This window comes from uncultured Oxalicibacterium sp. (assembly GCF_913776015.1).
Lineage (GTDB): Bacteria > Pseudomonadota > Gammaproteobacteria > Burkholderiales > Burkholderiaceae_D > Oxalicibacterium.
This window is the reverse complement of record NZ_CAJYMD010000010.1, coordinates 1-55,943: the sequence shown is the minus strand read 5'-3', so window position 1 is coordinate 55,943 and position 55,943 is coordinate 1. Positions and strand designations below refer to the sequence as shown.

The window sequence follows — 55,943 nt, the reverse complement described above, 5'->3', positions numbered from 1 at the left end:
CCGGTGTTTTCAATGCTGTATTTACCGGCAGACCGAGGATGGCCTTGGCATGCAGTTCGAATTCGCTCTGATGCTGGCTGACCATGGTGACCATGCCAGTGTCGTGTGGGCGCGGGCTGACTTCAGAGAACCACACCATGTCGCCCTTGACGAACAACTCGACGCCGAACAGGCCAAGGCCCCCGAGGTTGTCGGTCACCTTGCGCGCAATATCGTGGGCTTTTTGCAATGCGGCTGGCGGCATGGCTTGCGGTTGCCACGATTCAACGTAATCGCCATTCACTTGCAGGTGACCAATCGGTTCGCAGAAATGCGTACTGACCGAACCATCCTTGTTCAGCGCGCGGACGGTCAGCAGCGTGATTTCGTAATCGAAATCGATGAAGCCTTCGACAATCACACGGCCGGAATCAACTCGTCCGCCTGCGGCTGCCGTTTCCCAAGCGGTTTCGACCTCTTCCAGTGCGCGCACCTTGGATTGCCCCTTGCCTGATGATGACATGACCGGTTTGACCATGCACGGGAAGCCGACTTCAGTGCAGCCCAGCTGCAATTCTTCAAGGCTGTCTGCAAAACGATAGGGCGATGTTGCCACACCCAGCGTTTCTGCTGCCAGACGGCGAATGCCTTCGCGATCCATTGTCAGCCAGGTGGCGCGTGCGGTAGGCACGACGCGTACCGCGCCGGCTTCTTCCAGTTCGACCAGTTTGGCCGTTGCCAGTGCTTCAATTTCCGGCACGACCAAATCCGGTTTTTCCTGGTTGATCAGTGTGGCGAGTTGTGTCCCATCGGTCATGTCAATGACATGACTGCGATGTGCGACCTGATGGCCTGGCGCATTGGGGTAGCGATCGACGGCTATCACTTCGATGCCCAGACGTTGCAAGGCAATGATGACTTCCTTGCCAAGCTCGCCAGAGCCCAGCAGCATAATTTTGGTGGCAATCGGGGAAAGGGGCGTGCCGATGCGAACGGGAGTGTTGGTGCGTGTATTCATAATGGAAGAAAAGGCGCCTTCGCGGATGGAGGCTGTTGACTACCCGACAATACCAAATTGTGCCCGATTTGGACAGTGCGATCGTGCAGGGATTCCCACGCAAATGGCTGGTCCGGCGGATGACTTGCTGTTGAAAATTCGTTAAAAACAAAAAAGGCTGCCAGCAATATTGCCTGGCAGCCAGTTACGACACTCCCGGATCAGGGGAGGCGACAGTAATGCGATTTAGTGATCGTAGATGTCGTTGTCTTTGGTTTCTTTAACGAACAGCAGGCCAATCACGAACGTGATCATGGCGACGATGATCGGATACCAGAGACCGTAGTAGATATCGCCCTTGAATGCGACCAGCGCGAATGCCGTGGTTGGCAGCAGGCCACCAAACCAGCCGTTACCGATATGGTAAGGCAGCGACATCGATGTGTAACGGATACGGGTCGGGAACATTTCAACCAGCATGGCGGCGATCGGGCCGTAAACCATGGTGACGTAGATCACGAGGATGAACAGCAACAGCAGCGTCATGCCATAGTTGATCTGGTCAGGATCAGCCTTGGTTGGATAGCCGTGCGCCTTGATGGCGTCGGTCAACTCAGCGGTGAATGCTTTGTCTTTTGCAGCTGCATCTTCTTTCGACAGACCGCTTGCATCGTACGACGTCAAGACCGTGTCACCGACCTTGATGGTTGCAACCGTACCTGCAGGCGCATCGACGTTCGAGTAGTTAACCGAAGCGCGCGACAGTTTTGCTTTTGCAATATCGCACGACGAGGTGAATTTCTTCTCGCCAGTCGGGTTGAACTGGAATTGGCAAGTTGCAGGATCAGCTGTTACCACCACTGGTGCGTTCTTTTGTGCTGCTTCCAGAGCCGGGTTGGCATAGTGGGTCAGCGCACCGAAGATCGGGAAGTAGGTCAGCGCAGCGATCAGGCAGCCACCGAGGATGATTGGCTTGCGGCCGATACGATCCGACAGCGAACCAAAGATCACGAAGAATGGCGTTGCCAGCAGCAGCGATGCAGCGATCAGGATGTTGGCGGTTGCGCCGTCAACTTTCAGCGTTTGCGTCAGGAAGAACAGGGCGTAGAACTGACCCGTGTACCAGACCACAGCTTGACCAGCGGTCAAACCGATCAGCGCCAGGATGACGATCTTCAGGTTTTTCCATTGGCCGAATGCTTCGGTCAGTGGTGCTTTCGATACTTTGCCTTCTTCCTTCATTTTCTTGAAGGCAGGCGATTCATTCATCGACATACGAATCCAGACCGAGATGGCGAGCATGAAAATCGACAGCAGGAATGGAATACGCCAGCCCCAGGCGGCAAAGGCTTCTTCGCCGATTGCGGTACGCGTACCGAGAATCACCAGCAGCGACATGAAAAGACCCATGGTCGCAGTGGTTTGAATCCAGGACGTGAACAGGCCGCGTTTGCCTTGTGGTGCATGTTCTGCCACATAGGTTGCCGCGCCGCCGTATTCGCCACCCAGAGCCAGACCTTGCAGAATACGCAAGATGATCAGGATGATTGGTGCGGCGATGCCGATCGACGCATAGGTCGGCAGCAAGCCGACGATGAAGGTGGATGCACCCATGATCACGATCGTGACCAGGAAGGTGTACTTGCGACCGATCATGTCGCCCAGACGGCCGAACACGATTGCGCCGAACGGGCGCACGATGAAGCCGGCAGCGAATGCCAGCAGGGCGAAGATGAATGCCGTATTTGGATCGGTACCAGCAAAGAATTGCTTGGCGATGATGGCCGCCAGCGAACCGTACAGATAAAAATCGTACCATTCGAAAACGGTGCCCAAAGACGATGCGAAGATGACTTTTCTTTCTTCGGGCGTCATCGGACGATGGGCCTGAGTTGAGGTCGCCATGCTGGTCTCCTTTAAGTTTAGAAATTCCGTATGTGCGTTGAAAAAAATTGCACTCTGTTTATGGGCGGAAGTGTGCGACTGAAAACTTACGTAATGCTTTCTTGAAACTTACGTATTGCTTACATTTCTGTGTTTTTATGCTTTTTGTTAACGCTTGTGCGTTCTCATGGTGCAGTAGCGTCAAGATTTCGATAAGTGGATGTAATGAGTAGAGCGGCACGGATCGATGATAAGACTAATATACATACGTGGTATCTCTTGGAAATAAGGCATGCTTTAGAATGGCGACGTTTCAGACGCTTCATTCCAACATGACTTCCTCAACTTCTTTCCCTCCCATTCCCTTTTTGCAAGAACTCGGCATCGAGGTCGTTGAATCCGGCGGCGGCACGGCCCAGGTTCAGCTCACCTTGTCGGAGCGACATTTGAATAGCTGGCATGTTGCTCATGGTGGCGTGGTCATGACCATGCTGGACAATGTGATGTCGCTGGCCGGACGTTCGCTCGATCCTGACATCCGCAGTGGCGTCACGATCGAAATGAAAACCAGCTTCATGCAGCCTGGCGGCACGACGGGCAATCGTCTGATCGCGAAGGGCAAGGTGCTGCACGCGTCATCGACCATTTATTTCTGCGAAGGCGAACTCTGGAACGGCGAGCGTTTGGTTGCCAAGGCAGCTGGGACGTTCAAGTTCATCCGCCGCACGGAAATCGGCAGGAAGCTGTCGCCACCTCCTGTTGCTTCGGATTGAGTGTCATGAACGAATTCCAAGGGCGTGTTGCCGTCATTACCGGTGCAGCGAGCGGTTTCGGCAAGGCGTTTGCGCAAACCGGCGCACGCCTGGGCATGCATCTGGTGCTTGCGGATATCGAAGCGCAGGCATTGGAACGTGTCGCGCAGGAATTACGGCAAACCGGTGTCGAATTGCTGGCGGTTCCCTGCGATGTCAGCAAGGCCGATCAAATGCAGACATTGGCCGATGCCGCAATGGCACGATTCGGTGCCGTCCATCTGCTATTCAATAACGCCGGGGTCGGCTCCGGCGGCTTGATCTGGGAAAATTCCGCTGCCGATTGGGATTGGGTACTGGGCGTGAATCTGTCTGGCGTCATTCATGGCGTGCGTATCTTTACGCCCTTGATGCTGGCCGCGGCAAAGGACAATGCTGCCTATCGCGGACATATCGTCAACACGGCGTCGGTAGCTGGATTGCAAAATGCTCCGACGATGGGCATCTACAATGTTTCCAAACATGCAGTCGTATCGCTGACGGAAACGCTTTATCAGGATTTGCAACTGATCGAGGCCCCGATTGGCGTTTCTCTTCTTTGCCCGTTTTTCGTGCCGACAGGCATTCATGCGTCGGCCCGGAATCGGCCGGTCGATTTACCGACGACTGAGCCCACCGTCAGTCAGCGCACCGCACAGACGTTTTCCGAGAAAGCGGTTGCCGGCGGCAAGATCACCGCTGAACAAGTCGCCGAGCAGACATTCCGGGCGATCCGCGAAGGGCAGTTCTATATATATACGGAGCAGGCACCGCTTGAAACCGCTCGTCATCGCATGGAAGACTTGCTCGCTGCACGCAACCCGCGCGACCCTTATGAAGCGATGCCGCATGTGCGCGAACTTTTGCGCGCGCGCCTGAAATCCTGAAAAACAGTTTGACCAAGCAAGCAGCTTGTCAGTCGTGAAAGCGCTTGCTGCAGACGTTGCGATGGGCGCGTTCCTGTACGGCTGTTTGCGGCAGCGGTACGGGCGGACGTTCGATCAGCACGGCATGGCCATCCGCATGCAGTTTGACGAGCGAGGACACGCGCGTGCCATAGTCGGCGGATTCGATGCAGACTGCAGAGAGCAGACGTTCCCGTTCGAGCCCGACGCCGGTGTCCGGCAGGCGGCAGTCCGAAGCACGGGCCGTATCAGCAAGCATCTCGAAAAAAGCTTCTTCCGGTGCCCCTTGGCACAGCAAGCTGGCAAATTGCGCCTTGGTGCGCACTACCTTGGGCCATGCGCAATCGAGCAAGGCATTCGAGAGGCCGTAAATGCCGGGTGGCAGCGCCTTGCCATTGCGCGGATCGTCATGCCCGCGATTGGAAAACCAGATCAGTTCCTGCGCATCGCCGATCAGCAGGTTGAAGCCATTGTAGTCGGCTGCATGGCGTTGGATGGCATCGATGTAATCGCGTGCAGCAAGATCGCCGCTCAGATAGTCGGCAACCAATGCGCCGCGTGAAGGGGCGTCGGCACGCATTTCCGAGGGCGCGCGCACATTGGTGATGGCTGCGAAGCGACCATCACGCGTGACGCCCATCCAGGCACCTCCGCCGCGCAAGTCGCGCCCGGCGAAGATGTTGGGATGCGAAGGCCACCATGCTGCCGCACTGGCCGGGCGGTCATAGAATTCGTCGCGGTTGCCGGCTGCCAGTAATGGCAGATCCGGCATCACATGCCAGGCAAAGACGATCAGGCACATGAGAGCACATCCACGAATTGCTCGACATGGCGCTTACCTTGTATCAGCGATAACACGTCATGTTTGGCGGCTGTTGCGTCGAGCGTCGTCTGGAAGTCGGCAGACGTGGCAGAGTAAATCTCCATCCAGGTCTGCAATCCATCTTCCGCCAGTGGCCGTCGCTTCAGTGAAGTCGTGACGTTCAGATTTTGCCGCAATTCGGTTTGCATACGCTGCACACGCGCGACAAGATGCGGCGCGTCGTCTTCGCGTACGCGGTAATAGATGTAAAGATCGATCAACATGGCGAGCAAGTGTGCATCAGGCCGGATCGGTCAATTCGTAAGGCAGTGGCTGAAATGCGAGTGCCGGCCCATCCGCTGCGCCGAGGTGTACAGAGGCATCGGCCGCGGCCAGCTTGATTTCAACCAGGCAATCGACTTGTTGTGCATCGACGCGTGCAGTATTGACGACCATGCCGCAAGGCTGGTCCGGATCCTCGCTGGTAAAAATCTCGGTGCCGGCAGCGACTGCGCCATCGGTCGCGATGCGCGCATGCAGCATGCGTCGCTTGAGCTTGCCCAGATACTGGCTACGCGCCACGATTTCCTGACCGGGATAGCATCCTTTCTTGAAATTGACGCCACCGAGCAATTCGAAATTGATCATTTGCGGGACGAATTTTTCCTGCGTTGCCGTCGTGATGTGGGGGATCCCGCCATCGATTTCCGCCAGTTTCCAGGCATCGCTGCCAGCTGCTTGCAGAATTGAAACCAGATGCGGCCAGGCTTCGATGGCGCGTGCCGGGGTGGTAATCCATTGGTAGCGTGGTATGCCGAATGCATTGGCGTGACGGATGACAGTACCGGCTTCAGAGGAAATCTTGTCGTAGATCGAGACCGGCAATTCGGCGAACCACGGCAATAGGGCGCTGGCAGCGGCCGGGCCGACCAATCCCAGTGAAACCAGCTCTTCATTGGCATCCGTCAGTTTCGCTTTGCTGCGTAGGACGAACATCGAAAGGCGTTTCTGCAATGCGGGTTGCAACTCGCGTGCGAGCTGCAACAGGATGCGGTCTTCCTGTTTCCAGATCAGCATGCTTGCCATCAGGCGTCCCTTGGGCGAGCAGTAACCGGCCAGACGCGCCTCGTTTTGCGAGAGATGCGCGACATCATTGGTCAACTGGCTATGCAGAAAGGTTGGTGCATCTTCACCGGTAGCGGCGATCAAGCCCAGATGAACCAAGGGTGTGACAAAATTCGTGCGCGCCGTTTCGGTGGCATTGGCATGTGCAAAGGCAATTGTGCTGGCACCATCTTCTTCGGTGATGCGGGCGCATTGTTGCGTGAGGAAATCCGGCCAGATCGTCATAATTTCATTCAATAAATTGGGGCGGCGGGTAATTCAGCCATTATCATTAGGGCTGATTATAGTGGCGTGGCAAAAAGGCGTCGGATCGCGTCCGATTCAGGCCACCCAACAACGAGATACGGTTTTAATGAAGACAACCCTACGACGACTGTTCCTGTTCCTGATCATCATTGCTGCCTCTTTCCTGTTCTGGGCAGACAGTGATATCACTCCCGAAGGGCATCCCACCATCGACTTCACGATCCAGCCGGGGAGTGGATTGAAGCGCAGCATGCAACAGATCGAGGAAGCCGGTGTGCCGGTGAATCCGTTGCTGATGATGGCCTTGGCGCAATTCAAGGGCGATGCCACGCGCATCAAGGCCGGCAGCTATGAACTCAAGCCGGGCACCACGCCGAAGCGCTTGCTGGAACAAATCGTGCGTGGCGAATTCGCGCAAGAGTCGGTGACCATCATCGAAGGCTGGACCTTCAAGCAAATGCGGCAGGCGATCGATGCGCATCCAGCGCTCAAGCACGACACGGCTGGCTGGAGCGATGCCGAACTGATGGCCAAGATCACCACGGACTACAAACTGCCCGAAGGCTTGTTCTATCCCGATACCTATCTGTTCGCAAAGAATTCCAGCGACATCCTGGTTTATCGTCAGGCCTATCGCAACATGACCAAGCGTCTGGAAGAACAATGGGCCAAGCGCTCGTCCAACTTACCCTACGCGAATCCTTATCAGGCGCTGATCATGGCATCTATCGTGGAGAAAGAAACGGGACGACGCGAGGAACGCACGCAAATCGCGGGTGTTTTCGTCAATCGCCTGCGCCAGGGAATGTTGCTGCAAACCGATCCGACCGTGATCTATGGTATGGGCGATGCCTATGATGGACGCATTCGCAAGCGCGATCTGCTAACCGATACGCCACACAATACTTATACGCGTCCAGGTCTGCCGCCGACGCCGATCGCCTTGCCGGGCGCCGAGTCCTTGTACGCTGCACTCAATCCGGCACCAACTCAGGCCTTGTACTTTGTGTCGCGTGGTGATGGCAGCAGCCATTTTTCACAGACGCTGGATGAGCACAACAACGCTGTCAATAAATACATTCGCGGACGATAGTGCCGCCACAGCATGAACCAAGTCAAATTCATTACTTTTGAAGGCATCGACGGTGCCGGTAAATCCACGCATCTGGCATTCGTGGCTGATGCCTTGCGCGCAGCGGGCCGGCAGGTCGTGGTCACGCGCGAACCCGGTGGCACGCCACTGGGCGAATCGTTACGCAATCTGTTGTTGCATGAAAAAATGCATCTGGAAACCGAAGCCTTGCTGATGTTTGCCGCAAGACGCGAACATCTGGCGCAAGTCATCGAGCCCGCACTGGCACGTGGCGAATGGGTCATTTCAGATCGGTTTACGGATGCCAGCTTCGCCTATCAGGGCGGTGGTCGCAAACTGGCACGTGCCAAGCTGGAAGCACTGGAACAATGGGTGCATCCTGGTCGCCAGCCTGATCTGACCTTGCTGTTCGATGTGCCCCTTGATGTCGCCCGTGCGCGACTCGATGCCACGCGTACGCTTGACAAGTTCGAACAGGAAAAAGCCGATTTCTTCGAGGCGACGCGTGCCGAGTATCTGCGACGCGCCGCCGAATTTCCTGCACGCTTTCGGGTGATCGATTCCACGCAACCTATCGATGTCATTCGTCAGCAATTGCAAGGTTTGCTTAAGGAAGTACTCAATTGAGTACTACAACGGGCTCAGCGCTTTATCCCTGGCATCACGCGGCTTGGGAGCAGTGGCAGCAATTGCGCGAACGTTTGCCGCACGCCATTCTGTTTCATGGCCCGCAAGGAACCGGCAAGACGGCGTTTGCCGAAGCATGTGCTGCGGCATTGCTGTGTGAAACACCCACCACCCAGGGTCATGCTTGCGGAAGCTGTGACGCCTGCGGCTGGTTTGCACAATACAGTCATCCCGACTATCGCCGCGTACGTCCAGAAGCGCTTGAAGATGACGCGACGGAAGGCGAAGACGAGGGCGAAAGCAAGAAAGCCAAATCCACCAAGGCACCTTCGAAAGATATCAAGATTGATCAGGTGCGGGCGCTTGGCGATTTCATGAATATTTCGACGCACCGATCCGGCGTGCGCGTTGTCCTGCTGCATCCGGCCGAGGCGTTGAATACGGCGGCTGCCAATTCCCTGCTCAAGATGCTGGAGGAGCCGCCACCGCATACGGTGTTTCTGTTGGTGAGCAATGGACTGGATCGCCTGTTGCCGAGCATTCTCTCGCGTTGTCGCAAGTTTGCCTTGCCCATGCCCGAGCATGCACAGGCGCTGCAATGGCTATCGGCGCAAGATTTGCGCGATGCTGAAAGTTGGTTGGCCGAAGAGGGCGGGGCACCTCTGGCAGCGCTGGAAGCGTCGCAGAACGAAAATCGGGAAGCCATGGATTTGCTGCTGCGGCAACTGGCGCAACCATCGGTCGAAGGCGCACTCAAAACCGCCGATGCCTTGCAGAAAACGCCGGTGTTGTCGCTGGTGACATGGCAACAGCGATGGTTGTACGATGTTTTGGCGTGCAAGCTGTCGGATCGGGTTCGTTATTACCCGCGCTATCGCAAAGAGCTGGCGCGTGTCGCCGAGCGTGTCGAAACGGCTGCGGTTCTGCAAGCGCAAAAGGCGATCGGTGAGCGCCGCGCGATCGCCGAGCATCCCTTGTCGCCCAAGCTGTTTGTGGAAGACATGCTGCTCGAATACACCGCCATTTTTTCCTGAAAGGTTTCCGTGTCATGTCGCTGACGAATTCAACATCCGGTAATCCTGCTGTACGACCATCGGTTCTTTCGTTGCCGATCAAGGAAAAATCGGCGCTCTACGCGGCATACATGCCTTTCATCACCAATGGCGGCATCTTCGTGCCATCGACTCGCCAATATAAGGTCGGTGATGAAATCTATCTGATTCTCACCTTGCTCGATGATCCGACCAAATATCCGATCGCTGGCAAGATCGCCTGGATCACGCCGGCTGGCGCAAACAACAACAAGGCACAGGGTATTGGCGTGCAGTTTTCTGCCGACGAAAGTGGGCAGCGTGTCAAGCAGCGTATCGAGGAACTGCTCGGCGCCGCGCTTGGTTCATCGCGCGCCACGCATACGCTCTAACAATTTCCCGAGCATGTCATTTACGCATCGTCTTGCGCAATTGGAGGACTTGCCGGCGATTGTCGATATCTACAACAGCACAATAACTTCGCGCGCAATCACGGCTGATCTTGAGCCGGTGACGGTTGCCGCACGCACGCCCTGGTTTCAAGCACATGATCCGCAAACACGCCCCATCTGGGTGGTCGAACACGACAAGCGTGTCGTCGCCTGGTTATCATTTTCCAACTTCAATCCTCGCGCTGCCTATCGGCATACGGCGGAAATATCGTTGTATGTGGATGAAACGATGCGTGGTTATGGCTGTGGTCGTTATTTGTTGATGCAGGCCATCGCCGCAGCGCCCACTCTGCATGTGCATACCTTGGTTGGTCTCATTTTCGGGCAAAACGAGCCCAGCCTTGGCTTGTTCGCATCATGCGGTTTTGTCCGCTGGGCACAAATGCCGCGAATTGCGTTGATGGAAGATGTCGAGCTCGATCTGGTGATCGTCGGCAGGCGCGTGGATGCATGATGCGAAGCGCCGCATGAGCGCGCCAAAATCACATGGCGCGTACAATATCGCCCATGTATATCGATTCCCATTGCCACATCAACTTCCCCGAGCTGGCCGCTCGCATGCCGGAGATTCTCGGCAAGATGGAAGAAAACAAGGTCACGCATGCATTGTGCGTGTCTTGTGATTTGCCGACCTTTCCCGACATCCTGCAGCTTGCCGAAACCTACCCACATATCTATGCGTCGGTTGGCGTCCATCCCGATTACGAAGATACGCCCGAGCCGAGCGTCGATGACCTGATTCGTCTGGCAGATAACCCGCGCATCGTCGCCATTGGTGAAACCGGCCTGGATTACTATCGTCTTGAAGGTGATCTGGAATGGCAGCGTGAACGTTTCCGCACCCACATACGCGCTTCGCGGGCAACCGGCAAGCCCTTGATCATTCATACCCGCGCTGCTTCGGAAGACACGATTCGCATCATGCGCGAAGAGGGGGCTGGAACCGATGCGGGGGGCGCGGCAGGCGTCATGCACTGTTTTACAGAATCGCTGGAAGTGGCGAGGGCGGCAATGGAGATGGGATTCTATATTTCGTTTTCCGGCATCGTGACATTCAAAAGCGCGAAGGAACTGCAGGCCGTGGCGCGGGAAGTCCCGCTCGAATCCATGCTGATCGAAACTGATTCGCCTTACCTGGCACCCGTACCATTTCGCGGCAAGATGAACGAGCCCGGTCTGGTGCGCCATGTCGCCGAATATATCGCCATGTTGAAAGAGGTGCCGCTTGATCAGGTGGCACGCCAGACGACCCAAAATTTCTTCCGACTTTTCAAGATCGCTCATTAAGGGGGCTTCATGGTCATTCCACGTTTTCTCTTTTCCGCTACGCGCAGAACCGTGCTACAGGCCTGCGCAGCTGGCGCACTCGTTTCACTGCTGCCATCGCTCGCTTTCGGCAGTTCGTATGACGATTTCTTCAAGGCGGTGAAGATGGATGACGGGCGCACCGTTGACGCTTTGCTCAAGCGTGGTTTCGACCCGAATACCATTGAGGCCGAGCGTGGCGATACGGGGTTGATTCTTGCCTTACGAGAAAAATCGCTAACCGTCATTCCCTTGCTCATCAATTCGCCTCGCATCAATTTGGAAGCCAGTTCCAGTAATGGCGATACTGCATTGATGATTGCTGCGTTCAAGGCCAATCGTGAGGCCGTGAACATGCTGTTGGCCAAAGGTGCCGCCGTCAATCGCGATGGCTGGACGCCGTTGCATTACGCCGCAGCCTCGGGTGACAAGGATATCGCCAGGCTACTCATCGAACGTTCTGCCAATGTCGATGCGTTGTCGCCTAACGACACAACGCCGATGATGATGGCGGCGCGTGCGGGAGACATTTTGATGGTCAAACTGCTGCTCGATTCTGGTGCCGATGCATCTCTGAAGAATCAGCAGGGCATGACGGCGATCGATTTTGCACGCGAGGCAAATGCGAAGGATATCGTTGAGGGGTTGACTTACCGACTGAAGAAGGCGGGCAAGCTCTGAGCTTGTTTATCGAGCAGTCAACCGACTGCGGGCTGAAGGAACTGCCGTTTTATTTCTTCGCACAGGTCGTCAGCATCGTTTTCTTGCAGCCCCAAGGTTGAAATTGCCGCTTCGCCACCTTCCTGCCATTCGACGGAAGATGCGTGGCGATACTCCTGAATTGCACGATCCACCAGGAAAAAGAGTGCAATCAGATTGCGTACCTGTTGCGCACAGTCGGCATCGCTGAGGATTTGGTGCGCATGATGCTGCCGGATTGCTTGTACCACGTGGGAGTCTGTTCCCCAGTGATCAGCCAGTTTGGCACCAACCAGCGCATGGTTGATGCGATGCCGGTTGTCTTCGATTTCCAGAAAACCGGCTTTCTCTATTTGATTCGCCAAAGCGAGCGTGTCCACGTAATCCGGAAATGACGCCATCAATACCGGAATGCCGATGTCTGAAAACAGGCCAAAATGATAGGCGAGATGCGGCGACGTGGCACGCGTGGATTGCGCCACGAACATCATGCCCCGTGAACGTTTTTCAGAAACATCCCAGAAGCGCGGCATCATCTGCTTGCCATTGCCGAGTGCCCGTCGCGCCAGTAGACGCGTAATGATCGCCGCGCAGGTATTCAATCCGATTAGCGTGATGGCATCTTCGACAGAATTGACATGTTGACGCAAATTGAACACGGCAGAATTGGCGATGGCAAGCAGGTTGCCGCTGATGCCCGCATCACGCTGAATCAGCGAGGCGATCTTGCGCAAGTGAGGATCGTCCTTGGCAATTTCATGCTGAAGGGCGATGAGCAGTGCAGGGCGGGGCGGAATGGAAACGGGTTTTGCCAGACGCTCGGCAAGCAATAGCGGATCGGTCACCGATCTCGGTTCTTCCATGATGTCCTCCCAGTCTGCTGCACCACGAACAGTTCTTATTTTTATGCTGATACGTGCCGATGGATAGTCGGCACTGAGATCACTGCAATGGCAGTCAGCCTGCGTCGAGATCCCGCTTCCTCTTGTTGCGTGGGCAATCCTTGCAGGGTTTCTTGCTTTTACAGCATTTTTTCTTGCTCATCATCCACCTCAAGGGTGTCATCTCAGCAATCAGAGTAGACCGTGGAAAAGGATGACGTCAACCATATCGCCAGCCTTGACCTCCCCCTGATCGTGCCCGAGTACTACAATACAGTTCGCTTCCGCCATTGAGCGCAGGATGCCCGAGCCTTGCGCGCCGGTCAGCAACACTTCTTGCTGGTCATCATCTGCATGCGACAGGATACCGCGCTGGAATTCGGTTCGGCCTGGGCGTTTACGAATGTTTGCCTTTGATCTGACTTTGAGGAGCGGTAGCGGCGCCACGGCCGATGCGCCCATCATGCGCAGCAAGGCATCGCGCACAAAGAAATAGAAGCTCACCATCACGGCTACCGGATTGCCAGGCAGTCCGAACAGATAAGCTGGGCGCCCGCCAGAGGTAATGCGACCGAAAGCCATCGGACGACCGGGGCGCATGCCCAGTTTCCAGAAAAGTACTTCGCCGCCCAGTGCCGCCATCATGTCACGCGTGTAATCGGCGTCGCCAACCGATATGCCACCGGAAGTGATGACGGCATCGGCATGTTCGCAAGCCTGGCGGAACGCAGCTTCCATCGTCACCGGATTGTCGGGGACGACGCCCATGTCGATGATGTCGCAGCCGAGGCGGTGCAACATGCCGTATAGCGTGTAACGGTTGCTGTCGTAGACGCAGCCTTCGTCCAGCGGTTCACCGACCGAGCGCAGCTCATCGCCGGTGGAAAAGAACGCCACGCGCAGACGCCGTTGTACGGCGACTTCGGCTACGCCCAGTGATGCCATGAGACCAAGATCGGCCGGACGCACGATACGTCCTTTTGGCAACGCGACAGAGCCGATTGCCAGATCTTCTCCAGCCAGGCGGCGATTGTCGCCGGCCTTGACCGCATTGGCGGGAAGGCGCATGTGCGTGTCGCTGGCCTCGCGTGTGAATTCTTGTGGCACTACCGTATCGCAACCGCGCGGCATGACGGCGCCTGTCATGATACGTACGCATTCACCGGGGCCAACAGTCCCATCGTATGCGTGGCCTGCAAAGGCTTTGCCGACGATCTTGAAAACACGGTCTTCATTTTGCAGATCTGCGCCACGCAGGGCATAGCCATCCATCGCGGAGTTATCGTGGGCCGGCACATTGATCGGCGACATGATGTCGGCAGCCAGCACGCGGTCGAGCGCGCTGCGAATGGCAACCTTCTCGATGGCATGGATGGGCTGAACGAATGTGCGGATAATGTCCTGCGCCTGACTTACCGGTACTGCTTCGGGATCATAGTCAGACAGGCAACTGATAACGTCTTCGAGATTGCGCACGGTCTTGTATTCGTCAGCATCAGTCGGTGTAGATGGCTCGGCCTCGTCATCGAGCGCATCGAGATTCTGCTGATTGAGAAGATAGGCGGAACGTAAATTCATGGTGAGGCTTACCCTTGGCGGTCGTGCTGGCGCAATTCGTCCACCGTGTTGATATTGAGAAATGCCTGCTCGTCGTCGAAATACACATCAACCACCAACAGGGATTTGAACCATAGCGAGAATTTGCGGTTGCCTTCGCGCAGATACTCATCCAGATGATCGCGCAAGGAACTGCGTAGCAGGCAGAACACAGGATGTTGCTGCAGATTGTCGCCTTCACCAGTCATGGCCACAGCGATATCGGCTTCGCGTTCCAACAATGCCGTGGAAAGATGTTGGACCAAATCGTCTGGAAGAAATGGCGAATCACAGGGAGCCGTAACCAAAAATTCCGTTTTGCAGGCATGCAATCCCGCCTGCAAACCAGCAAGTGGCCCGGCGAAATCATCCTGCAAATCGGTAATCACGGGAACGCCGAACTGACGGTAGTCATCCAGATTGCGATTGGCATTGAGCATGATCGGGCCGACCTGGGGTGCCAGACGTTGCAGCACATGTGCGACCAATGGTTGGCCGTTGAGTGCTTGCAGCCCCTTGTCGACCGCGCCCATGCGGGTGCCTTGGCCGCCAGCGAGTATCAGTCCGGTGATGTTGGCATGATCCATGGTGTTCAGCCTTGGAAAACGATCAGCCGCCGATGTAGGACATTTCGACCTTGCGTTCTGCACGCAAGGCAGCTGTATCGGCGGTGCGTACTTCCGAATAGCGATCGTCGCGATTGCGCCAGATGTTGCCGATCACGGTGGAAATTTCGGCGTTGCTATTGCCGTTGCGCAGCAGTGTACGCAAATCGTGGCCGCTGGTTGCAAAAAGACAGGTGTAAAGCTTGCCCTCGGTCGACAGACGGGCGCGCGTACAGTCGCTGCAAAATGCCTGCGTCACACTGGATATGACACCAACCTCGCCACCGCCATCGACATAGCGCCAGCGGTCTGCGGTTTCACCCACATAATTGGCCGAAACCGGTTCGAGCGGCATGGCGGCGCCAATGCGACGAATGACTTCTTGAGAAGGGATCACTTCATCCATTTTCCAGCCATTGGAGCTGCCAACATCCATGTATTCGATGAAGCGCAGGATGAACGGGCTATCTTTGAAGTATCGCGCCATCGGCACGATTTCCTGGTCATTCATGCCGCCCTTGACGACCATGTTGACCTTGATTGGGCCAAGGCCGACCTGATGGGCGACTTCCAGACCTTGGAGTACGTCCGAAACTGCGAAGTCGACATCGTTCATTTTCTTGAAAACGGCATCGTCAAGCGCATCCAGCGAAACGGTGACGCGTTTCAGACCGGCATCCTTGAGCGATTGTGCCTTGCGTGCCAGCAGCGAACCATTGGTGGTGAGCGTGAGATCAAGCTCGCGACCATCCGGCGTACGCAGCGCCGCCAGCATTTCGATCAGGCGTTCGATGTTTTTGCGCAGCAGCGGCTCGCCACCGGTCAGGCGGATCTTTTCCACGCCATGCTCGACAAAGAGCGCGGCGACACGGGCGATTTCCTCGAACGTCAGCAAGGAATTGTGCGGCAGATAGGCGTAATCCTTGTCGAACACTTCCTTCGGCATGCAATAGACGCATCGAAAGTTGCAGCGATCGGTGACGGAAATGCGCAAATCATGTAGAGGGCGCGCACGACGATCCGCCAGCAGGCCGGTTGGTGTTTCAAGGCGGGCTGGAATGACGGGTATCGTGTTCTGATACCTCAGGTCGGCAAGCGGAATGATCTTTTCTGTCATGGCGAATTTCTTGAACCCCTCTATTGTAAGGGCTTCGCAGGATGCCGTCGAATGAACGTCATGCTGTTTGGGTGGATTTGTCGACTATGTGCGGCTGTTGGTGCCAGTCTCAAGATAGGCTTTTTTCACCTATGCACGCATGCCATTCTGTCAGCGGTCAGCGAGCAATTAGTTTAGACTTGCACAAATCTTTCAGGAGAGGCAATGAGCATCACGATAGAAACAGTCAAGGCCGCACTGGCTACGGTGATCGACCCGAACACGGGCAAGGATCTGATCAGCAGCCGTTCTGCACGCAATATTCAGGTCGATGGCAATAATGTCACGCTGGATGTCGAGCTTGGATATCCAGCCAAGAGTCAGATCGAACCGATTCGTCAGGCAGTCGAAGCGGCTTTGAGCAAGCTGGACGGCATCGGCAGCATCACGGCAAATGTGACCATGAAGATCGTGGCGCACAGCGTACAGCGTGGCGTCAAGCTCATGAGTAATGTAAAAAACATCATTGCTGTTGCCTCGGGCAAGGGTGGTGTGGGCAAATCGACAACGTCGGTGAATCTGGCCTTGGCATTGGCTGCCGAAGGCGCACAGGTCGGCATTCTGGATGCGGATATTTATGGTCCGTCGCAACCGATGATGATGGGTATTTCCGGCCGTCCGGAAACCTTGGATGGCAAAACCATGGAACCGATGCAAAACCACGGTTTGCAGGTTTCGAGTATCGGTTTCATGATCGATCCCGATGAGCCGATGGTATGGCGCGGCCCGATCGTCACACAGGCACTGACGCAGTTGCTGGATCAGACTAACTGGCGCGATCTCGATTACCTGGTGGTGGACATGCCGCCTGGCACGGGCGACGTGCAATTGACAATGTCGCAAAAAGTGCCGGTCACGGGTGCCGTTATCGTGACCACACCGCAAGATATAGCCTTGCTGGATGCGCGCAAGGGTCTGAAGATGTTCGAAAAGGTCGGCATTCCGATTCTCGGCATTGTCGAAAACATGAGCACGCATGTCTGCTCCAACTGCGGCCATGTCGAAGCGATCTTCGGTGAAGGCGGCGGCGAGAAGATGTGCGCGGATTTTGGTGTCGATTTCTTGGGTAAGTTGCCGCTGACGATGTCGATTCGCCAGCAGGCAGATTCGGGCAGGCCAACCGTGGTCGCCGAACCCGATGGCCCGATCGCGCTGGTGTACAAGGAAATCGCCCGCAAGATCGCGGTCAAGGTGGCGGAAAAAGCCAAGGACATGACCTCCAAGTTTCCGAGTATCGTCGTCAAGAATGATTGAAGACGTTGTAATCGCAAAAAAGCCGGCTGCACGCCGGCTTTTTTATTTTTTTTTGACGTCGAAGTTCAAGGCAGGCGCAGGGTAAAACATGCGCCGCCATCTGCTGCATTTTCCAATTGCACGCTGCCTCTGCGGTCGCCATTACGGTGTGCTTCAGCAATGGCTTTGCAGAGCGTCATGCCAAGACCGGTAGAAGGTTTGTCCTCCGTTGCAGAAAGTCCGGGACCGTCATCGGTAATGCTAAAGAGCAGATCACCATCTTCCCGTATGCAACTGACGACGATCGTCGAATGCGCAAAGCGGTCTGCATTTTGCAGCGCGGCTTCGAGTGCCAATTCAACCAGGTATTCGTCGAAGAAAGCGACCGGCTGCATAGCGTTATCGGTCAATGTGATATGCAATTCAGGGCGCTGGCTCACATGCTCCGCAAGCAGACTTTGCAGAAAATCCTCGGGGCAGACGGCATCGATACGTGCCAGCAACCCTTGCTCTTCCGCCTTGTACAGCGTGAGAAAGCCGATCAGTCTTTCCCGCAGAGCGACGCATTGTGCATGGGCGTGTGTGGCACGCGTTCGGTCTGGCGCGTCCTTCAGCAAGGCCAGATCGCCTTCAAGAACGCCAAGCGCGTTCTTGAGATCGTGCACGATGAGGGCGGTCAACTGCTTGTCCATCAGGATTCACCGTTGCCGCGCAGTAGTGTCTCGCGCAGGAAGCGCGCCATCTTGGCCACACGTTCACTATTGGGCATGAGCCGATCCAATTGATTCAAATAGGTATTGACGCGTTCGACGTAAGTGCGGTCCAAGCCTTTCTGACTCATCCAGAGCAAATGCAATTGCGCGGCAGCCAGCAACAGGCCGGTATTTTCCGGGGTAGCCTGCATGGCTTCTTCCAGTTTTGCGAGCGAGGCATCGAACCGGCCTTCGCGCATCAGCTTGTTGGCTTCGTCCACGATCAAGGCCCCTTCGCTGATGGCGTCGTCAATCACGCTTTGAATTAGCGCGCCGTGTCCCGTGTCTTCGAGCGCCTTGCGTGCAGCAGCGACCAATCGACTGTTTTCGTGATCGGCCTTGATCGCCTTGGCGAGAATGCGCTTGCCTTCTTCGACCAAGCCGGCATGCAACGCTGCTTTGGCCAGTGCAATGGCGTGCTGATCGGCGCGCAAGGTACCGCTGAGTTCCTTTGCGCTGGCAAATGCAGCTTGCGCTGATTGCAGATCGCCGAGCCGGCCGAACGCCTGCGCGGCAATCGTGGCATGGCGTTCGGCAAAGCCGGGCGCTTCGCGATGGATGTTGGCGGCAGTTTCCAGAACGCCGAGTGCCAGCGTCGGTTCGTTCATGTCCACGTGGACTTGCGCCAATGACAAAGCATCGGATGGTTGTGCGGTCAGCGAACCGCGCGTGTGGTTGATCGCCTGGCTGAATGCCGTACATGCCTGATCGAGATTGCCGACACGGTAGGCGGCATCGCCGACCAGTCTGCTACGACGAGCTGAAGGAATGACGTTGTAGGAAGCGTTGAGCGCATGCAGCGCATCCTGATCACGGCCCTCGGCTTCGGCGATCTGTGCCATCAGGTCATGGGCGGCGATGAACTGGTTGTTCTTGTCGAGAATATCGGTAACGGTCTGGCGAGCGGCTTCGAGTTTGCCTGCCGCTTGTTCGCAACGCGCCAACCCGAGTTGCGCCCACACCAGATCGTTACGCAAGGCGAGTGCCTGTTCGTAGACTTCGCGCGCTTCTTCCGTACGACCGGACTCCAGCAGAGTCGTACCCTTGAGTTTGAGTATGTCCACGATCCACTTGGGGTGCGTTTGCAAGACCTTGTCGCATTCGGTAATGGCACCGCTGCGATCTTTCTTGCGCAAGCGTTCGGTGATCGGATTGAGGATCTGCTGCTTGTCCAGCAGGCGTTCAATGCGGTCGGCGATGCGGCCACCTGTCAGTGGCTTGACCAGATAGGCGTCCGGCTGGAACTCGGCAGCGCTGGCGACGCTGCCGTAACTGCTTTCGGCAGTCACCATGAAAAACATGGCAGTCGGGGGCAGCAAGCCTTGCGAGCGCAGGTATTCAAGAAGCTGCTGGCCGTTGGTTTGTTTGTTGAGGTTGTAATCGCAGACGATGACGTCGTAATTGCGGTTGCCGATCAGCTTGAGCGCATCATCAGGTGTCGCCGCCTGATCAACCTGTTCGATGCCTAGCTGGCCTAGCTGGCCACGGATATTTTCCCGCATGCTGCGCATGTCGTCGATGACGATGGCACGCAATTTTGCGAGTCGGCTATTGAGAATGGTCGCCATGGACATGCATGAGTTTCGGACGTCTCATCATACATGCATGTGAAATCATGAAAAACGCTTCTGTGTGAAGGTGTAGCAAAAACCTCGTGATTTGCGCAACGTTCAGGCATGCTGCGTGCTTTGACAGAAGGGAATTGCGGTACACTCCATGCACGTCGGCGTCGCGTCGACGATAGGTTGGAGTACGCCACTTCGCCTCCCATTCACGGGTATTCGTGAAAAGCCGAACTTCAATGCCAGCTATCAACCCCGTTATTTTGCTTGCCAGGGAACGTGCGCAGTTCCGCTTTTCCGTATTGACGGCAGAGATGCTGCAAGATGCACGTGCCAGTCTGGCGCAGCAGATTCCCGTTGCTCGTTCACCGGCTGAGCAGAAAACCGCCACACTATCGCGCGATTTCCTCGAAACACAGGGACGAAATTTTCTGCAGCGCCTGAAGGAAAAATACGATGCCCATCTGGATCGCGGCATGCAGACCATGTATCGCGATTTGCGCCCCGGCATGCGCAATGTGTCGGTAGACAGTCTGACGCTGGTCGATGAGCAATCGGTGGTACGCCAGATGGAAGTCGAGCGTCGGGTATTGCGCTTGCGTGAGGCCGATCAGCACAGCCTGTCACGCCTCAATCTGATGATCGCGCAGTTGCATAACGAGAGCGACATTCGCGAGCGCGAGAATCCGTTTCGTCCCTATTTGATGGCACGTGCCTTGCACGATGTGCTGATCGAGATGACGGCGACGACCGACATTTGCACAATGCTGTTTGACCATTTGTCCGGTGCGCTGGCCTCGCATCTGCCCGACTATTTTTCCGCAATCCGTGAAGTCTTTGAATCGAATGGGGTGCATGCGCGGCTGGTAGCCCGCCCATCTGCCGTGACACGACGCGATCGCCAGATGGCGCAGGAGCATGCCGTGCAGCCTTCGGCCATGCAGGCGTTTCCAGCCACGGCTTTTCAGGCGGGCGGTTTTCCGGCAACGGCCATGTCGACCACGATTTTTCAGCATACTGCTTTGCAGAATAGCGCCTTTCCGGCAGTGGCCTTTGCGCAGAGTGCCGCTGAAGGACAGTCGGTGGTCGTGCCATCGCCACTGCTGGAGCGGCTACTAGGTTTGTTGAAACCGGTATCAGAAGATGGGCCAAACATGCTGGAGCCACAGCCAGTTGATACGCAGACCGCCTTGCAGGATTTCGTCTGGAAGATTTTCAATCAGGCCACGCCGGGTCGAATTCCGCCCAATCCGCGTTATCCCGAGGGCGTTCCAGCTACGCCGTACCACCCAGAGCCAGTCGATAAATCGCGCACGCAGCTTCCATTATTTTCACGTTTGGCGCGTATGCAACGCGATCTTGCCAGCGTCAATTCGCAGGAAGTGGCGCACGAATTGGCAAGTCGCCTGAATCTGCAGGCATCGTTGTCCAATGAAAAGCTTGGCGAGCTTGAGCGTGTGGCAGTGGACATGGTCAGTACGCTGTTTACCTACATTGGGAACGAGAAAGCCGTATTGCGCTCGTTCCGCGCGCCTATCCTGCAATTGCAAGTGCCGTTCATGAAGGTGACCTTGCTGGCACCGCGTCTGCTGCAGCAACCTGACCATCCGGCACGCCTGCTCGTCAACCGCATGGTGACGGTAGCAACCGGCTTGTCATCCAATTCGCCGATCGGCAAGGGTATTCGTGACGAGATGCAGCGCGTGGTGGACAGTATCCTGCGCAATTTCGATGAGGATGCCGGCATCTTCAGCGATGCGCTCGAACACTTCAATCGTGCCGTAGAAAAGGTTCTGACTGAAGCCGATGAGCAAGCGGTGCGTGCAATTGCTGCGCTACGTTTACTCGATGGTGGTGCACAAGAAACGCAGGACGCGCCTACGGTACAGATGGCCAATGCCTTGCGCGAACGCTTGCTCGGCGTGCAAACCGATCCACGCGTCATCGATTTCGTTCTCTCTACGTGGAGCAGAGTACTCGTACATGTCGAAGCGCGGGACGATATAGACAGCCAGCCTTATCTTGCCGTCGTCCCGGATTTGCTGTGGAGCGTGCAGCCGGTAGGTGCAGCCGATCGTAATCGTTTGATGCGTCTGGTGTTGACGCTGGTGCAACGCATCAAGAGTGGCTTGCAACTGATCGGTCTTTCCGAGGAAGCGATTCGCGCGCAGCTAGATACGCTGGTCGAGTTGCATACAGGGGCCCTGCGACCGATGCAGTCGGAACAGATCAAGCCCGTGTTATCGATGACCGAATTGCATCGGCATTTCTCGGCGTTGAATCTGTCGTCCTTGGGTGAGCTCGATGCGCCGACAATCCATGCACCGACCATGCCGGAAGATCATCTGCGTGCAGCGCTGAATAAATTCAACGTGCTCGCCCATGTGCATTTTGATCGCGACGTCGGCACCTTGCTCAATACCGATATCCAGTGGTTATCGACGTTTCTTCCTGGCGCCCCGGTCGAGTGCTGGGTGCAGGATGCCTATCAGGCGGCGACCTTGTTATCGAGCGATGCCAAGCAGTTGTTCTATCTTTTCCGGCTGGCAGGGCAGAGCGAACCACCGCGCCTGCTGATCTATTCGTCGATCGCCTTGATCAAGGCGTTGCGCGAGGGTTCCGTCTGCATGGCCGAAACGGCACCGGTGTTTGACCGGGCAATCGAATCGTTGCTGGATACCGCCGACGGTGTTTGACGGCGGCATCAGGTGGTGGCGATATCGGTTTCCCGCTTTGTCTGCTTACTTGATGATGCGATAGCAGGGCGTATAAGTCTTGCCCGGCAGTTTCATGCGGCTTTGCTTGACGAATGAAGCCAGCAAGGCATCCATCGGTTCCATGATTTCGCGATCGCCACTGATTTCGAAATGCCCGTGCTGTTCAATTGCACGAATTCCGCTCTCCTTGACATTGCCGGCCACCACACCCGAAAACGCGCGTCGCAGATTGGCTGCCAGCAAATGCGTTGCCTGATTCTTGTGCAAAGACAGGTTGCGCATGTTGTCATGCGTAGGCTCGAACGGTTGCTGGAACGCGTGATCGATCTTGAGCGTCCAGCTGTAATAGTAGGCGTCGCCCTTGCTTTTACGGAATGCGCGGACTTCTGCAATGCCGCGCAGCATTTCCAGCGCCACTTCTGCCGGATCATCGACGATGATCTTGTAACGTTTTTGTGCTTCGCTGCCGAGCGTTACACCGATGAAATGGTCGATCTGGCGGAAGTAATCGGCCGAACCGGCAGGGCCGGTGAAAATCAGCGGGAAGGGAACGTTGGCATTGTCCGGGTGAAGGAGAATGCCGAGGATGTACAGGATTTCTTCTGCCGTACCCGCGCCGCCAGGAAAAACGACGATGCCGTGCCCGGTACGAACGAAGGCTTCCAGACGCTTTTCGATGTCCGGCATGATCACCAGATCGTTGACGATGGGATTGGGCGCTTCCGCCGCGATGATGCCGGGTTCTGAAATACCCAGATAGCGTCCAGTCGCCAGACGTTGCTTGGCATGACCGATGGTGGCGCCTTTCATCGGGCCTTTCATCGCACCGGGGCCGCAACCCGTGCAGATATCCATGCCGCGCAAGCCGATTTCATAGCCGACTTTCTTCGTGTATTCGTATTCGTCGCGCGAAATCGAGTGACCGCCCCAGCACACCACCAGATTCGGATTTAGGTGCGGATGCAAGACGTTGGCATTACGCAGGATGTGGAAGACGGAATCGGTGATGCCGGTCGAAGACGCCAGATCGAAGGTCGGGTTGCTGAGAATTTCATCATGCGTGAACAGAATGTCACGCAGCACGGAAAACAGATGTTCGTGAATCCCCTTGATCATGATGCCGTCAACAAACGCCGTGCCCGGCGCATTTTTCAATTCGAGCTTGATGCCGCGCTCGCGCTGAATGATGTTGATCTGAAAGGATTCGTAATGATCGAGCAGTTCCTTCGCATCATCGGTATCGTTGCCCGTGTTCAGCACGGCGAGCGCACAATTTCTGAACAACTGATACAGCCCACCGTGACTGGTATCCAGCAGGCGTTGCACTTCGGCTTTCGAAAGAATGTCCAGGCGACCTTCAGGGGATAGGAGTGTATCGACGACTTCGTATGGCATGTAGATCTTTTCTGTTTTTGTTGTTGAATTTGATGAGTCTCTGCGGCAAGTATAACGTCAGTTTGCATTCGGCCTGAGCGTCATCTGCACAAATTCGAGTGTGTAAAGACGATGCCTGTCAGGCATCAACGATCGGAATTGGTTCGCGGTGAAAAATCGAATGCAGCCTTGAGCGCACGATAGGCGCGCTTGGCCATTGCCGTATGCAATGGGACGGATGCTGTCGTGATGACGGCATACAGATCCCCGGCTGGATCGCCAGGAATGCCTTTGCCACGTACACGCAGTTTGCGACCGGCGCTGGATCCAGCCGGTACAAACAACTGGATTGTGCCTTCCGGCGTCGGGACTTCAACCGAGGTGCCATCGGCTGCCGCCTGTGCTGTCAGGGGCACATCGACGTAGAGATCGCGTCCGTCGATGCGGAATTGCCGATGCGGGCGGATCACCACCTCCAGATACAGATCGCCGGGCTTGCCATCACCGATGCCTGCGTGGCCCTGTCCGGCGAGGCGCAATACCTGCCCGCCGCGGATGCCACGGGGAATGCTGACCTTGAGCATGCGTTTGCCGACCATCGGCATGCCGTCATTGTCCGTTACGTAAGTGGGAATCGAAATGCTGCGAACGGCACCGCGGAAACTGTCTTCCAGATCGATCTGTACCTTGGCTCGCTGATCGTTGCCGTGCACATGCAAGCCGCGTGTCTTTGGCGCTTCATTACCGGGGCGGCGCAGCATTTCGTCGAGGATGTTGCCAAAGTTCTCTTCGCCCGGACGTGCGTTCGCATTGGTAGGGCGGGATGTGTCGCCATAACTGCGGCTGGCACGTGGCGCGGGGGCTTCTTCCTGCGCTGCGTAGGGAGCGTAGGTTTGGTCGTACTGAAAACGCTTTTCAGGATCACGCAGGATTGCGTATGCTTCGCCGACTTCCTTGAATCGCAATTCTGCCAACGGCTCGCGACTGATATCCGGATGGTACTGGCGTGCCAATTTTCGGTAGGCCTTTTTAATGGCCTCCGGCGTGGCATTGCGCGTAATGCCAAGAGTGGCGTAGTAATCCTTGAATTTCATCTGTCAGATTGATGACCTCGTCTTAAACGAGGTAAGGGCAGAGTAAGGCCGATTGTCGCACGTGCTTATAGGATTGCATTCAGGAAATAGAGCGGCATTTCATTTGCTGTTAGCTTGATGGTAAAGACACAAAAGGGATGCCCGACGCCGCTACATAATTTTCAAAATGATAACATTGCTGTTATTCCCATGTTCAGACGCCGCCTGCAAGCGCCATATCGAAAGCACTTTTGCACGATATGACATGGTTTCTGGCGGGATTTCCCTAAATTGCCGCCTTGGTCCACAATGCTGCCTTCTTTGTTCCTACCTTTATTCATGACAGTTTCTGCCGACCAGCATGCCGCAAACGACGTTTCCACGATTTCCTGGCATGAAGGAGAGGTCGAACGTACTGTGCGCTGGCAATCCGAAAGCGGTATCAAGCCACCAAAACGCTTGTTATCGGTAGACGATACTTTGACGGCCGATACGGCATTTCGGTTGGCGTCGGAAGGAACCGGTTTGCTGTGGCGCGGGGACTATCAAAATGCGCGCCAGTTGTTGCAGGCGATGACACGACGTATCGAACGCAAGCCGCGTAAAACGTCGGATGATCCGCGCGATGCATTCAATTTGCATCGGCAGGCGCAGGCGCAACGGGCACGTACGCTCGGCATGCTATTGATGGAAGTCGATGCCGATCACAAGCTGGCGTTGCGCCGCGCGCCTGTCATTCGTGAAGCCTGTCTGGAAGCGTATGGCGCCGTCGATACGCCTTACGTCGTGTCATTGCGCGAAATTCTCGGGTTGATCGGTGCGCACGAATGGCATCGGAAGGGTGTCGAGATTGCTACACTTGGTGCACGTATTCATCCTTGCTATGGCGTGTTTTCTCCGGTACGTGGCGAATATCTGAATTTGATTGCGCAAGCGTCGCTGCCGAGTACCAAGTTGGCCTTCGATATTGGTACCGGCACCGGCGTGATTGCGGCGTTACTGGCAAAGCGAGGTGTTGACAAGATTGTGGCAACGGATTGCGATGCGCGTGCCCTGGCTTGTGCCAACGCCAATGTCGCGCGTCTGCACTATACCGATCAAGTCGAACTCATCGAAGCCGATCTTTTCCCAGCAGGAAGGGCACCGTTGATCGTTTGTAATCCGCCGTGGTTGCCGGCACGCCCGAATGCAGCAATTGAACATGCGATTTACGATCCGGACAGTCGCATGTTGCGCGGATTTCTCGATGGGCTCGCCGCGCATCTGGAACCGCAAGGCGAGGGGTGGCTGATTCTTTCGGATCTGGCAGAACATCTGCAATTGCGCTCGCGCCAAACCTTGCTGGACATGATCACCACGGCTGGACTCAAGGTGATCGACCGGATGGATACGCGCCCCGTGCATGGTCGTGCAACCGATGTCAGCGATCTCCTCCATGCGGCACGCTCAAGAGAAGTCACTTCGCTGTGGCGCCTCGGCATAGCCTGATTTACCTTTTTTCCTTTTCATCATGACTAACAAACCTGCTCGAATCCTGACGTTCAAATGCACGCAATGCCAGAAGTCCGTCAAAGTGTTTTTGCAAAAAGTCTCTGCGTGCTCGCATATACAGCCATACATGGGCATTTGCGATTGCGGTGAAGTTCGCCGTTATGCAACCGGACAAAAAGAGGCCGTCGAATCCTATCTGGCGTCCACCGATGGCACCTGGTCGCATCATCATTGAAATCAAATATTGATTGCATAGCGAATTATATTGAACTAGTATTGCTGCATGTTCGATCACTGCCTTTACTTCAATACGACCGCGCTGGCACGTTTGCTGGAGCGTGAATGGGCAACGGCATTCAAGCCTTTTGGCTTGACGCCATCGCAAGCGTTCATGTTGCGCGTAGTGCTGGCACGTCCCGGTCTGTTGCAAAGTGAACTGGCGGAAGAACTGGCGATTTCTCGCTCGACGGCCAGCCGCACACTCGACGGTTTGCAGAAACTTGGTTTTCTGGAACGTCGGGCGACCGAGCGCGATGGCAGGGAAGCAGCGATCGAACCGACTACCGCAGCTGCCAGTATCAAGGAAGGATTGAATATGGCCAGCGGTGAGGTAACGCGACGCTTGAAGAAAGCGCTCCAGGTGGATCAGTTCGAGGACACCGTCAGCAAGCTGAAAAAGACACGCGCCATTCTCGAATGATTTTTTTGCATAAATAGTTGTATATAAAACTAAATGAGGATTGTCATGCCTATTCTTAATGTGAAAGTCAGCGGAGAGAAAAACACCGAAACGACACAGCAAATCGCCGAGATGCTACTGGATTTGACGACACGTATTCTTGGCAAGAAGCCGGAAGTGACTGCCATTGCGATCGATTACATCGCACGTGACAGCTGGTTCGTGGGTGGCAAACTCTTGAGCGAGCAAGGTAAGAACAGCTTCTATTTCGACATCAAGGTGACCGACGAAACGAATACCAAGGATGAAAAGGCGCGCTACATTCGTGAAGCCTATGCCGGCTTTGCCCACATTCTCGGCAATCTGCACGAGGAAAGTTACATCCATGTCGAGGATGTGCGTGCAGCGACGTATGGTTTTGGCGGACTGACGCAGGAATATCGCTATCAGCATCCATGAGCGAAGGCATTGCGAAGTCCACTCCGCTCAGCCACTGCACTAGAATGTCATTTGATGAATGAAAGTGGTGGAGTAGTGGTGAATAGGATTAGATGCAGGGGAATGTACGTCTTCTGCAAGGTATGTACTGCCGACAACATCAGGCGGCGTCTTGGATAAGCGGCTTTCTCCTTCCACCATTCTGCTGCTGACGATTGCGCCCGTCATGTGGGCTGGCAATGCCATCGTCGGTCGTGCTGTGCACGAATTGGTACCGCCGGTTTTGTTGAATTGTTTGCGCTGGTCATTGGCAATGCTGATTCTGTTGCCACTGGCGTCGTGGATTTTTCGATGCAACAGCGGCATGTGGCAGGCATGGCGACGGTTTTCCTTGTTGGGATTGCTCGGCGTCGGTCTGTACAACACGCTGCAGTATCTGGCGCTCAAGACTTCTTCTCCGATTAATGTCACTTTGGTCGCTGCCAGCATGCCGGTCTGGATGATCCTGGTCGGCGCCTTGTTCTTTGGCGGCACGATTTCGCGTCGTCAGATCGGCGGTGCCTTGTTGTCGATTGCCGGTGTCTTGCTTGTGCTATCCCGTGGCGACTGGCATGTTTTGCTGGCGTTACGGCTGGTGCCCGGCGATTTGCTGATGATCGCAGCAGCCATTGTCTGGTCGTTCTATAGCTGGTTGCTCACGCTGCCGCATGATCCCCCGGCCATTCGTACAGACTGGGCAGCATTTCTGTTGGCGCAGGTGGCGTTTGGTGCAGTGTGGTCGGGATTGTTTGCCGGAACCGAGCAATGGATGGGCGCGCAGCCTGTGGAATGGGGATGGCCGCTGATTGCCGCCTTGGCCTTCGTGGCAGTAGGGCCTGCGATTATTGCCTTGCGCTGCTGGGGGCTTGGCGTGCAGCGTGTTGGGCCGACTGTGGCCGGTTTTTTCAGCAATCTCACGCCCTTGTTTGCAGCGATCATGTCATCCGCTTTTCTTGGCGAGGCACCGCATGTCTACCATGCCGTCGCGTTTTTGCTCATCGTTGGCGGCATTGTGATGTCTTCACGAGGTAGGTGAGCGAAGTTAATTTCATCGCGTAAAGTTTTCCACCAACAACAAAGGCATCTTCCTTGCAGAAGATGCCTTTGTTACGCTATAGGACGAAAACGTCAGTCGTCGCCAACCGTCGTCGTGTCTTCCATGCGCTTGACGCTGTCGTGGCGGTGATCCTTGATTTTGCCTTTGACCTTCAGAACCTGACGATCCAGTTTTTCAATCACGCCATCAATGGCCGCGTACAGATCCTGCGCAGAATCTTCGGCATGCAGTGTCTCACCCTTCAGGCGCAGATTGACTTCAGCGCGCTGGCGCATTTCCTTCTGCGGTAGCGTATCGACACTAAGGATGACTTCGATCTCGGTGATCTTATCGAAATGGCGGGTGATGCGCTCCAGTTTGCTTTCGACATGACTGCGAATGGCAGGTGTCAAATCGAGGTGATGTCCGGTTATCAAGATGTTCATGCACGATCTCCCAAAAAATGGTCCTGCCAGTATGAGGCTGGCGGAACAGAATCGTTCCTTCTGTTATGCGACGCATGTCAGAAGTAAAACGATGCAATGTCATTCTGACTCGAATTTGTGGATTTGTCCTACGCGAAATGAATACTTGACTATGGAATCATGTCTTTCATACGGTCAGCGTATCGCCGATACGGCAGTGTATAAAAATGCGGTTTTCCTCCATTCCTTCGGCGAAATGGGGATGTCATGACAATAATCAACAATCCCGGAATCGAACGGCGTAAAGTAGCTTATCGACGTGCGAGTGCAAGCCTGCGTCATCTTACGGCCGCTGATTGGCTGGCAATGACGTTGCTGATTGTCGGCGAAGTGAATTGGGGCTGATCGGATTGATGAACATCGATCTGGTGGCTTTGATTTGCGGCGAGATGACAGTGCTGGCGCGCCCTGTCTATCTCGCCGTGGGTGTAGCCGGACTCTACGCAATCTATACCTGTATCCGTCTATCGGGAAGTTCACCGCCAACTGAAAATATGCCGAACTAAAGCTTGCCGTTCGAATGCGAAGCCGGTTGATTTTGTATCAACCGGCTTTTTTCGTGCTTGATCATGGCCAAAACAGAAATGCAACGCAAAAAAGCATTTGATTTACTAATAAAATATTTTAAAGTAAAATAAATACCTGATTCAACGGATTTGCCATGAAAAACTTCGCTAACACCATTCTTGCCTGTGTCGTACTGGCTGGTTGCGCCAGCAGCGCAGGCATTGCACCGCAGTCGTCGCCATTGCAGGCGGCCGACATGGCGTTTGATGCCCAGAACATAAGCAAGTCTGCTGCAGAGGCTTCATGGCCCAATGAAAAGTGGTGGCAGATCTATGGCGACACGCAACTCGATGCACTGATGGCTCGCGCGTTGCAGGACAACCCGGGATTGCGGGAAGTTGCTGCCCGTGGTCGTCAGGCAGCAGCGCTGGTCGAGCGTACCGATGCCGATGGCAAACCGCATGTTGCGGCCGTGGCCTCTCTTGATCGCCAGCTTTTCTCCGAGCATGACTTCATTCCCGCACCGGAAGCCGGCAACTACGCCTGGTACAACCGTCTGGCTCTGCAAGCCGGCTACGATCTCGATCTGTGGGGCAAGCATCATCACGCGCTGGCCGCCTCGCTGGCGCAAAAGCAGTTGGCCGATGCAGAGACGCAACTGGCTTCATTAACGCTGGAACAGGCGGTGACGCATGCCTATGTGGAATTGTCGCTGCAGTTTGCACTCAGGGACATGGCTGAAGAACGTCTGGCCCATCGCAACCAGGCCCTCGACGTCGTGCGCAAACGATTGCAGGCAGGGCTGGTCAGTGAAGTCGATGTCACCCAACTGGAAGCGACCTTGCCGCCGCTGGCGCTGGAAATCGAGCAATGCGAAGAGCGTATCACGGTGTTGCGCAACCAGCTTGCCGTTCTGAGCGGGCAGGGGCCTGGAGCGGGAGCACAGATCGATCGTCCGCATCTGCAATTGCAAACCGTGCAGACAGCACTTCCTTCGACATTGCCTGCCGATTTGATCGGTCGCCGTCCCGATGTCGTCGCCAGTCGCTGGGGCGTGGAAGCCGCATCGCAACAAATCAGTGTGGCACGTGCCGCCTTTTATCCGGATATCGATCTGAAGGCATTCATCGGTTTTCAGGCGATCGGCTTTTCACGCTTTCTCAGTGGCGAATCGTCGATACGCGGTGTCGGCCCGGCGATTTCCCTGCCGATTTTCGATGGTGGTGCCTTGCGTGCCAACCTTGGCGCCAATACCGCTGCTTACGATGCTGCGGTCGAACGCTATAACAGTACCTTGTTAAAGGCTTTGGAAAGTGTGACCGATCGCCTGGTTGCCGTGCAGTCGGTCGTCAAGCAGCGCGAGCTTAACGATACAGCGCTGGCTACGGCCTGCCGCGCGCGTGAACTGGCAGCCAAGGGCGTCGCTGCCGGCATGACGGATTATCTGGTCCTGATTGAAAGCGAAATTAATTTGCTGGCGCGCCAGCAGGAACAGGTACGTCTGCAGGCACGCCAGCTCGAAGAACATGCCGAGCTCATGCTCGCATTGGGCGGTGGCTTGCCGCCGCAAGCAGTGCCCGATATGGCGTCACCGAACCATCCAGCCCCCGACAATATTCACAAGGCGAAACAATCATGAACACTTTCGACAAGACCGAGTTGCGCATCGCACGTTGTACCGAACGCATGCCGTCCCATCCTCGACAACTGGTGACCTTGAGTCGTCTAGCTTACCACATTCAGAAACGCACCCAGGACCAGTTGAATGCCGTCATGAAACAGTATGGGCTGACCACCGTCGGCTATACCGTATTGATGGTGTTGTATGGCTCGGAAGATGAAACCCAACGGGCATCGGAGCTGAGCGAAGCCTGTTCCGAAAAGCCGGCCAATCTCACGCGTATCTGCGACGATCTTGAAAAACAGGGACTGATCCAGCGTCGTTTCAGTGTCGAAGACCGGCGTAGTGTGGTCATCAGCCTGACAGAAGCCGGGCGCAAGCATGTGGAAGACGTTTCGCCCGATTACTGGAAGCTGTTGCACCAGACGTATGACGGCATCACTGAATCTGACCAGAAAAAACTGGAAGCCTTGCTGCGCAAGCAACTGACAAACATGGGCGAACGCTAAGCGTCATGGCGCATTCCGACAGCTCACAGCCAAATACACACGCATTACGCATGTCGTGGATGCAACGCGTACGCGTGATGGGCGATGATTGGCTGGCTTCGGAAGGGCAGCGCTGGCTATTCGCCATCAAGACATTGATTGCGGCATTTCTGGCATTGTGGATCGCGTTTCGGCTCGGTTTCGATTCACCGCGCAGCGCCATGATGACGGTGTTCATCGTCGCCTTGCCCAGCAGTGGTCAAGCGCTCGAAAAAAGTATCTACCGGCTGGCAGGTACATTGGTCGGTTGTCTGGTGGCACTGATGATTCTTGCCGTCTTTCCGCAGCAACCCGTGCTGCTGTTTCTTGCATTGGCATGTTGGGTTGCGGTCTGCACGAGCGGTTCGGCATTGATGCGTAATGCACGTTCCTACGGTTTCGTCCTGGCAGGTTATACGGCTTGCATGATCGCCGTGCCTGCCATCGATGCACCTTTGCACGTATTCGATCTGGCTATCTCGCGCGTGACGGAAATCAGCGTGGGCATTTTGTGCGCGGCCTTCGTCAACGATGCCCTGTTTCCACGGCATCAGAGCGACCAGCTCGTGCAATCGGTACGTGGCCTGTATCACAATGTCATCCAGCTTTGTCACGATGCCATGCAGGGAAGACTTGACGATAGGCAGATGGAAATGCGCCATCTGCAATTTGCTGCCGATGTGGCTGCGCTGGAATCCGGTCGTGCCGCATCCTGGTTCGAGGCGGGCGATGTGCGTGTGCGCAGTCGTCAACTGCATGCCTTCAATTCTGCGGCGATGGTGACACTGACGACGTTTCATACATTGCATCGCCTCATGCATCGTTTGCGCAAGGAAGGGCATACCGAGATTGCCGACCAGATGCAGACCTTGTATGCCTCGTTGGCAGACGCGTTGTTCATCGATGGCGTACCTGCACGAACCGCGGCCGAAGCCGGTGTCACGGCGGGTCGTCTGCGCGAGCAACATTTTCTGTTACGCCAGCAGGTAGCGCAGGCAAAGCAAACCTTCCTGCAGCAGACGCAAGGCGCAGAACGGAAACTGGCGATGGAAACGGCGTTGGAACTGTTTCAGCGTTTGCAGGACGAATTGCTGACAATGGTCAATGCCTTTCATGCCCTCGCAGGTCGTTTGACGCTGACAGCGCCGGAAGGACAGATAAAAGCCGCGGCCTACAGCGCCAGCACGCCACCGATGATTGCCGTTGCCGCCGGCTTGCGTAGTGCCGCAGCCTTGCTGTTGCTCGCGCTGGCATGGCATGCATTCAACTGGCCGAGCGCTGCCGGGGCGGTGATCATTGCCGTGATTTTTTGTGGACTGGCATCGTCGTCGCCCAACCCCGGCGGCATGATTCGACAGACTACCTTCGGTTTTGCGCTGGCCTTGCCGTTTGCCTTCGTTTGCGCCTTTTTCCTGCTCAATCACGTGGAAGGGTATGACATGCTGGTACTGGCGATGGCGCCGTTCCTGCTCGCGGGTGCCTATGCAAGTACGTGGAAATCGATCATGGGAATTGGCATAGGCTTCAACCTGATGTTTGCGCAGATGGTCGCACCGGAAAACATGATGCGTTTCGATGTCGCCAGCTTTCTCAACGACAGCATTGCCCAGATCGTAGGGTTGGTGCTGGCAGCATGCATGTTTGCGTTGATTTTGCCACGGCATCGGCAAGGTGCACGTGTGCATATCGAGCGTGCTTTGTGGCGCGAGGCGGAACGGCTTGGTGGTCGCGATGTAGGCATGCTCCGTCACCGTTTTGAAAGTCGTGTACGCGATTTGCTGAATCAGTTGCACATGGGTCTGCGTGGCATAGCCGATGCACGTACACGCCGCACCTTGAATCTGGCGATTACGCTGCTGGAAGCCGGCCATGCCTTGCTGAATTTGCAGCAGAGCGCTATCCGCTTGACGCTGCATGCCGACGTGCAGCATGCATTGCAGATGTGCGCCAAGACCGTCTTGCAGGTATTTGCCTCGCAGGGCAAGGTTGGTCAGGACAAGGCGCTGGCAGCCATTGGCGAAGCAGGGCGCCTGACGCGACAGGTCATGTTATCCGCCTCATCTGCCGATACCGCATTGCTGCAAAGTGTGCTGACCGATTTGCATTTGCTGCATACCTCGCTTGCGGATATGAACGATTTTTCGCAAGTCGCACAGCTTTCCGGAGAAACAGATCATGTTGCCGCGTGAAATTTCCCTGTTCGGCATTTTCATGCCGTCCTTGTTACTGGTGTTCTTGCTCAGCGCCGCGCTGCATGTCGTGCTGGATTGGGCATGCGGACATTTCGGTATCTATCGAATGGTCTGGCACCGTTCGCTTTTTCGTCTTTCGTTGCTGGTGTGCCTGTTCGGCGTGCTGGCGCTGATCCTTTATTGAGTCGAGTTTGCCATGCGTATTTCCTTTTCACCGCGTTATCTGATCACGGCCGTTATCGTGTTGATGGCCGTCCTCCTCGGAAAATATCTGTGGGACGACAACATGATGTCGCCGTGGACACGCGACGGTCGCATCAAGGCCGATATCATCCATGTCGCCCCGGACGTTGCAGGTGTAGTCGCCAGCGTTGACGTGCGCGACAACCAGTTCGTCCACAAGGGCGAAGTGCTATTCCGCATTGATCGCGCGCGCTACGAGCATGCCTTGGCGGAAGCGGAAGCCATGCTGGCTGCGCAGCAGAGCGAGAAGAGCTTGCGTGGCAAGGAAGCCGCGCGTCGCCAAGCGCTGGACGCGGCGGTAGTCAGTGCCGAGAACCGGGAATCAGCCGTGGCACAAGCCGCCACTTCCAGCGCCCGCTATCGTGCGGCGCTTGCGGCACGCGATACGGCACGCCTGAATCTGGAGCGCACTGAAGTTCGCGCTTCGGTCGATGGCTACATTACAAACCTGCGTGTGCATGTCGGCGATTTTGCCGCAGCGGGTACGGCGCAACTGGCGCTCATCGATAGCCATTCGTTTCACGTCAGCGGTTATTTCGAGGAAACCAAACTGCCGTATCTGGCTGTCGGAGATGCCGTGGAAATTCGCTTGATGAGCAGCGACCGCGTGTTACCGGGGCATATCGAGAGTATCTCGCGCGGCATTACCGATCGCGATGCTGCGGTTGGCAGGGAATTGCTGGCAGATGTAAACCCGACCTTCAACTGGGTGCGTCTTGCACAACGCATTCCGGTGCGCATCAACTTCGACAATCCCGATGATGCGCAGGCATTGATTGCCGGCATGACGTGTACGGTCACCGTGTTGCACAAGAAAAACGCGCGATCTGCCTGACATCTGGGAAAAGGATTCGCACACCTTTTCCTGCTACCCGTGACGCATTGATGTATTCAGGAGCAGATATGCCGAATCATCCTGTGCGATGTCCGAGTCGTGCCAGTTGGGCATGCAGGCTGTCGATGCGCTCCAGCAGATCGAGCGCCAGCGCGATGCCTGCTGCATTGATTTCCATGTCGTCTGCCATCTGCCGTGCCAGTCGGGCACGCCGCAACATCGTGCCGTTGAAGCGCCAGTTAGCCGGCTCGCTACCATCGGGTTCGTTACTCGATTCACCTAACGAAGGCACCAGCACACCTTCGCTTACCCAGCTCGACACCGTATCGTGCGTGGCGTGGCAACTGTGACAGAGTTCGGTCAGCGTGAGGGTGATGTCGTCGTCGATGAGTTGTGCATGCACGTGTCGAATCACGGTCTGGTTCATGTCTCTCCTCCTTACAATGCGGCACGCGGATTGAAATCGAATGCGGCCTGCCATGTGCGATAGGCTTGTTTGTCTGCTTCGCTATGCGCGGGTGGCAAGACGATATTCAGCACGACGTACAGGTCGCCAGGCGACTTGCCGGGAATACCGCGCCCCTTGAGGCGCAACTTGCGGCCTGCGGCCGAATTGGATGGAATCGTCACTTCGACCTTGCCGTCTGGTGTGTCGACACCGATGCTGGCTCCCAGCGCCGCCTCCCATGGGGCCAGCGGCAAATTGAGATAGACGTCACGACCATCCACGCGATAACGTGCGTGCGAGCGGAAGGCAATTTCCAGATACAGATCGCCAACCTTGCCGCCATTGAAGCCGGGGCCACCTTGGCCGCTCAAGCGCAAGTTTTGTCCTGCGCGTACACCTTTCGGAATTGTGACGCGCAAGCTGCGTTCGCGCTGGACGTGATGCCCGTGTTCGTCGATGTCGGGCATGCGTAACGAAATCGTGCGTTCGGCGCCGCGATAGGCATCTTCCAGATCGATTTCGATACGCGCATGCACATCCTCGCCCGGCATTTGCATCGTGCGTTGCTGACTACGACCACTGGCCTGACGGCTGAACATCTGTTCAAAAAAATCACCGAAATCCATGCCTTCAAAACCGCCAGCCGTACCTGCACCGCCAGCACCACCGGCGTAACTGCGGAAATCGAAACCGGCATCACCACCGGGAGGCTGGAAATCCTGGCCGTTTTGCCAATTGGCGCCAAGGCGATCGTAGGAGGCGCGTGACTCGGCATCCTTGAGCACCTTGTAGGCTTCGCCGATTTCCTTGAAGCGTGCTTCAGCATCCGCTTCCTTGCTGACGTCGGGGTGATATTTACGCGCCAGCTTACGGTAGGCGCTCTTGATGTCATCCTGGCTGGCGTCGCGTGAGACACCCAGCGTTTCGTAATAATCCTTGAATTTCATGTATCAGGCCCTTTTCGGTGAAGGATGCTGAACAGAGAGAAATACTGAAAAACCGTTGTCGTTCTAGATGAGGTCGCCTGGTCCGGCTTCAAGCATTGTCATCTCACGGCCTTGATACAAGTCGATTGCACATCTATACAACAGTGCCGAACAGATGGCCGACGCCCGCCGTGACAGCCATTGCCACGGCACCCCACACGCCCACGCGTACTGCTGCGCGCATGATAGGCGCTCCGCCGGCAGCAGCTGCCAGCGAACCGAGAATGATCAGAAAAATCAGGGACGTCAGCGCCAGCGAGGAAATCAGCATCGATGCCGGTACCAGCATCGCCGTAATGACGGGAAGTGCAGCGCCCGCACCAAAGGTAATGGCAGAGGTGATGGCCGCCTGCAAGGGCTGCGCACGGCCAGCATCGTGAATGCCCAGTTCATCGCGGGCATGCGCAAGTAAGGCATCGTGCGCAGTCAGTTGTTCGGCAACCTGGCGTGCCAGATCACTTGAGACCCCACGTTTGATGTAGATGTGCGTCAGTTCGTGCAGTTCGGCATCCGGCTGCGTGCGCAACTCTTCACTCTCGATGGCGAGATCAGCATGTTCAGCATCGGCTTGCGAGCTGACCGACACGTATTCGCCGGCTGCCATCGACATGGCACCCGCCACCAGGGCGGCAATGCCGGCAGTCAGCAGTTGTTCGCGCCCGGCCTGCGCTGCAGCGACGCCGAGCAACAGGCAGGCAATGGAAATGATGCCGTCATTGGCGCCCAGTACGGCAGCGCGCAACCAGCCCACGCGATGGCTGTAGTGTTTTTCATTATGGGCGCGACGAAACATGACACTCTCCGGCAGAAAGGTGCTGCTGAGACGACGAAATAGCATTTCGGTTCAGCAACGATTGAGCAATATCGACAGTCTCCGTGCTTTTTGATCCATGTCAATCGCCCCATGAAGTGCTTTGCTAGAGTCAGGCATCTCTCATTTTTCGCGGATATGACTGTGCTGCAAACCGACTTACCCAAACTGATCATCCGAAACAAACCGCTGCTGCCGATTGTGCAAGGTGGCATGGGCGTCGGCATTTCGGCCCATCGGCTCGCCGGCAATGTCGCGCACTTGGGTGGAATGGGCACCATTTCCAGCGTGGACTTGCGTCGTCATCATCCTGACCTGATGGCACAAACCGGCGATTCGCGCGACAAGGAAGCCATCAATGCCGCCAATCTTGTAGCTCTGGATCGCGAAATTCGTGCGGCCAGGCAACTGGCGCAAGGCAACGGCATGGTGGCGGTAAACATCATGCGGGCAGTGGCCGATTACGCCGCTTACGTCCGGCAGTCGTGCGAGAGCGGGGCAGATGCCATCGTGGTCGGTGCCGGCCTGCCGATGGATCTGCCGGAACTGGCAGCCGATTTTCCAAATGTGGCGCTGATTCCGATCTTATCGGATGTGCGCGGTATCGGCCTGATTCTCAAGAAGTGGATGCGCCGCGATCGCCTGCCGGATGCCATCGTGATCGAAAATCCGCGTTACGCGGCCGGGCATCTTGGCGCAGCCACGCTGGAAGGCGTCAACGATGCGCACTTTGCGTTTTCGGTCGTGATCGAAGGTACGCTGGCGCTGTTCGATCAACTCGGCATCGCTCGCGATCGTATTCCGCTGATCGCTGCCGGCGGCATCCATACACCGGAGCAGGTACGTGATCTGCTGGCATTGGGGGCCAGTGCGGTACAACTGGGTACGGCATTCGCGGTAACCAAGGAGGGCGATGCGCACGAAAACTTCAAGCGCGTGCTGGTCGGTGCCAAGCCCGACGATATCGTTACCTTCATGAGTTGTGCCGGCCTGCCAGCACGTGCGGTGCGCACGCCGTGGCTGACGCGCTATCTGGAAAAAGAGGAAAAATTGCAGAGCAAGGCGGCGCCCAAGGAATGTACCGTGGGCTTCGACTGCCTGCATCAATGCGGCTGGCGCGATGGATTGGCGAAAGCGGGGCAGTTCTGTATCGACACCCAACTGGCCTTTGCGCTCGAAGGCGATCTGGAGCGCGGGTTGTTCTTTCGTAGTTCCGAACCTTTGCCATTCGGTAGCGCATTGCACTCCGTGCGCGACCTCATGGATTATCTGCTGCATGGCGTTCAGCCCGCAGCGCAGCATCAGGCATGCCAGCCAGTCGAGCAGGCGGCTTGACATAGACATCGCCACCAACGCGTTATTTCATTTTTTTATTTGTCATCCATTTCCTACCGCATGTCGCGCGATTGACGGCGTGACGTGCGGCGTCAACTCGTCTATTCTCCCTGACCATCGGATCATTGCGCCTACAAGCACCTAACAAAAACGTTCTGGTGTCGTTGCTGCGTTTTGCCTTGCATTCTCTCGGCAATGCAGCGCTTGGCCAGAATCCAGAATCGTTTCGCTGGATTTTGTTGGCTAGGCTGAATGGCGTTGATCCTTCTTGATCAACTGGGGTGTTATGCGCGAATGGCGGAAATGGGCTTGGGCCGGTGCGGCAGCGGGAACGCTGCTGCTGATACTGGCTGCCGTCTTCCTGTATCGCCTGGCCGATGGTGAGCAACTCAAGCAATTTGCACAAGACAAGGTACGCCAAGCTTGGGGGCGCGAACTCGGCGTTGGCGATCTGTCGGTATCGCTATTGCCTTACCCGCATCTGGAAGCACGTGATGTCAGCGTCAGCAATCCTGAATGGGCACATGACCCGCATTTGCTTGTTTCCTCACGCATCGAGGCACGTTTTGCCTTGTTGCCACTCATTGGCGGCAAGTTTGTGCTCGAAAGCCTGCGTTTCGATGGTTTGCAGACCAATTTTGAAATTGGCAAGGATGGTCAGCGCAACTGGGACATGCCGGGCGAACGTCATTTGCAGGCATCCGATATCGAACTGACCGATCTGCGCATTCGTAACAGTACCGTCACCTGGCGCCAGGCTGAGGCAGAACCCTATTCCCTCCACATCACGCATCTGGAAGCCGAAGGTTCTGCACATTTGCGTAACGTGGCGCTGGATGCCGTACTACGACGCAACGATCAGGACCTGACCCTCAAAGCGGAATTCAACGATCTCGCAGCCTTGGGCAAACCAGGCGCCAGTACCGGCGGTATGCTGTTTGCCAAAAGCGATCAGTCGACCTTGCTGATCAAGGGAACATTGCCGATTTCCCTGGAACCGCAAAGCTACGCCTTTTCGGCGGCGATGAATGCGCCTTCGCTGGCGTCTGCCTATCGTTTCTTTGCGCTCGATCAACGTTCGCCGGTACCGCTAAAACTGGATTTGCAGGCACAGGGGGCGGGCCGGAAGCTATACATCAGCGATCTGAAACTGGAAATGGGCAAGCTGCAGCTGCTGGGCGCCTTGCAGATTGATCGCAGTACCAGTCGCCAAACCTATGCCGTCGATCTGCATGCCAATCTGATCGACATGCGGCAAACCTTGCTCGACGCCGGACGACCCGCCGGTCCGGAAAAGCCAAGCAATGAGTTGTTCCGTGACAAGCCCTTGCCGTGGCCATTGCTGAGCGCTTTGCAGGGCATGGATGGCCGTATTGATGCGCGCATCGATCTGCTTCGCCTGCGCAACGGTATCGAAGTCAAGGATGCGCGAGCACAAGCGCGTACACGCGACGACACGATGGACGTGGCTGCTTTTTCAGGCACCTTGCTCGATGGTGGCGTGCAGGGCGACGCCACGTTTGTCGCAAGAAGTCGCGCCGTCAGGCTGAATATGGAACTGGACAAGACATTGCTCTCGCAATGGTTCAAGCAGACCGGCAAGAAGCTGCGTGTAGATCAAGGGCGTATGCGCGTGGACATGCGGGTTGAAACGCATGGCGAAAGCATGAAGGAACTCGCAGCCAATATCACCGGCCCGCTCAATATCAATATTGGCCAGGCACGTATCGATTCGGCACAAGCCGGTCAGGCCGAATACTGGCTGAACGGCCTATTTTCTGCCAAGGATGCGAAACGCGTGGACATGGCCTGTTTTTCGGCCAAGCTGCCTTTCAAGGATGGTGTTGCCAAAGGATCTGGCATTGTCGGCGCGCGTAGCGATGCCAGTCAGTTGCTTACCAGCGGTACGGTGGACATGCGCAAGCAGACGCTGGATTTGCGTGGCAAGGTGCGCGCCCGTTCGGGTATCAGCCTTGGCATTTCCACCTTTGCGAACGAGGTGAAGATCACAGGGCGTATCGCCAAGCCGGAAATGGGACTGGATGAATCTGGCGCAGTCGGGGCACTGGCGCGTATCGGCGCGGCGATTGTGACTAGCGGTGTCAGTATCGTCGTGACCTCGATCTGGGACGGTGCGAATCCCGAGTCCGATCCGTGTCAGGTGGTGTTTTCGCGCAAGTAACTGCCGGTGGAAAATGTGGTGAAACGCTTATGTATGCAAGGATTGGCGTACTCTGGGATAGAATTCGCGCCCAACACCCGTTATGATGACGGCAATTTTTATAAAGGATGGTGCATGGCAAGGTTGGAAGACATCGTCAAGAAATACCAGGACGGTGCCCGTTTCGTGATTTCCGCCCCGATGTTGCGGCTGGACGCGGAAGAGTTCGATACCTTGGTCAAGGTCTGGATGCAGGACGACAATCGCGGCTTCGAGCTGGCGGAACCGCCGCATCGCAAGGTCGTTGATGGCGAATTCTTCATCGACCGCATCACCGTCATCAGGGTATCGACGTAAGCGCTGCCGCTGTTTTTCTCTCACTCTTTTTGGAGCCGGCCCGGATCGTGTTTACCCGCTTGTCCGTCATTCCCCAATATTTTTTGCCCAAGAAGGCGCTGACGGCGTTTGCCGGTCTGGTTGCCGGCGCGGAAGCCGGCCGCATTACGACAGGCTTGATCCGCTGGTTCATTGGCAAGTATCAAGTCAACATGAGCGAGGCAGCCAATCCGGATATCCACAGCTACGCCACGTTCAACGACTTCTTCACGCGTGCCTTGCGGCCGGGTGCGCGCCCGCAGGCCGATGCCGATTTCCTCAGTCCGGTGGATGGCGCCATTAGCCAATTCGGCAAGATTCATGACGATCTGATCTTTCAGGCCAAGGGACACAACTATCTGACGACGGCCTTGGTGGGCGGCGATCAGGCATTGGCTGAACAGTTCCGTCACGGTAGTTTTGCCACGCTGTATCTGAGCCCGCGCGATTACCATCGCGTACACATGCCATGCGATGGTCGTCTGATGCGCATGATCTATGTGCCGGGCGCCTTGTTTTCAGTCAATCCGACCACGGCGCGTGGCGTGCCCAATCTGTTTGCGCGCAACGAGCGTGTGGTCTGCGTGTTTGATAGCGTGCATGGGCCGTTCGTCATGGTGCTGGTGGGCGCGACCATCGTTGGCAGCATGCAGACCGTTTGGCATGGCGTGATCAACCCGCCACGCACGGGCCAAGTACGCGAATGGCGCTACGACAAACAGCATCTGGTACTGAAGAAGGGTGAAGAGATGGGGCGTTTTCTGCTCGGCTCGACCGTCGTACTGCTGTTTCAGAAAGACAAGCTGGCATTCGAACAATCCTGGCAATCGACCGGCGCGATCAAGGTCGGCGAGCGCATGGCCGATCTGGTTGTGTCGGATACGCAAGTCGTTTCGTAGCGAAGCATGCGGTAAACGCAGAATGAAGTAATCAAACCGTTTGCCGTATTCTTTCCAGCGTATGTCGAGTCACGCACATGGTTGCGTCATTTTTCTGAAAACAGTTGGCCATGGATTTTCTGCTCGACCTGATTGCCCAGTACGGTTTGCTATTCGTCTTCGCGAATGTGCTGATCGAGCAGCTTGGCGCGCCGGTACCGGCCTATCCCACCTTGGTCGTCACCGCAGCATTACTTGATCAGGCAGACTATTCGGCAGCCGCTTTGTTTGTAATTGGCGTCGGCGCGGCGCTGATCGCCGATTATGCCTGGTACATGACCGGTCGGCGTTTTGGTGGCAGTGTGCTGGCACGACTTTGCCGGATTTCCCTTTCCCCTGACTCTTGCGTAAGGCAAACGCAGTCCGTCTACCGGCGTTACGGCCCGGCTTCACTGCTCGTGGCGAAATTCATTCCCGGTTTTGCTTCGGTCGCCAGTGCATTGGCAGGCGCGGTTGGCACACGTGCATGGCAGTTCATCCTGTTCGATCTGTTGGGCGCCGCGCTGTGGGTCGGCTCCGCCGTCTTCCTCGGTTCGCTTTTCCGTTCAGCCGTGACCGATCTGCTTGATATCCTGGCGCAATTGGGAAAATGGGGCATAGCCCTGGTGGCGGCGGTATTTGCGCTGTATCTGTTGCGCAAATGGTGGCAGCGCCATGCCTTTCTCAAGGAACTGCGTATGGCTCGCATCAGTGTGGGCGAACTGGATGAGCAATTGAAGACCGCGACGCCGCCTGTCATTATCGACGTGCGTTCACGTAGCGAGCAGGAAGCTGGACGGATTCCCGGTGCGTTGGCGCTGAACGATGACGATCTCGGTGCATTGATGGTAAACATGGATGCAGATGCCGAAGTGATTCTGTATTGCTCCTGTCCGAACGAAGTCTCTGCCGCGCAGGTGGCAAGAAAGCTCATGAAGCATGGTTACAAGCGCGTGCGTCCTTTGACGGGCGGCATGGATGCATGGGTGGCCGCCGGTTATGAGGTGGAAAAATGACAATGTTTTCTTGTGATGATCGGGCCTGGCAATGCTGATCCTTTTTCTAAAAGCAGCGATCCTGGTGCCCGTCACCTTATTGCCGATCCTGAATCCATTCGGTAATGCCCCCGTCTTCGCAAGCCTGGCCGGCAATATCAGCCGGGAGGAAGAAAAACGACTCGCGCGTCAGGTTGCAATCAATTGCTTCTGCCTGTTGCTGGGCGCGATGTTCATCGGTTCGCATGTGTTGATGTTCTTTGGCATTTCGCTGCCTATTGTTCGCATCGGCGGCGGACTGCTTGTGATGGCGACCGGCTGGCGCTTGCTGAGCGACCACGGACAGGATGCGATTCGGACACAGGTTGCGACCAATCAGGCAGAAGCGTGGTCGGATGACGAACTAAAGGTGCGTAGCTTTTACCCGATCAGTTTTCCGTTGACGGTGGGCCCCGGCACGATTGCCGCTTCCATTACCTTAGGCGCAAACACGCCGAACCGTTTGCTCGATCAGGTGATTTCGCTGGGCAGTGCCGCATTGGGTGCCGCGTTGACGGCACTCGTGATTTTTCTTTGCTATCGCTATGCCAATGGGATCGTGCGCCTGCTTGGCAGGCTGGGTACCTTGGTCGTTTTGCGACTTTCCGCTTTCATCCTGTTGTGCATCGGTATCGAGATTTTCTGGCATGGTGCACTCGATTTACTGATGGAAGCCGGCTTATTAGCCCATTGAAATTAGCCAATTGAAGGCAGACCACGGCCTGACGCCGTGGTTGTACGGTACTGGCCAGTGCAGCCGCATCTGAAAGATGCCATCACTGGCCATGCTTACTCACCAAACAGCCAAAGCAGGGTGGGAGCGGTACTTGCGGCAAGCAGCGCAACAATGCCGATCCATGTGCGCTGGCGACGACGACGTTGAACCCGTTCCAGCCGACGTTGCAAAAATTCCTTCTTCATGGCTCGCTCGTTGTTTCCAGCGCTTCTGCAGACTGAATGTCGATAATGCGCATTTTTTCGTGACGTCCGGAAGGCAGATTCACATCGACTAGGGCATTGTTCTTCCTGCCGATCAGTGCGAGACCAATTGGCGTCAAGACCGAGATGCGTCCTTGTGCAGGGTCCGCTTCTGTTGGAAGAACAAGCGTGACATTGCTGGATTGGCCGCTCGCTTGCGAAGCGAACGTAATGCTGCTGCCCAGCAAGGCGATATCCTTGCGTCGCGAACCTGCAGGCAGGCGTACTGCACTGGTCACGATATCGCTCAGTTCTTCAGCCGCGTCGATTTCCGCGCCATCCAGGCGCAGCATGTGTTCGGCGAGTTGATAAAGCTTGGCGACGTCGTCTTGGGAAAGATAGCGTTGATTTTTCATGGCGAAAGACTCCCGGCCGATCATGCGGATCGACCAACGTGAAACATGAGAATGAAAAGAACACGGTGCCGAAGGGCAACCGTCAATCAGTCAAACAGCGGAGAGGAGGCTCGGGAGCAGGGGAAAGCAGGTTTCCCGTCTGATGCTCACCGAGCCAAGGAAAGGCAGGCGAGATCTTTGGTGCTGGCAGGCACTTGCGCCAGAGGCGCGGCCGCGAGCATGCTTGCCGCTTTCTGCAGACGCAATGCGGCCTGATCCATGAAGGATCCGGTTGCAGTCGGCAGGAAGAGGGCGGACAACATGGCAGTGGCAAGCATGTGTTGAATAAGAAGGCTTGAGTATAACGGCCAGGTTTTTTTCGTCAACCTTGCTTGGTTTGCGCGTAGATGCAAGGCGCTACAATAGGCAGCTTTCTTTTTTATCCATCATGTCCATCCTTCCACGCTTTCCCATTCCCGCCGTGATCGCCGTGCTCGTCAAGGACGATGCACTGCTGCTGATTTGTCGCAAGACCCCGCCCGATGTGGGCATGTGGGGCTTCCCAGGCGGCAAGATGGATTTCGGTGAGACCATGGCGCAAGCCGCGGTTCGGGAGTTATGCGAGGAAACCGGTGTGGTTGCTGAAGCGCAAGGTGTGTTGACCGTGCTGGATTCCCTGCACAAGGACGAAGCCGGCAACCTTACGCATCACTTTGTGATTACCGCGATCGCCTGCACTTGGATTGCGGGTGATCCCGTCGCCGCAGACGATGCGGCCATCGCAGAGTGGGTGCCGTTTGTAGAACTGTGCGACGGGCAGCGCGAGCTGATCTTTGCCGTGGATCGCGTAGCGCGGATGGCGATGGAAGCGGCAGGGCGTCCCTGTTCGGTTTGAACGCTGCGTGAACAGTAAAAACGGCGCATGGAGCGCCGTTTTTACTTTGGAATGATGATGTCGAAAATGACTTCGCCTTCGACGCAACGGACTGCAATGCTGCCGTCGTGGCCTTTGACGATTTCCTTCACGATATACAGGCCGAGGCCGAGTCCGCCCTGATTTTTCTCGTTCTGCAGCGAAGACGATTTGAACGGATTGAACAGATTGGGTAGCAGTTGCGGATCGATAGCCGGGCCGTGATTGGCAATGCTGATATGCAAATTGTCCTCATCCGACTTTGCCACGACACGGATCGGCTTGGCATTGTCACCGTGGTGACGTGCATTGCTGAGCAGATTCGATACGACCTGGCTCAACCGATCTGCATCGACATCGGCAGAGCCGGCTTGACCGATATCCAGCAGAATTTGCAGATGCGGGTGCGCAATCGCCACTTCGCGTACGAGATCGCGCAGCAGGGGCGCTATCGGCGTCGGCAAACGTACAATGCTAAGGCCAAGCCCGTTCTGGATGCGGCTCACATCCAGCACTTCCGAAATCAGACGTTTCATGCGACCGCTGGAATTGGTGATGCGTTTGCCAAGGGCTGATTGCGTCTTGCCGCTCTCGGTTGCGCCTTGCCGTTCCAACATTTCCGCCGCCATCATGATGGCTTGCAGCGGATCGCGCAGGTCATGTCCCAGTGTGGCAAACAGCATGTCGCGCGCACGTTCGGACAAGGTGCTTTTCGCCAATGCAATCGCTTGCAGATCGGTGCGGAATTGTGAGGCGATTTCCAGTTCGCTCGCCAGCCACGCATGGCTGCGGTTCTTGACTTCCTGCTTCCACTCGGTAAATGAGCCGCGAGGCGTCAATCGATCGCCAAGCGGACCGATTCCATACGTCTTGTCGGGATTGCCGCCCCAGCGTACGCTTTCGATCTGCTCATTGCGAAACCAGAACAGATACCCATTGCGTTCGCTGTGAAAACGCACAGCAAGCAGACCAGCCATGTTGCCGCTAGCATCTTGTAACGCTGGCACATCGCGCACAATCGAATCCGTCAGGAAAACGTCGCTGCTGACATTCGTATCCAGCCAATTGATCCATTGCAGAACGTGCGCTTCTGACGGGGCGTTGCCGAACACAGTGACTCGGCCATCGATAGAGGCGGCGGCACCTTGGCAGGCAATCAGGTCCAAGAAATTCGGGTTTTCTTCGGACAGAGCATGCAACAGATCGCCAGCTTGGCTGGTGCGCTCGGTGATGCGAATGCGTACTGCGGCCGAGCGCTGGATCGCACGCGCGTGTTCCTGCGTCAATGTGCGTTCCACCAAGACGCTGACAATCTGCGACAGCAACTGGCACGACATGCGGACTGCGCGCGGCACCAGATAAGGCGTCATGTGATGGCAGGCGATCATGCCCCACAGGCGATCGTTGACGACGATGGAGATACTCATGGAGGCCGCCACGCCCATGTTGGTCAGATATTCGACATGAATCGGCGAAACACTACGCAGCACACTACGGCTCAGATCGAGTGGCGCATGCGTTAGCGGATTGTTTTGCGGGAACAGTGCGACTGGTCTGTAGCCGATGTCGGCAATCAGGCGTAGCGGGTTGAGAATGTAGAGGCGGCGCGCCTGGGCCGGAATGTCACCGGCAGGGTAACGTTGACCAACAAAAGGTTCTAGGTCGTCGCGGCGCCATTCGGCCACCACCTCGCCACTGTCATCCGGTAAAAAACGATAAGCCATGACACGATCGAAACCGGTCAGGGCATGAATTTCCGATACGGCTACCCGCAGTAATTCGTCGGTATCCGTTTGCCGCTGAATACGTGAAATGGCCCGTTGCGCCAACACCGCGAAAGCGTCGAGCGTAATGGCAGACTGCCGGCTTTGCTCGAATTCGACCAATACGAGCCCGCCCGATTTGCTGAAAATGATATCGAACTTGCCTGTCGGCAGTTGCGTATCAAGGATGTCGTCATGCACTTCTTCCAGCGTCAACGCCTTCGCGATGGCATCACGTACGGGCTGGTTCAGATGGTCAAAATCCAGTGCTGCGCCAATGTTCGGCAAGGCGCCGAGCATGTCGTTCGCATTCTCACTGTGAATCAGGAGGGTGCCATTACGTGCAAACGCCAGCAGCGCGCCATGCGGCTGAATCGAACCAGGAATATGAATTGGCTCGCGATCACAATTGGTTAAATCGACAGGAAGGTTGCCGCCGGCAAAGGAAATCGGTGTGATCATGCGTCGACACCATGGGGCTGTAAATGCCGTGATGTGTCGATCTTGTCTGCATTAGACAGGATTGTGCCGATATCCACATTAAAAATTGGCAGGATGCACATCGTGCGCGTTGCTTGATGGATCACGTAATCAGCAAGAGAAGGCATCGTAATGAGGCTGGGCTTTCGGGCACCTTGAATTGATCGAAGGATTGTACGTGAGTCCATCCATGCAAACAGCAAAAGATGCAAAACTGCTACGTCTTATTTCTTACTGTGAGGATTTGATGGCTGCCCACAACAACGAAAGCCCCGAACAAAATAACAGCGCATCAAGTAAATACTGAAATGCCTGCTCGCTCATCTTGAGCATGACGATCTTGCCAATGAAAGTGCCGGCCATGATCGAGGACCCCACGACTAAGCCCTTGATGATGATGTCGAGTGGCAATGCACCGAATTCGCCGAATACGAACAACTTGCTCAAATACAGCATGAATGAGCTGGCGGCTTCAGTGGAAAGAAAGGCGCCTTTGACCAATCCATAAGCACTAAAGGCGGGAACGCTCAACGGACCGGTGGAAAGCACGAGACCCGTCAGATAGCCGACGACAAGGCCCGCGAGAGACAATTGCCAGAGTCGCAGACGAAAGGCATGCGCTTTCAACCAGTGTCGCACTGGAACCATTGCAATGAAAAAGACGCCAAGACAAAGGTTGATGATGCCATCAGGCAGCGACAGCAAGGTTCGCGCGCCAAGTGCAGCGGCCGGCATGCCAGTGACGGAATAGGCCGCGACGGCACGCCAGTCGATCATCGACCACCAGGCAATCACGCGGGACAGATTGGCCAGCACGGCAGCAATGGCCATGATGGGTACGGCTTCGATCGGTCCAAAGGTATAGACCAGAACCGGTAGCAGCATGATCGATGAGCCGGTGCCGACAATGCCGCTGATAACGCCAGCCGCCAAGCCAACCAGCAAGACGAATAGATAGCCGCTCATATCGCGTCACTTGTCGCACAAAGAAGGGAAGCTGCCGATCTTAAACCATGCACGCTGTCCGTGCCTTGCGCGGTACACTCTGGCCCATAACGAAACACTGAAAACAGTCATGAGCATTGCCGACAACAAAAAGGCCCTACACGATTACACCATCATCGAACGCTACGAAGCCGGTATGGCCTTGCAAGGCTGGGAAGTCAAGGCGATTCGGCAAGGACGTGTACAACTCAAGGAAGCGTATGTAATCGCGCGCGATGACGAGATTTTTCTTTTTGGTGCGCATGTGAGTTCGCTGACAAGTACCTCGTCTTTCTCCCACCCCGAGGCACGTCGGACACGAAAATTGCTTCTGCATCGCCGCGAGATCGACCGACTGGTCGGCAAGGTGCAACAAGCCGGTTTCACGATGGTGCCGTTGGATCTGCATTGGGTGAAGGGACGTGTCAAATGCAGTATTGCCTTGGCCAAGGGGAAGCGCGAGTACGACAAACGCAACGCAGAACGCGAGCGCGACTGGTTACGCGAACAGCAGCAGATCATGAAAATTCATCGCCGCTGATTGTCGTCAGCTTTTATCTGTGTGGTGCGGTCCTGCCGCGGAATGAGAAAAATCACCATCGCAGCCACTAGGCAAGCCGCGCCGGCTGCATAAAGCGCAGGATTGTAGGTTAACAGCCAAGTGCGCGTGAGGCCCGCGCCATAAGCCGCGACGGCCGAACCGAGTTGATGCGCGGCGAATATCCAGCCGAACACCATGCCTGCCTGTTCCTTGCCAAAAGCGGATCCGGTCAGCTTGACGGTCGGCGGAACGGTAGCAATCCAGTCCAATCCGTAAAACAAGGCAAATAGCGACAAGCCGTACAGCGTAAATTCCGAATGAGGCAGCCAGAATAGCGAAAGGCCTCGCAAACCGTAATACCAGAACAGTAATTTGCGGTTGTCATAGCGATCCGAAAGCCAGCCCGAAAGAATGGTGCCAACGAAATCGAACGCGCCCATCATGGCCAGCACGCTGGCTGCAGGTACGGCGGCAAGCCCGTAGTCGCCGCACAGCGAAATGAAATGCGTTTGGATCAGGCCGCTTGTACTGAGACCGCAGATGAAGAAAGTGCCGGCCAATACCCAAAAAGTACGATGACGTGCCACATGGGCAAGCACGTGCAATGGCTCCAGCAAGGTCAGTCGAGACGGCTGCACGGGAGCAATCGGCATCTCTGGATCGGCACCGTAAGGTCGCAGACCGATATCTTGCGGTTGATTGCGCAGCAATAGATAGGCCAATGCACACACAATGGCGCATACGATGAAAACGGGCACGACGGCCATGCGCCAGCCAAATTGTTCAATCAACCAGGCAGCGAGCGGCAGAAAAAGCAATTGTCCGGTGGCCGTACTGGCCGTCAGCATGCCGATGACAAGGCCGCGACGTTTTTCGAACCAGCGGCTTGCTACCACGGTGCCGAGTACGAGCGCGGTCATGCCCGAAGCGACCCCAAGCGTCAGGCCCCACAGCGCAAATAAATGCCAGAGTTCGCGCATCTGCGTGGAAAGAATCAGGCAGGCGGCAATCAGCAGCAAGGCGCTGCAAACGACTTTGCGCAAACCGAAACGCTGCATGAAGATCGCTGCAAACGGGCCGATTAAACCGTACAGCATGAAACGAATGGCCATTGCGGACGAAATCTGATCGGCATTCCAGCCAAACTCCCTGCTCAACGGCTGCAGCAGGGCGCCAGGCAGACCAAGTGCCGCAGACGATGTCAGCATGGTCAGGAAGGTCAGAGCGGCAATAATCCAGCCGTAGTGCAGATTCTTGCGTTGCAGCCAGTCTGAAAACGATTGGGAAAGCATGGTTTAAAGGGACACGTTATTCAGCAAGGAGTTGTTCGCGCACGGCGGACAGGATTTCATCGGACAAGTCATCGCCTTGTGTGGCGCGCGCCAGAAGCAGTGCGCCGACCATGGTGCTCCATTGCACAAGCGCCTTTTTACGGCGCTTGTCAGCGTCTCGGATGGTGGAAGCGCTAGTCAAGAGATCGATGAGGTCCTTGCTGCCTTCGAGATACGCTGTCCGCACAGGCTTTTCCAATGGTTCGCGAATCACATCAGCGGCCAGCGCAACGGCAGGACAGCCATTGCCTACCTGATCAACCATCCTGGGTGTGAGATAAGGATCGACAAGCGCGTGCAAGGCCTTCGTTCCAGCCGGTTTTTTCTGTATGCGACTCTGCCAACGCTCGATCGACTGCGCGAATGCATGCGTACAAGCCGCAGCGACCAGCTCATCCTTGCTTGCAAAATGCCCATAAAAGCCGCCATGCGTCAGCCCGGCAGCCTGCATAAGGTCGGCGACGCTGATGCCGTTCACGCCTCGTTCCCTGAAAAGTCGGGAAGCGGTTTCCTCAATGCGGGCGTGATTGCGAGTGCTTTGTTCTTTGGAAGCGCGCGGCATGACGATATGAAGAGACGTTGTGATTCGACGAATATAAATGATGACCCTCATCTAATCAATAGATGATCATCATAATTTATAAGCGAACGCGTATCGTCTCGAGCGACTACGCAGAAGTCGACGTCGTGTTTATAGGCAGGAGATTAGGAAACGAAACATCGCCCCACGCAGCTAACAATAGGCGGTAAATCGTTGCGGATCGAAATGCGCCATCAAAGGTTTGATGCCTTTGATGTGCAGCTAACTAGAAGTCCCCCCAGATACTGTCTTCGTTCGGGTCGCCTTCGGCGCGACTTTGCAAAGTATCGAGAATGCGTTGCTCGGCTTGCTCCCAGCGTTCGAGCACATGCGGATCATCGGACTGGCAGATCAGCGAGTCGAACAGCTTGTTTTCCACCGCATACAGATTGAACACGGCGATGTTGAAGATACGCGCATAGAAACGACGGCTGTCGGTATCCATCCCGGAAAACATCTTTTTGGTGCCCATGATGACCTCGCAAGTCAGGTTGTGCGATTTCATTATAGGAGTGCTTTGCGCCAAGCAATATAACTACATGTGGGTAAGGGTCGGTTTGTTCTGGCGATGTTGCGAAAAGGAGAAATTCCTGCAGCATGAATGATGACGAGTTTCTCTCGCGGTCTCCGCCTGTTCTGATTACGGATGCAGCTCGCAAAAGCGCAGGCGATTGCCAAAAGGATCACTGATCTGCATCAGGCGTCCCCAATCGACCTCTTCGATTGCAGGGCGACAGCGTGGATGCTGCCTGGCGATCAATTCCGCATGCAACACGGCGATGTTGGCTACGGGAATGAATACGGTCGCGCCGGGACTGGCATCGCCGTAATGTTCGCTTAAGTGCAAGCACAGCGCATCGCGGCGAATCTGCGCGTATAGCGGCAGATCGGCTTCAAAACGATGTTCCCATTCCAACGTGAAACCGAGAAAATCGAGATAGAAGTCCTTGGCAAGCGCAACATCGAAAATGCGAAAAATGGGAATGGCGGATGAGAGTGTCATGGTTTGTACTCAGAAGTCGGTGAGCCAAGGGCGTGCTGTTGTCTATATGTCTGTTGCTGTGCGACGAAACCGTCGAAGGCTTGCAGCATCGGCACATAACGATTTGTGTCACCTTCCAGTTGCGCGAGAGCGTGGCAGGTAGCTTCGAATGTCGAGAGCTGGTCGTCACGATGCGCCTTGCGAATATGGTAACGCGAGGATGTGATGTCCTTGAGCGCTACGCGTGGCAATGCAGCCAATAAAGGATTCAGATAAAGCATCTTGCGACTTTTGCGCCATGTGGCATCGAGCACGACCAGGCGGTCTGGCTTGAGATGATTCTCATGACTGCCTGCATCGCCGTTTGTGTACGTTGCAGCGTCTTCAGGATAGAGCAGGGCGGTAATCGGCTTGCCTGATGAGTGCTCGGCCAGTTTGTCGCACGGGCCATGCAGTAAGGATTGGAGGGTTTCAGCGTCGAATTCTTCGCCGATTGCCAGGCTGCTGTGTTGCAGGCTGCGATGAAGAAGTAATCCGGTGCCTTTGGCGTGACCGGTTTCCAGCGGGTGTTGGAGGATGAGTATGTCGATCGTATTTCCGGTCGGCATAATCCAGTGACAGATGCATGCGCTTTGCGGGCGTTCGCATTGCACGCACAGGGCACGGCGCGGTGTTGCGTCATTCTCGCTCATGATCGTATTGCGCCAAATGAATCAGGGCAGCATGCAATACATGACACAAGCTTCACGCGCCTGTGCCAGCAGGCAGGGACGGCGCGCAAATTGGATCGAATAAAGCAGAAATGAAACATGCCCGGATTCTACTGCATGCATTCTAGGCCGTTGCGGATGACTTCTACATTCTTCCTGTATTGAGCAAGTGCGCAAGCTGTGATGGCGGCGTTGGGCGCGCCATCGCGCTTGTGCAAGGTACTGGTTCAATATCCGATTGTGAAACGCTGGCGAGAATGTGCAGGTTTCTCCAGTTCATCGAGATAGGCGATCGCGTAGTCGGCAAACGTGATCCAGCTGCGGCCATTCGCATCGACCAGCAAGTCATCCTTGCCGAGACGGAATTTGCCGGTGCGCGGTCCCTCGACGAACTCGGCCGATGGCGACAGGAAGGTCCAGTCGAGCTCTTTTTCATTACGCAACATATCCAGATAACGGGCGCCGGCACTGGCTTCCGCCTTGTATTCTTCCGGGAAACCCTGTGCATCAATGACACGCAAGCCGGGCGCAGCGAACAAGCTGCCCGCTCCGCCAACGACAAGCAAGCGTTTGACGCCCGCATTTTTTACCGCATTCAGAATCTTGTCCGACTCGATCGTGCTGAAGTGGGCGGCACTGAATACGGCATCGTGTCCGGCCAGGGCTTTTTGCAGGGCTGCGGTGTCCTGCACATCGACATCAACCGCCGTGACACCAGCACGTGCCGGCGCCGCGCTGGCTTTGCGAGCAATGGCGGTAACGGAATGGCCTCGACGCAGTGCTTCTTCGGTCAGTTGACTGCCGGCGCGGCCGGTAGCACCAATGATGGCGATCTTGCTCATGATGATTCCTTTGTTGATGTTGGAAAAGCTTGAGCATAGTTGCTCATTTGATTCTAAAAAAGTCTAGTATTGGCGATTATTTGTTTCTGAAATCGTGCAAATCATGGACCGTTTGACTGCCATGCGAGTTTTCGTCAGTGTCGTCGATGAAGGTAGCCAATCGGCTGCGGCACATCGCCTGTCGCTTTCGCGTCCTGTCGTATCGCGCTACCTGGCTGAACTGGAAGAGTGGGCGGGGGCACGCCTCATGCACCGTACGACGCGGCGTTTAAGCTTGACCGCTGCTGGAGAACAGTTGCTACCGCGCTGTCGTCGCATGCTGGAAGAGATGGAAGAAATGCAGGGGGCGATGCGCGATACCGAGGCGCAACCGGCCGGATTGCTGCGCATCACCAGCAGTACCTCCTTCGGACAAACGTATCTGGCTGCCGCAGTGGCGGATTACGTGAAACGCTATCCGGCAGTCCATATCGACATGGTGCTGCTCGATCATGCGGTCAATCTGGTGGAGGAGCGCATCGACCTGGCCGTGCGCATCAGCCGCGATCTCGATCCCAATCTGATTGCCCGCCGGTTTTCTTCGTGTACATCGGTCATCTGCGCCGCACCCGATTATCTGGCGCAACATGGTACGCCGCAGCGCCCGCAACAGCTCTCGCTACATAACTGCCTGACACATTCCTTTTATGGCACCAGCGTCTGGCACTTGCATGGAAAATCAGATGAGCGACTAGTCATTCCGGTCAAAGGCAATATCAGCGCCAATGATGCAACGACCTTGTTGCAAGCCGCGCTTGCTGGTGCTGGCATTGCCCAATTACCGACTTTTCTTGCTGCACCGCACTTGCGCAATGGCAGTTTGCAGCGTCTGTTGCCAGCCTATGAACCGCAATCGCTTTCCATTTATGGCGTCTACAGTTCGCGTAAGCACATGCCGGCCACCTTGCGCAGCATGCTGGATTTTCTCGTGGAGCGGTTTGCGAATGACCCTGATCTCGAAAAGCTGTAAGCTGGCTGTAAGCTAATATCCATGCGGGTCTCGCTCAAATTTAATTTCATCTCAGGGTGAATTTTTTGCATCTCGCAATGCGTTTTGCGGGGATATGATCGTTGTCCGACCAAACCCGGTCGACCGATTTTCCCGGCAGACATCCTCTGCCGTGATTCTTGCAAAAGCCTGCCAATCCAGTCTGTTTGCACATGCCATGCGCTTCGCGCATCAATTTTCAGATCCGGCCTCGGTCGCTGCATCACGTGATGCTGCAACGCGGCCGAAATCGTTTTAAGAGCAGATAATTTCATGAGCGCTACTTTTCCGGACGTCGCTGCACGCGACCGTCAACAACAGGAAGACAGCATTTACGCAAAAGTCACCCTGCGTTTGCTGCCATTCCTGTTCCTCTGTTACGTTGCGGCGTACCTTGATCGCGTCAACGTCGGCTTTGCCAAACTGTCCATGTTGAATGACCTGCAATTTAGCGAAACCGTCTACGGTCTTGGAGCAGGTATTTTCTTCATCGGTTACTTTCTGTTCGAAGTGCCGAGCAATATCATCATGCACCGCGTCGGTGCTCGCGTCTGGATCGCCCGCATCATGATTACATGGTCGATTCTGTCGGCCGCCACCATGTTCGTCACGACCCCGACCGCGTTCTACGTTATTCGCTTCCTGCTGGGTGTGGCCGAAGCCGGCTTCTTCCCAGGCATCGTGTTGTATCTGACGTACTGGTTCCCGACTTCGCGTCGTAGCCGCATGAACGCCTTGTTCATGATCGGTATTCCAGTCGCAGGTGTGGTCGGTGGCCCGTTGTCGGGCTGGATCATGAATCACTTTGCCGGCTGGAATGGCTGGCACGGCTGGCAATGGCTGTTCCTGATCGAAGCGATTCCGTCGCTGGCGCTGGGTATCATGTGTCTGTTCTTCCTGCCGAACAGCATTCGCTCAGCAAAATGGCTGTCGGAAAGCGAAAAAGCCATTCTCGAAACGAATATTGCCGCTGATGCCGGCAGTGTTGAAAAGTCGCATTCGCTGTCTAGCGTCTTCACGAATCCCAAAGTCTGGTTGATGGCCGCGATCTACTTCTGCTGCATGATGGGCTTGTATGGCATCAGCTTCTATCTGCCAACATTGGTGAAAGCCTCGGGCGTCAAGGATGCATTGGACGTCGGTCTGCTGACTGCCGTGCCTTATACCTGCGGCATCATCGCGACCTTGCTGGTCGCGCGTAGCGCCGACCGTACCGGCGAACGTCGCTGGCACTTTGCCATCGCCAGCGCATTGGGTGGCCTCGGTCTGTTCCTTAGCACCGTATGGGGGGACAACGTCGTTCTCGCGCTGTGTGCCTTGTCGTTGGGCACGGCCGGCATGTTGTCCACGATGCCAATCTTCTGGACATATCCGGCTGCAATTTTGAGTGGTGTGGCTGTGGCGGCAGGTATCGGCTTGATCAATTCCGTGG

At 55.9% G+C, this 55,943-nt stretch carries 59 protein-coding genes (1 of these 59 running past the window's edge); 32 read left to right on the top strand and 27 right to left on the bottom strand.

The window, feature by feature from the left end; translation table 11 throughout:
- Positions 1-997, bottom strand: partial view of a formate-dependent phosphoribosylglycinamide formyltransferase gene (purT, locus tag QZ725_RS02040; protein ID WP_293775928.1) — the 5' portion only. The gene continues 227 nt to the left of window position 1, outside the view; 997 of the gene's 1,224 nt are visible here — the first part of the coding sequence; its start codon is at positions 995-997; the stop codon falls past the left edge of the window.
- 225 nt (positions 998-1,222) lie between these two features.
- Positions 1,223-2,881 (bottom strand): MFS transporter, encoded by a 1,659-nt coding sequence (locus QZ725_RS02035; protein WP_293775927.1) that lies wholly within the window; start codon positions 2,879-2,881, stop codon positions 1,223-1,225.
- A 311-nt stretch (positions 2,882-3,192) separates the two neighbouring features.
- On the opposite strand from QZ725_RS02035, the gene QZ725_RS02030 reads away from it, so the two are divergent.
- Positions 3,193-3,633, top strand: coding sequence for a PaaI family thioesterase (locus QZ725_RS02030; RefSeq protein ID WP_293775926.1), 441 nt, complete (start codon positions 3,193-3,195; stop codon positions 3,631-3,633).
- 5 nt (positions 3,634-3,638) lie between these two features.
- Positions 3,639-4,538: an SDR family oxidoreductase gene (locus QZ725_RS02025; protein WP_293775925.1), complete on the top strand. Its 900-nt coding sequence runs from the start codon at positions 3,639-3,641 to the stop codon at positions 4,536-4,538.
- A 28-nt stretch (positions 4,539-4,566) separates the two neighbouring features.
- Here QZ725_RS02025 and QZ725_RS02020 read toward each other — a convergent pair whose 3' ends face one another.
- Genes QZ725_RS02020 through QZ725_RS02010 form a run of 3 tightly spaced genes read right to left on the bottom strand, consistent with a single transcriptional unit; the run spans position 4,567 to position 6,708 of the window.
- Positions 4,567-5,358 carry an NRDE family protein gene (locus QZ725_RS02020; protein WP_293775923.1) on the bottom strand — a complete coding sequence of 264 codons (792 nt, stop codon included), beginning with the start codon at positions 5,356-5,358 and terminating at the stop codon, positions 4,567-4,569.
- Positions 5,349-5,642, bottom strand: coding sequence for a DUF4936 family protein (locus QZ725_RS02015; RefSeq protein WP_293775922.1), 294 nt, complete (start codon positions 5,640-5,642; stop codon positions 5,349-5,351). The genes QZ725_RS02020 and QZ725_RS02015 overlap by 10 nt, the downstream gene beginning before the upstream one ends.
- A gap of 16 nt (positions 5,643-5,658) precedes the next feature.
- Positions 5,659-6,708: a folate-binding protein gene (locus QZ725_RS02010; RefSeq protein WP_293775921.1), complete on the bottom strand. Its 1,050-nt coding sequence runs from the start codon at positions 6,706-6,708 to the stop codon at positions 5,659-5,661.
- Positions 6,709-6,835: 127 nt separating this feature from the next.
- Between QZ725_RS02010 and mltG the strand changes: the two genes are divergently transcribed.
- From mltG to QZ725_RS01975, 7 genes are read left to right on the top strand one after another with little or no spacing between them, the layout of a single operon-like run.
- Positions 6,836-7,822, top strand: a complete 987-nt coding sequence (gene mltG, locus QZ725_RS02005) for an endolytic transglycosylase MltG (protein WP_293775920.1) — start codon at positions 6,836-6,838, stop codon at positions 7,820-7,822.
- Positions 7,823-7,834: 12 nt separating this feature from the next.
- The gene (gene tmk, locus QZ725_RS02000; RefSeq protein WP_293775919.1) at positions 7,835-8,449 is read left to right on the top strand and encodes a dTMP kinase; all 615 of its coding nucleotides are present in this window, start codon (positions 7,835-7,837) and stop codon (positions 8,447-8,449) included.
- Complete coding sequence (locus QZ725_RS01995; RefSeq protein WP_293775918.1) at positions 8,446-9,483, top strand: DNA polymerase III subunit delta'; 1,038 nt, start codon at positions 8,446-8,448, stop codon at positions 9,481-9,483. The genes tmk and QZ725_RS01995 overlap by 4 nt, the downstream gene beginning before the upstream one ends.
- Before the next feature lie 14 nt (positions 9,484-9,497).
- Positions 9,498-9,872: a PilZ domain-containing protein gene (locus QZ725_RS01990; RefSeq protein WP_293775916.1), complete on the top strand. Its 375-nt coding sequence runs from the start codon at positions 9,498-9,500 to the stop codon at positions 9,870-9,872.
- Between the two features lie 13 nt (positions 9,873-9,885).
- Positions 9,886-10,386, top strand: coding sequence for a GNAT family N-acetyltransferase (locus QZ725_RS01985; protein WP_293775915.1), 501 nt, complete (start codon positions 9,886-9,888; stop codon positions 10,384-10,386).
- 53 nt (positions 10,387-10,439) lie between these two features.
- Entirely contained in the window at positions 10,440-11,219 is a 780-nt protein-coding gene (locus QZ725_RS01980) for a TatD family hydrolase (RefSeq protein ID WP_293775914.1), read from the top strand.
- Between the two features lie 9 nt (positions 11,220-11,228).
- On the top strand, positions 11,229-11,918 hold the full coding sequence (locus QZ725_RS01975; RefSeq protein WP_293775913.1) for an ankyrin repeat domain-containing protein: 690 nt from the start codon (positions 11,229-11,231) through the stop codon (positions 11,916-11,918).
- Between the two features lie 17 nt (positions 11,919-11,935).
- Here the strand turns inward: QZ725_RS01975 and QZ725_RS01970 are convergent, their stop codons facing one another.
- The 4 genes from QZ725_RS01970 to moaA form a co-directional block, all read right to left on the bottom strand.
- Positions 11,936-12,799 carry an HDOD domain-containing protein gene (locus QZ725_RS01970; RefSeq protein ID WP_293775912.1) on the bottom strand — a complete coding sequence of 288 codons (864 nt, stop codon included), beginning with the start codon at positions 12,797-12,799 and terminating at the stop codon, positions 11,936-11,938.
- Positions 12,800-13,009: 210 nt separating this feature from the next.
- Positions 13,010-14,395 carry a gephyrin-like molybdotransferase Glp gene (glp, locus tag QZ725_RS01965; RefSeq protein WP_293775911.1) on the bottom strand — a complete coding sequence of 462 codons (1,386 nt, stop codon included), beginning with the start codon at positions 14,393-14,395 and terminating at the stop codon, positions 13,010-13,012.
- Positions 14,396-14,403: 8 nt separating this feature from the next.
- Positions 14,404-15,000 carry a molybdenum cofactor guanylyltransferase MobA gene (gene mobA / locus QZ725_RS01960; protein ID WP_293775910.1) on the bottom strand — a complete coding sequence of 199 codons (597 nt, stop codon included), beginning with the start codon at positions 14,998-15,000 and terminating at the stop codon, positions 14,404-14,406.
- 22 nt (positions 15,001-15,022) lie between these two features.
- Positions 15,023-16,135 carry a GTP 3',8-cyclase MoaA gene (moaA, locus tag QZ725_RS01955; RefSeq protein WP_293775909.1) on the bottom strand — a complete coding sequence of 371 codons (1,113 nt, stop codon included), beginning with the start codon at positions 16,133-16,135 and terminating at the stop codon, positions 15,023-15,025.
- Positions 16,136-16,339: 204 nt separating this feature from the next.
- On the opposite strand from moaA, the gene apbC reads away from it, so the two are divergent.
- Positions 16,340-17,428: an iron-sulfur cluster carrier protein ApbC gene (gene apbC / locus QZ725_RS01950; RefSeq protein ID WP_293775908.1), complete on the top strand. Its 1,089-nt coding sequence runs from the start codon at positions 16,340-16,342 to the stop codon at positions 17,426-17,428.
- Positions 17,429-17,493: 65 nt separating this feature from the next.
- On the opposite strand, the gene QZ725_RS01945 is transcribed toward apbC, so the two are convergent.
- Both QZ725_RS01945 and QZ725_RS01940 read right to left on the bottom strand, forming a co-directional pair.
- Complete coding sequence (locus tag QZ725_RS01945) at positions 17,494-18,099, bottom strand: ATP-binding protein (protein ID WP_293775907.1); 606 nt, start codon at positions 18,097-18,099, stop codon at positions 17,494-17,496.
- Complete coding sequence (locus QZ725_RS01940) at positions 18,099-19,727, bottom strand: tetratricopeptide repeat protein (protein WP_293775906.1); 1,629 nt, start codon at positions 19,725-19,727, stop codon at positions 18,099-18,101. The genes QZ725_RS01945 and QZ725_RS01940 overlap by 1 nt, the downstream gene beginning before the upstream one ends.
- A gap of 233 nt (positions 19,728-19,960) precedes the next feature.
- Here QZ725_RS01940 and QZ725_RS01935 point away from each other — a divergent pair, with 233 nt between their 5' ends.
- Positions 19,961-22,417: a DUF1631 family protein gene (locus QZ725_RS01935; RefSeq protein ID WP_293775905.1), complete on the top strand. Its 2,457-nt coding sequence runs from the start codon at positions 19,961-19,963 to the stop codon at positions 22,415-22,417.
- Between the two features lie 45 nt (positions 22,418-22,462).
- Here QZ725_RS01935 and ppnN read toward each other — a convergent pair whose 3' ends face one another.
- Positions 22,463-23,833 (bottom strand): nucleotide 5'-monophosphate nucleosidase PpnN, encoded by a 1,371-nt coding sequence (gene ppnN, locus QZ725_RS01930; RefSeq protein WP_293775904.1) that lies wholly within the window; start codon positions 23,831-23,833, stop codon positions 22,463-22,465.
- A 125-nt stretch (positions 23,834-23,958) separates the two neighbouring features.
- A complete protein-coding gene (locus QZ725_RS01925; protein WP_293775903.1) occupies positions 23,959-24,906 on the bottom strand; it encodes a DnaJ C-terminal domain-containing protein in 948 nt (315 codons plus the stop codon).
- A 318-nt stretch (positions 24,907-25,224) separates the two neighbouring features.
- On the opposite strand from QZ725_RS01925, the gene QZ725_RS01920 reads away from it, so the two are divergent.
- From QZ725_RS01920 to QZ725_RS01900, 5 genes are all read left to right on the top strand, one after another.
- Complete coding sequence (locus QZ725_RS01920; protein ID WP_293775902.1) at positions 25,225-26,373, top strand: class I SAM-dependent methyltransferase; 1,149 nt, start codon at positions 25,225-25,227, stop codon at positions 26,371-26,373.
- 22 nt (positions 26,374-26,395) lie between these two features.
- Positions 26,396-26,611, top strand: a complete 216-nt coding sequence (locus QZ725_RS01915) for a hypothetical protein (protein ID WP_293775900.1) — start codon at positions 26,396-26,398, stop codon at positions 26,609-26,611.
- A 48-nt stretch (positions 26,612-26,659) separates the two neighbouring features.
- Positions 26,660-27,076, top strand: a complete 417-nt coding sequence (locus QZ725_RS01910; RefSeq protein WP_293775899.1) for a MarR family winged helix-turn-helix transcriptional regulator — start codon at positions 26,660-26,662, stop codon at positions 27,074-27,076.
- Between the two features lie 45 nt (positions 27,077-27,121).
- Positions 27,122-27,514, top strand: coding sequence for a 4-oxalocrotonate tautomerase family protein (locus QZ725_RS01905; RefSeq protein WP_293775898.1), 393 nt, complete (start codon positions 27,122-27,124; stop codon positions 27,512-27,514).
- 151 nt (positions 27,515-27,665) lie between these two features.
- Positions 27,666-28,568 carry a DMT family transporter gene (locus tag QZ725_RS01900; RefSeq protein WP_293775896.1) on the top strand — a complete coding sequence of 301 codons (903 nt, stop codon included), beginning with the start codon at positions 27,666-27,668 and terminating at the stop codon, positions 28,566-28,568.
- Positions 28,569-28,660: 92 nt separating this feature from the next.
- Here QZ725_RS01900 and raiA read toward each other — a convergent pair whose 3' ends face one another.
- Positions 28,661-29,014: a ribosome-associated translation inhibitor RaiA gene (raiA, locus tag QZ725_RS01895; RefSeq protein ID WP_293775895.1), complete on the bottom strand. Its 354-nt coding sequence runs from the start codon at positions 29,012-29,014 to the stop codon at positions 28,661-28,663.
- A 392-nt stretch (positions 29,015-29,406) separates the two neighbouring features.
- Between raiA and QZ725_RS01890 the strand changes: the two genes are divergently transcribed.
- From QZ725_RS01890 to QZ725_RS01865, 6 genes are all read left to right on the top strand, one after another.
- Positions 29,407-29,559 carry a DUF378 domain-containing protein gene (locus tag QZ725_RS01890; protein ID WP_293775894.1) on the top strand — a complete coding sequence of 51 codons (153 nt, stop codon included), beginning with the start codon at positions 29,407-29,409 and terminating at the stop codon, positions 29,557-29,559.
- 155 nt (positions 29,560-29,714) lie between these two features.
- Entirely contained in the window at positions 29,715-31,199 is a 1,485-nt protein-coding gene (locus tag QZ725_RS01885) for an efflux transporter outer membrane subunit (protein WP_293775893.1), read from the top strand.
- The gene (locus tag QZ725_RS01880; protein WP_293775891.1) at positions 31,196-31,690 is read left to right on the top strand and encodes a MarR family transcriptional regulator; all 495 of its coding nucleotides are present in this window, start codon (positions 31,196-31,198) and stop codon (positions 31,688-31,690) included. The genes QZ725_RS01885 and QZ725_RS01880 overlap by 4 nt, the downstream gene beginning before the upstream one ends.
- Before the next feature lie 50 nt (positions 31,691-31,740).
- The gene (locus QZ725_RS01875) at positions 31,741-33,897 is read left to right on the top strand and encodes an FUSC family protein (protein WP_293775889.1); all 2,157 of its coding nucleotides are present in this window, start codon (positions 31,741-31,743) and stop codon (positions 33,895-33,897) included.
- Positions 33,884-34,084: a DUF1656 domain-containing protein gene (locus QZ725_RS01870; RefSeq protein ID WP_293775887.1), complete on the top strand. Its 201-nt coding sequence runs from the start codon at positions 33,884-33,886 to the stop codon at positions 34,082-34,084. The genes QZ725_RS01875 and QZ725_RS01870 overlap by 14 nt, the downstream gene beginning before the upstream one ends.
- Before the next feature lie 12 nt (positions 34,085-34,096).
- Positions 34,097-34,978 (top strand): HlyD family secretion protein, encoded by an 882-nt coding sequence (locus QZ725_RS01865; protein WP_293775885.1) that lies wholly within the window; start codon positions 34,097-34,099, stop codon positions 34,976-34,978.
- A gap of 76 nt (positions 34,979-35,054) precedes the next feature.
- Here QZ725_RS01865 and QZ725_RS01860 read toward each other — a convergent pair whose 3' ends face one another.
- The 3 genes from QZ725_RS01860 to QZ725_RS01850 form a co-directional block, all read right to left on the bottom strand.
- Positions 35,055-35,405, bottom strand: a complete 351-nt coding sequence (locus QZ725_RS01860; protein ID WP_293775883.1) for a chaperone modulator CbpM — start codon at positions 35,403-35,405, stop codon at positions 35,055-35,057.
- Between the two features lie 11 nt (positions 35,406-35,416).
- The gene (locus QZ725_RS01855; protein ID WP_293775881.1) at positions 35,417-36,373 is read right to left on the bottom strand and encodes a DnaJ C-terminal domain-containing protein; all 957 of its coding nucleotides are present in this window, start codon (positions 36,371-36,373) and stop codon (positions 35,417-35,419) included.
- A 133-nt stretch (positions 36,374-36,506) separates the two neighbouring features.
- On the bottom strand, positions 36,507-37,205 hold the full coding sequence (locus QZ725_RS01850; RefSeq protein WP_293775880.1) for a VIT family protein: 699 nt from the start codon (positions 37,203-37,205) through the stop codon (positions 36,507-36,509).
- 156 nt (positions 37,206-37,361) lie between these two features.
- On the opposite strand from QZ725_RS01850, the gene QZ725_RS01845 reads away from it, so the two are divergent.
- From QZ725_RS01845 to QZ725_RS01820, 6 genes are all read left to right on the top strand, one after another.
- Positions 37,362-38,558 (top strand): nitronate monooxygenase family protein, encoded by a 1,197-nt coding sequence (locus tag QZ725_RS01845; RefSeq protein WP_293775878.1) that lies wholly within the window; start codon positions 37,362-37,364, stop codon positions 38,556-38,558.
- A gap of 286 nt (positions 38,559-38,844) precedes the next feature.
- A complete protein-coding gene (locus QZ725_RS01840) occupies positions 38,845-40,740 on the top strand; it encodes an AsmA family protein (RefSeq protein WP_293775876.1) in 1,896 nt (631 codons plus the stop codon).
- A gap of 114 nt (positions 40,741-40,854) precedes the next feature.
- The gene (locus QZ725_RS01835; RefSeq protein ID WP_293775875.1) at positions 40,855-41,076 is read left to right on the top strand and encodes a hypothetical protein; all 222 of its coding nucleotides are present in this window, start codon (positions 40,855-40,857) and stop codon (positions 41,074-41,076) included.
- 47 nt (positions 41,077-41,123) lie between these two features.
- A complete protein-coding gene (gene asd, locus QZ725_RS01830; protein WP_293775874.1) occupies positions 41,124-41,993 on the top strand; it encodes an archaetidylserine decarboxylase in 870 nt (289 codons plus the stop codon).
- A 110-nt stretch (positions 41,994-42,103) separates the two neighbouring features.
- The gene (locus tag QZ725_RS01825; RefSeq protein WP_293775872.1) at positions 42,104-43,027 is read left to right on the top strand and encodes a DedA family protein/thiosulfate sulfurtransferase GlpE; all 924 of its coding nucleotides are present in this window, start codon (positions 42,104-42,106) and stop codon (positions 43,025-43,027) included.
- Positions 43,028-43,058: 31 nt separating this feature from the next.
- The gene (locus QZ725_RS01820) at positions 43,059-43,739 is read left to right on the top strand and encodes a MarC family protein (protein ID WP_293775870.1); all 681 of its coding nucleotides are present in this window, start codon (positions 43,059-43,061) and stop codon (positions 43,737-43,739) included.
- Positions 43,740-43,834: 95 nt separating this feature from the next.
- Here the strand turns inward: QZ725_RS01820 and QZ725_RS01815 are convergent, their stop codons facing one another.
- Both QZ725_RS01815 and QZ725_RS01810 read right to left on the bottom strand, forming a co-directional pair.
- Positions 43,835-43,966, bottom strand: a complete 132-nt coding sequence (locus QZ725_RS01815; RefSeq protein ID WP_293775869.1) for a hypothetical protein — start codon at positions 43,964-43,966, stop codon at positions 43,835-43,837.
- The gene (locus QZ725_RS01810) at positions 43,963-44,379 is read right to left on the bottom strand and encodes a GreA/GreB family elongation factor (RefSeq protein WP_293775868.1); all 417 of its coding nucleotides are present in this window, start codon (positions 44,377-44,379) and stop codon (positions 43,963-43,965) included. The genes QZ725_RS01815 and QZ725_RS01810 overlap by 4 nt, the downstream gene beginning before the upstream one ends.
- 427 nt (positions 44,380-44,806) lie before the next feature.
- Between QZ725_RS01810 and QZ725_RS01805 the strand changes: the two genes are divergently transcribed.
- Complete coding sequence (locus QZ725_RS01805) at positions 44,807-45,253, top strand: NUDIX hydrolase (RefSeq protein ID WP_293775867.1); 447 nt, start codon at positions 44,807-44,809, stop codon at positions 45,251-45,253.
- Positions 45,254-45,294: 41 nt separating this feature from the next.
- Here QZ725_RS01805 and QZ725_RS01800 read toward each other — a convergent pair whose 3' ends face one another.
- Together QZ725_RS01800 and QZ725_RS01795 are read right to left on the bottom strand one after the other, a co-directional pair.
- Positions 45,295-47,496, bottom strand: a complete 2,202-nt coding sequence (locus QZ725_RS01800; protein WP_293775865.1) for an ATP-binding protein — start codon at positions 47,494-47,496, stop codon at positions 45,295-45,297.
- Between the two features lie 249 nt (positions 47,497-47,745).
- A complete protein-coding gene (locus QZ725_RS01795; RefSeq protein ID WP_293775864.1) occupies positions 47,746-48,480 on the bottom strand; it encodes a sulfite exporter TauE/SafE family protein in 735 nt (244 codons plus the stop codon).
- Positions 48,481-48,589: 109 nt separating this feature from the next.
- Here QZ725_RS01795 and smpB point away from each other — a divergent pair, with 109 nt between their 5' ends.
- Positions 48,590-49,039: an SsrA-binding protein SmpB gene (gene smpB / locus QZ725_RS01790; protein ID WP_293775862.1), complete on the top strand. Its 450-nt coding sequence runs from the start codon at positions 48,590-48,592 to the stop codon at positions 49,037-49,039.
- On the opposite strand, the gene QZ725_RS01785 is transcribed toward smpB, so the two are convergent.
- From QZ725_RS01785 to QZ725_RS01760, 6 genes are all read right to left on the bottom strand, one after another.
- Complete coding sequence (locus QZ725_RS01785; protein ID WP_293775861.1) at positions 49,027-50,331, bottom strand: MFS transporter; 1,305 nt, start codon at positions 50,329-50,331, stop codon at positions 49,027-49,029. The two genes, smpB and QZ725_RS01785, sit on opposite strands and share 13 nt — an antisense overlap.
- A 16-nt stretch (positions 50,332-50,347) precedes the next feature.
- On the bottom strand, positions 50,348-50,932 hold the full coding sequence (locus QZ725_RS01780; RefSeq protein ID WP_293775860.1) for a TetR/AcrR family transcriptional regulator: 585 nt from the start codon (positions 50,930-50,932) through the stop codon (positions 50,348-50,350).
- Between the two features lie 244 nt (positions 50,933-51,176).
- A complete protein-coding gene (locus tag QZ725_RS01775; protein WP_293775859.1) occupies positions 51,177-51,422 on the bottom strand; it encodes a hypothetical protein in 246 nt (81 codons plus the stop codon).
- A gap of 168 nt (positions 51,423-51,590) precedes the next feature.
- Positions 51,591-51,953 carry a glyoxalase superfamily protein gene (locus QZ725_RS01770; RefSeq protein WP_293775857.1) on the bottom strand — a complete coding sequence of 121 codons (363 nt, stop codon included), beginning with the start codon at positions 51,951-51,953 and terminating at the stop codon, positions 51,591-51,593.
- Positions 51,950-52,624, bottom strand: a complete 675-nt coding sequence (locus tag QZ725_RS01765) for a tRNA-uridine aminocarboxypropyltransferase (RefSeq protein WP_293775855.1) — start codon at positions 52,622-52,624, stop codon at positions 51,950-51,952. Before QZ725_RS01765 ends, QZ725_RS01770 begins: the two co-directional genes overlap by 4 nt.
- Positions 52,625-52,869: 245 nt before the next feature.
- Positions 52,870-53,484 carry an NAD(P)-dependent oxidoreductase gene (locus QZ725_RS01760; protein WP_293775853.1) on the bottom strand — a complete coding sequence of 205 codons (615 nt, stop codon included), beginning with the start codon at positions 53,482-53,484 and terminating at the stop codon, positions 52,870-52,872.
- A 103-nt stretch (positions 53,485-53,587) separates the two neighbouring features.
- Between QZ725_RS01760 and QZ725_RS01755 the strand changes: the two genes are divergently transcribed.
- On the top strand, positions 53,588-54,493 hold the full coding sequence (locus tag QZ725_RS01755) for a LysR family transcriptional regulator (RefSeq protein ID WP_293775851.1): 906 nt from the start codon (positions 53,588-53,590) through the stop codon (positions 54,491-54,493).
- A 291-nt stretch (positions 54,494-54,784) separates the two neighbouring features.
- Positions 54,785-55,943: MFS transporter (locus QZ725_RS01750; RefSeq protein WP_293775849.1), on the top strand; the 1,159-nt coding region annotated here is incomplete at its 3' end.

Excerpts from the sequence above, each read along its gene's own strand:
- QZ725_RS02035 (WP_293775927.1), bottom strand. The coding sequence starts at position 2,881 with ATGGCGACCTCAACTCAGGCCCATCGTCCGATGACGCCCGAAGAAAGA.
- QZ725_RS02030 (WP_293775926.1), top strand. The coding sequence starts at position 3,193 with ATGACTTCCTCAACTTCTTTCCCTCCCATTCCCTTTTTGCAAGAACTC.
- QZ725_RS02025 (WP_293775925.1), top strand. The coding sequence starts at position 3,639 with ATGAACGAATTCCAAGGGCGTGTTGCCGTCATTACCGGTGCAGCGAGC.
- QZ725_RS02020 (WP_293775923.1), bottom strand. The coding sequence starts at position 5,358 with ATGTGCCTGATCGTCTTTGCCTGGCATGTGATGCCGGATCTGCCATTA.
- QZ725_RS02015 (WP_293775922.1), bottom strand. The coding sequence starts at position 5,642 with ATGTTGATCGATCTTTACATCTATTACCGCGTACGCGAAGACGACGCG.
- QZ725_RS02010 (WP_293775921.1), bottom strand. The coding sequence starts at position 6,708 with ATGACGATCTGGCCGGATTTCCTCACGCAACAATGCGCCCGCATCACC.
- mltG (WP_293775920.1), top strand. The coding sequence starts at position 6,836 with ATGAAGACAACCCTACGACGACTGTTCCTGTTCCTGATCATCATTGCT.
- tmk (WP_293775919.1), top strand. The coding sequence starts at position 7,835 with ATGAACCAAGTCAAATTCATTACTTTTGAAGGCATCGACGGTGCCGGT.
- QZ725_RS01990 (WP_293775916.1), top strand. The coding sequence starts at position 9,498 with ATGTCGCTGACGAATTCAACATCCGGTAATCCTGCTGTACGACCATCG.
- QZ725_RS01985 (WP_293775915.1), top strand. The coding sequence starts at position 9,886 with ATGTCATTTACGCATCGTCTTGCGCAATTGGAGGACTTGCCGGCGATT.
- QZ725_RS01980 (WP_293775914.1), top strand. The coding sequence starts at position 10,440 with ATGTATATCGATTCCCATTGCCACATCAACTTCCCCGAGCTGGCCGCT.
- QZ725_RS01975 (WP_293775913.1), top strand. The coding sequence starts at position 11,229 with ATGGTCATTCCACGTTTTCTCTTTTCCGCTACGCGCAGAACCGTGCTA.
- QZ725_RS01970 (WP_293775912.1), bottom strand. The coding sequence starts at position 12,799 with ATGGAAGAACCGAGATCGGTGACCGATCCGCTATTGCTTGCCGAGCGT.
- glp (WP_293775911.1), bottom strand. The coding sequence starts at position 14,395 with ATGAATTTACGTTCCGCCTATCTTCTCAATCAGCAGAATCTCGATGCG.
- mobA (WP_293775910.1), bottom strand. The coding sequence starts at position 15,000 with ATGGATCATGCCAACATCACCGGACTGATACTCGCTGGCGGCCAAGGC.
- moaA (WP_293775909.1), bottom strand. The coding sequence starts at position 16,135 with ATGACAGAAAAGATCATTCCGCTTGCCGACCTGAGGTATCAGAACACG.
- apbC (WP_293775908.1), top strand. The coding sequence starts at position 16,340 with ATGAGCATCACGATAGAAACAGTCAAGGCCGCACTGGCTACGGTGATC.
- QZ725_RS01945 (WP_293775907.1), bottom strand. The coding sequence starts at position 18,099 with ATGGACAAGCAGTTGACCGCCCTCATCGTGCACGATCTCAAGAACGCG.
- QZ725_RS01940 (WP_293775906.1), bottom strand. The coding sequence starts at position 19,727 with ATGGCGACCATTCTCAATAGCCGACTCGCAAAATTGCGTGCCATCGTC.
- QZ725_RS01935 (WP_293775905.1), top strand. The coding sequence starts at position 19,961 with ATGCCAGCTATCAACCCCGTTATTTTGCTTGCCAGGGAACGTGCGCAG.
- ppnN (WP_293775904.1), bottom strand. The coding sequence starts at position 23,833 with ATGCCATACGAAGTCGTCGATACACTCCTATCCCCTGAAGGTCGCCTG.
- QZ725_RS01925 (WP_293775903.1), bottom strand. The coding sequence starts at position 24,906 with ATGAAATTCAAGGATTACTACGCCACTCTTGGCATTACGCGCAATGCC.
- QZ725_RS01920 (WP_293775902.1), top strand. The coding sequence starts at position 25,225 with ATGACAGTTTCTGCCGACCAGCATGCCGCAAACGACGTTTCCACGATT.
- QZ725_RS01915 (WP_293775900.1), top strand. The coding sequence starts at position 26,396 with ATGACTAACAAACCTGCTCGAATCCTGACGTTCAAATGCACGCAATGC.
- QZ725_RS01910 (WP_293775899.1), top strand. The coding sequence starts at position 26,660 with ATGTTCGATCACTGCCTTTACTTCAATACGACCGCGCTGGCACGTTTG.
- QZ725_RS01905 (WP_293775898.1), top strand. The coding sequence starts at position 27,122 with ATGCCTATTCTTAATGTGAAAGTCAGCGGAGAGAAAAACACCGAAACG.
- raiA (WP_293775895.1), bottom strand. The coding sequence starts at position 29,014 with ATGAACATCTTGATAACCGGACATCACCTCGATTTGACACCTGCCATT.
- QZ725_RS01890 (WP_293775894.1), top strand. The coding sequence starts at position 29,407 with ATGAACATCGATCTGGTGGCTTTGATTTGCGGCGAGATGACAGTGCTG.
- QZ725_RS01885 (WP_293775893.1), top strand. The coding sequence starts at position 29,715 with ATGAAAAACTTCGCTAACACCATTCTTGCCTGTGTCGTACTGGCTGGT.
- QZ725_RS01880 (WP_293775891.1), top strand. The coding sequence starts at position 31,196 with ATGAACACTTTCGACAAGACCGAGTTGCGCATCGCACGTTGTACCGAA.
- QZ725_RS01875 (WP_293775889.1), top strand. The coding sequence starts at position 31,741 with ATGTCGTGGATGCAACGCGTACGCGTGATGGGCGATGATTGGCTGGCT.
- QZ725_RS01870 (WP_293775887.1), top strand. The coding sequence starts at position 33,884 with ATGTTGCCGCGTGAAATTTCCCTGTTCGGCATTTTCATGCCGTCCTTG.
- QZ725_RS01865 (WP_293775885.1), top strand. The coding sequence starts at position 34,097 with ATGCGTATTTCCTTTTCACCGCGTTATCTGATCACGGCCGTTATCGTG.
- QZ725_RS01860 (WP_293775883.1), bottom strand. The coding sequence starts at position 35,405 with ATGAACCAGACCGTGATTCGACACGTGCATGCACAACTCATCGACGAC.
- QZ725_RS01855 (WP_293775881.1), bottom strand. The coding sequence starts at position 36,373 with ATGAAATTCAAGGATTATTACGAAACGCTGGGTGTCTCACGCGACGCC.
- QZ725_RS01850 (WP_293775880.1), bottom strand. The coding sequence starts at position 37,205 with ATGTTTCGTCGCGCCCATAATGAAAAACACTACAGCCATCGCGTGGGC.
- QZ725_RS01845 (WP_293775878.1), top strand. The coding sequence starts at position 37,362 with ATGACTGTGCTGCAAACCGACTTACCCAAACTGATCATCCGAAACAAA.
- QZ725_RS01840 (WP_293775876.1), top strand. The coding sequence starts at position 38,845 with ATGCGCGAATGGCGGAAATGGGCTTGGGCCGGTGCGGCAGCGGGAACG.
- QZ725_RS01835 (WP_293775875.1), top strand. The coding sequence starts at position 40,855 with ATGGCAAGGTTGGAAGACATCGTCAAGAAATACCAGGACGGTGCCCGT.
- QZ725_RS01825 (WP_293775872.1), top strand. The coding sequence starts at position 42,104 with ATGGATTTTCTGCTCGACCTGATTGCCCAGTACGGTTTGCTATTCGTC.
- QZ725_RS01820 (WP_293775870.1), top strand. The coding sequence starts at position 43,059 with ATGCTGATCCTTTTTCTAAAAGCAGCGATCCTGGTGCCCGTCACCTTA.
- QZ725_RS01815 (WP_293775869.1), bottom strand. The coding sequence starts at position 43,966 with ATGAAGAAGGAATTTTTGCAACGTCGGCTGGAACGGGTTCAACGTCGT.
- QZ725_RS01810 (WP_293775868.1), bottom strand. The coding sequence starts at position 44,379 with ATGAAAAATCAACGCTATCTTTCCCAAGACGACGTCGCCAAGCTTTAT.
- QZ725_RS01805 (WP_293775867.1), top strand. The coding sequence starts at position 44,807 with ATGTCCATCCTTCCACGCTTTCCCATTCCCGCCGTGATCGCCGTGCTC.
- QZ725_RS01800 (WP_293775865.1), bottom strand. The coding sequence starts at position 47,496 with ATGATCACACCGATTTCCTTTGCCGGCGGCAACCTTCCTGTCGATTTA.
- QZ725_RS01795 (WP_293775864.1), bottom strand. The coding sequence starts at position 48,480 with ATGAGCGGCTATCTATTCGTCTTGCTGGTTGGCTTGGCGGCTGGCGTT.
- smpB (WP_293775862.1), top strand. The coding sequence starts at position 48,590 with ATGAGCATTGCCGACAACAAAAAGGCCCTACACGATTACACCATCATC.
- QZ725_RS01785 (WP_293775861.1), bottom strand. The coding sequence starts at position 50,331 with ATGCTTTCCCAATCGTTTTCAGACTGGCTGCAACGCAAGAATCTGCAC.
- QZ725_RS01780 (WP_293775860.1), bottom strand. The coding sequence starts at position 50,932 with ATGCCGCGCGCTTCCAAAGAACAAAGCACTCGCAATCACGCCCGCATT.
- QZ725_RS01775 (WP_293775859.1), bottom strand. The coding sequence starts at position 51,422 with ATGGGCACCAAAAAGATGTTTTCCGGGATGGATACCGACAGCCGTCGT.
- QZ725_RS01770 (WP_293775857.1), bottom strand. The coding sequence starts at position 51,953 with ATGACACTCTCATCCGCCATTCCCATTTTTCGCATTTTCGATGTTGCG.
- QZ725_RS01765 (WP_293775855.1), bottom strand. The coding sequence starts at position 52,624 with ATGAGCGAGAATGACGCAACACCGCGCCGTGCCCTGTGCGTGCAATGC.
- QZ725_RS01760 (WP_293775853.1), bottom strand. The coding sequence starts at position 53,484 with ATGAGCAAGATCGCCATCATTGGTGCTACCGGCCGCGCCGGCAGTCAA.
- QZ725_RS01755 (WP_293775851.1), top strand. The coding sequence starts at position 53,588 with ATGGACCGTTTGACTGCCATGCGAGTTTTCGTCAGTGTCGTCGATGAA.